The 57671-nt window shown below is 38.7% G+C and carries 53 protein-coding genes, 2 tRNA genes and 1 other annotated feature (2 of these 56 running past the window's edge); of the genes, 46 read left to right on the top strand and 9 right to left on the bottom strand.

Annotation, left to right across the window (positions count from 1 at the left end):
• The 3 genes from ACTWPF_RS08120 to pheT all read left to right on the top strand — a co-directional run.
• Positions 1 to 706 carry the 3' portion of a TrmH family RNA methyltransferase gene (locus ACTWPF_RS08120; RefSeq protein WP_443148922.1) on the top strand. It extends 32 nt beyond the left edge of the window, so the window shows 706 of its 738 coding nt (coding positions 33-738); the start codon falls outside the window, past its left edge; it ends in the stop codon at positions 704 to 706.
• Between the two features lie 419 nt (positions 707 to 1125).
• Positions 1126 to 2160, top strand: coding sequence for a phenylalanine--tRNA ligase subunit alpha (gene pheS, locus ACTWPF_RS08125; RefSeq protein ID WP_443148923.1), 1035 nt, complete (start codon positions 1126 to 1128; stop codon positions 2158 to 2160).
• Positions 2161 to 2174: 14 nt separating this feature from the next.
• On the top strand, positions 2175 to 4601 hold the full coding sequence (pheT, locus tag ACTWPF_RS08130; RefSeq protein WP_443148924.1) for a phenylalanine--tRNA ligase subunit beta: 2427 nt from the start codon (positions 2175 to 2177) through the stop codon (positions 4599 to 4601).
• A gap of 70 nt (positions 4602 to 4671) precedes the next feature.
• Here pheT and rnhC read toward each other — a convergent pair whose 3' ends face one another.
• The gene (rnhC, locus tag ACTWPF_RS08135) at positions 4672 to 5607 is read right to left on the bottom strand and encodes a ribonuclease HIII (RefSeq protein ID WP_106897101.1); all 936 of its coding nucleotides are present in this window, start codon (positions 5605 to 5607) and stop codon (positions 4672 to 4674) included.
• 151 nt (positions 5608 to 5758) lie between these two features.
• Here rnhC and zapA point away from each other — a divergent pair, with 151 nt between their 5' ends.
• From zapA to uvrC, 12 genes are all read left to right on the top strand, one after another.
• A complete protein-coding gene (zapA, locus tag ACTWPF_RS08140) occupies positions 5759 to 6022 on the top strand; it encodes a cell division protein ZapA (RefSeq protein ID WP_106897100.1) in 264 nt (87 codons plus the stop codon).
• Between the two features lie 2 nt (positions 6023 to 6024).
• Positions 6025 to 6573: a CvpA family protein gene (locus tag ACTWPF_RS08145; RefSeq protein WP_443148925.1), complete on the top strand. Its 549-nt coding sequence runs from the start codon at positions 6025 to 6027 to the stop codon at positions 6571 to 6573.
• A gap of 227 nt (positions 6574 to 6800) precedes the next feature.
• Positions 6801 to 8519 carry a DNA polymerase/3'-5' exonuclease PolX gene (gene polX / locus ACTWPF_RS08150; RefSeq protein WP_443148926.1) on the top strand — a complete coding sequence of 573 codons (1719 nt, stop codon included), beginning with the start codon at positions 6801 to 6803 and terminating at the stop codon, positions 8517 to 8519.
• 25 nt (positions 8520 to 8544) lie between these two features.
• Positions 8545 to 10887: an endonuclease MutS2 gene (locus ACTWPF_RS08155; protein ID WP_443148927.1), complete on the top strand. Its 2343-nt coding sequence runs from the start codon at positions 8545 to 8547 to the stop codon at positions 10885 to 10887.
• A 21-nt stretch (positions 10888 to 10908) separates the two neighbouring features.
• Positions 10909 to 11316 (top strand): DUF350 domain-containing protein, encoded by a 408-nt coding sequence (locus tag ACTWPF_RS08160; protein WP_036572201.1) that lies wholly within the window; start codon positions 10909 to 10911, stop codon positions 11314 to 11316.
• 174 nt (positions 11317 to 11490) lie between these two features.
• The gene (locus tag ACTWPF_RS08165) at positions 11491 to 13200 is read left to right on the top strand and encodes a long-chain-fatty-acid--CoA ligase (RefSeq protein ID WP_443148928.1); all 1710 of its coding nucleotides are present in this window, start codon (positions 11491 to 11493) and stop codon (positions 13198 to 13200) included.
• A gap of 132 nt (positions 13201 to 13332) precedes the next feature.
• Positions 13333 to 13917 (top strand): TetR/AcrR family transcriptional regulator, encoded by a 585-nt coding sequence (locus tag ACTWPF_RS08170; RefSeq protein ID WP_443148929.1) that lies wholly within the window; start codon positions 13333 to 13335, stop codon positions 13915 to 13917.
• A gap of 16 nt (positions 13918 to 13933) precedes the next feature.
• Positions 13934 to 14707: an enoyl-CoA hydratase gene (locus tag ACTWPF_RS08175; RefSeq protein ID WP_443148930.1), complete on the top strand. Its 774-nt coding sequence runs from the start codon at positions 13934 to 13936 to the stop codon at positions 14705 to 14707.
• Between the two features lie 27 nt (positions 14708 to 14734).
• Positions 14735 to 15508, top strand: a complete 774-nt coding sequence (locus ACTWPF_RS08180; RefSeq protein WP_443148931.1) for an electron transfer flavoprotein subunit beta/FixA family protein — start codon at positions 14735 to 14737, stop codon at positions 15506 to 15508.
• 29 nt (positions 15509 to 15537) lie between these two features.
• Positions 15538 to 16512: an electron transfer flavoprotein subunit alpha/FixB family protein gene (locus ACTWPF_RS08185; protein ID WP_443148932.1), complete on the top strand. Its 975-nt coding sequence runs from the start codon at positions 15538 to 15540 to the stop codon at positions 16510 to 16512.
• Positions 16513 to 17119: 607 nt separating this feature from the next.
• Entirely contained in the window at positions 17120 to 17434 is a 315-nt protein-coding gene (gene trxA / locus ACTWPF_RS08190) for a thioredoxin (protein WP_036572212.1), read from the top strand.
• Positions 17435 to 17521: 87 nt separating this feature from the next.
• Positions 17522 to 19312: an excinuclease ABC subunit UvrC gene (uvrC, locus tag ACTWPF_RS08195; protein ID WP_443148933.1), complete on the top strand. Its 1791-nt coding sequence runs from the start codon at positions 17522 to 17524 to the stop codon at positions 19310 to 19312.
• Positions 19313 to 19398: 86 nt separating this feature from the next.
• Here the strand turns inward: uvrC and ACTWPF_RS08200 are convergent, their stop codons facing one another.
• Positions 19399 to 19836, bottom strand: a complete 438-nt coding sequence (locus ACTWPF_RS08200; RefSeq protein ID WP_106897090.1) for a YslB family protein — start codon at positions 19834 to 19836, stop codon at positions 19399 to 19401.
• A gap of 315 nt (positions 19837 to 20151) precedes the next feature.
• On the opposite strand from ACTWPF_RS08200, the gene ACTWPF_RS08205 reads away from it, so the two are divergent.
• The 4 genes from ACTWPF_RS08205 to ACTWPF_RS08220 all read left to right on the top strand — a co-directional run bounded on the left by ACTWPF_RS08205 (position 20152) and on the right by ACTWPF_RS08220 (position 23864).
• The gene (locus ACTWPF_RS08205; RefSeq protein WP_106897089.1) at positions 20152 to 20772 is read left to right on the top strand and encodes a succinate dehydrogenase cytochrome b558 subunit; all 621 of its coding nucleotides are present in this window, start codon (positions 20152 to 20154) and stop codon (positions 20770 to 20772) included.
• 28 nt (positions 20773 to 20800) lie between these two features.
• On the top strand, positions 20801 to 22564 hold the full coding sequence (gene sdhA, locus ACTWPF_RS08210; protein WP_443148934.1) for a succinate dehydrogenase flavoprotein subunit: 1764 nt from the start codon (positions 20801 to 20803) through the stop codon (positions 22562 to 22564).
• Between the two features lie 2 nt (positions 22565 to 22566).
• Positions 22567 to 23331: a succinate dehydrogenase iron-sulfur subunit gene (gene sdhB, locus ACTWPF_RS08215; RefSeq protein WP_106898531.1), complete on the top strand. Its 765-nt coding sequence runs from the start codon at positions 22567 to 22569 to the stop codon at positions 23329 to 23331.
• A gap of 89 nt (positions 23332 to 23420) precedes the next feature.
• Positions 23421 to 23864, top strand: a complete 444-nt coding sequence (locus tag ACTWPF_RS08220) for an acyl-CoA thioesterase (protein WP_106897087.1) — start codon at positions 23421 to 23423, stop codon at positions 23862 to 23864.
• Positions 23865 to 23978: 114 nt separating this feature from the next.
• Here the strand turns inward: ACTWPF_RS08220 and ACTWPF_RS08225 are convergent, their stop codons facing one another.
• Positions 23979 to 24203: a helix-turn-helix domain-containing protein gene (locus tag ACTWPF_RS08225; RefSeq protein WP_036572221.1), complete on the bottom strand. Its 225-nt coding sequence runs from the start codon at positions 24201 to 24203 to the stop codon at positions 23979 to 23981.
• Between the two features lie 348 nt (positions 24204 to 24551).
• Between ACTWPF_RS08225 and ACTWPF_RS08230 the strand changes: the two genes are divergently transcribed.
• From ACTWPF_RS08230 to ACTWPF_RS08265, 8 genes are all read left to right on the top strand, one after another.
• Positions 24552 to 24956 (top strand): MarR family winged helix-turn-helix transcriptional regulator, encoded by a 405-nt coding sequence (locus ACTWPF_RS08230; RefSeq protein ID WP_390620588.1) that lies wholly within the window; start codon positions 24552 to 24554, stop codon positions 24954 to 24956.
• Positions 24957 to 24978: 22 nt separating this feature from the next.
• Complete coding sequence (racE, locus tag ACTWPF_RS08235; RefSeq protein WP_106897086.1) at positions 24979 to 25800, top strand: glutamate racemase; 822 nt, start codon at positions 24979 to 24981, stop codon at positions 25798 to 25800.
• A gap of 196 nt (positions 25801 to 25996) precedes the next feature.
• Positions 25997 to 27064 (top strand): GerMN domain-containing protein, encoded by a 1068-nt coding sequence (locus ACTWPF_RS08240; protein WP_443148935.1) that lies wholly within the window; start codon positions 25997 to 25999, stop codon positions 27062 to 27064.
• A gap of 143 nt (positions 27065 to 27207) precedes the next feature.
• Positions 27208 to 27957 carry a ribonuclease PH gene (gene rph / locus ACTWPF_RS08245; RefSeq protein WP_106897084.1) on the top strand — a complete coding sequence of 250 codons (750 nt, stop codon included), beginning with the start codon at positions 27208 to 27210 and terminating at the stop codon, positions 27955 to 27957.
• 13 nt (positions 27958 to 27970) lie between these two features.
• On the top strand, positions 27971 to 28579 hold the full coding sequence (locus ACTWPF_RS08250; RefSeq protein ID WP_106897083.1) for an XTP/dITP diphosphatase: 609 nt from the start codon (positions 27971 to 27973) through the stop codon (positions 28577 to 28579).
• A 62-nt stretch (positions 28580 to 28641) separates the two neighbouring features.
• Positions 28642 to 29151, top strand: a complete 510-nt coding sequence (locus tag ACTWPF_RS08255) for a metallophosphoesterase (RefSeq protein ID WP_106897082.1) — start codon at positions 28642 to 28644, stop codon at positions 29149 to 29151.
• 228 nt (positions 29152 to 29379) lie between these two features.
• A tRNA-Gly gene (locus ACTWPF_RS08260) sits at positions 29380 to 29453 on the top strand.
• Between the two features lie 9 nt (positions 29454 to 29462).
• Positions 29463 to 29536: transfer RNA gene (locus tag ACTWPF_RS08265), tRNA-Arg, on the top strand.
• 98 nt (positions 29537 to 29634) lie between these two features.
• Here ACTWPF_RS08265 and ACTWPF_RS08270 read toward each other — a convergent pair.
• Positions 29635 to 30390: a MerR family transcriptional regulator gene (locus tag ACTWPF_RS08270; protein WP_443148936.1), complete on the bottom strand. Its 756-nt coding sequence runs from the start codon at positions 30388 to 30390 to the stop codon at positions 29635 to 29637.
• Between the two features lie 84 nt (positions 30391 to 30474).
• On the opposite strand from ACTWPF_RS08270, the gene ACTWPF_RS08275 reads away from it, so the two are divergent.
• Complete coding sequence (locus tag ACTWPF_RS08275) at positions 30475 to 31164, top strand: lysostaphin resistance A-like protein (protein ID WP_443148937.1); 690 nt, start codon at positions 30475 to 30477, stop codon at positions 31162 to 31164.
• 122 nt (positions 31165 to 31286) lie between these two features.
• Here ACTWPF_RS08275 and ACTWPF_RS08280 read toward each other — a convergent pair whose 3' ends face one another.
• Complete coding sequence (locus ACTWPF_RS08280) at positions 31287 to 31625, bottom strand: hypothetical protein (protein ID WP_443148938.1); 339 nt, start codon at positions 31623 to 31625, stop codon at positions 31287 to 31289.
• Between the two features lie 486 nt (positions 31626 to 32111).
• Here ACTWPF_RS08280 and ACTWPF_RS08285 point away from each other — a divergent pair, with 486 nt between their 5' ends.
• From ACTWPF_RS08285 to ACTWPF_RS08320, 8 genes are all read left to right on the top strand, one after another.
• Positions 32112 to 33098, top strand: a complete 987-nt coding sequence (locus ACTWPF_RS08285) for a DUF3196 family protein (protein ID WP_106897077.1) — start codon at positions 32112 to 32114, stop codon at positions 33096 to 33098.
• Positions 33099 to 33243: 145 nt separating this feature from the next.
• Positions 33244 to 34530, top strand: coding sequence for a trigger factor (gene tig / locus ACTWPF_RS08290; protein WP_106897076.1), 1287 nt, complete (start codon positions 33244 to 33246; stop codon positions 34528 to 34530).
• A 346-nt stretch (positions 34531 to 34876) separates the two neighbouring features.
• Entirely contained in the window at positions 34877 to 36154 is a 1278-nt protein-coding gene (clpX, locus tag ACTWPF_RS08295) for an ATP-dependent protease ATP-binding subunit ClpX (RefSeq protein ID WP_036572235.1), read from the top strand.
• A 338-nt stretch (positions 36155 to 36492) separates the two neighbouring features.
• Positions 36493 to 38826, top strand: coding sequence for an endopeptidase La (lon, locus tag ACTWPF_RS08300; RefSeq protein ID WP_443148939.1), 2334 nt, complete (start codon positions 36493 to 36495; stop codon positions 38824 to 38826).
• Positions 38813 to 39394, top strand: coding sequence for a ribosome biogenesis GTP-binding protein YihA/YsxC (yihA, locus tag ACTWPF_RS08305; RefSeq protein WP_106897074.1), 582 nt, complete (start codon positions 38813 to 38815; stop codon positions 39392 to 39394). The genes lon and yihA overlap by 14 nt, the downstream gene beginning before the upstream one ends.
• 469 nt (positions 39395 to 39863) lie before the next feature.
• Entirely contained in the window at positions 39864 to 40676 is an 813-nt protein-coding gene (locus ACTWPF_RS08310; RefSeq protein ID WP_443148940.1) for a transporter substrate-binding domain-containing protein, read from the top strand.
• A 50-nt stretch (positions 40677 to 40726) separates the two neighbouring features.
• Positions 40727 to 41395 (top strand): amino acid ABC transporter permease, encoded by a 669-nt coding sequence (locus ACTWPF_RS08315; RefSeq protein ID WP_106897072.1) that lies wholly within the window; start codon positions 40727 to 40729, stop codon positions 41393 to 41395.
• A 15-nt stretch (positions 41396 to 41410) separates the two neighbouring features.
• Positions 41411 to 42151 carry an amino acid ABC transporter ATP-binding protein gene (locus ACTWPF_RS08320; protein WP_106897071.1) on the top strand — a complete coding sequence of 247 codons (741 nt, stop codon included), beginning with the start codon at positions 41411 to 41413 and terminating at the stop codon, positions 42149 to 42151.
• Positions 42152 to 42195: 44 nt separating this feature from the next.
• On the opposite strand, the gene ACTWPF_RS08325 is transcribed toward ACTWPF_RS08320, so the two are convergent.
• A complete protein-coding gene (locus ACTWPF_RS08325; protein WP_443148941.1) occupies positions 42196 to 42678 on the bottom strand; it encodes a LiaI-LiaF-like domain-containing protein in 483 nt (160 codons plus the stop codon).
• 228 nt (positions 42679 to 42906) lie between these two features.
• Between ACTWPF_RS08325 and hemA the strand changes: the two genes are divergently transcribed.
• The 8 genes from hemA to ACTWPF_RS08365 all read left to right on the top strand — a co-directional run bounded on the left by hemA (position 42907) and on the right by ACTWPF_RS08365 (position 51883).
• Positions 42907 to 44277: a glutamyl-tRNA reductase gene (gene hemA, locus ACTWPF_RS08330; protein WP_106897069.1), complete on the top strand. Its 1371-nt coding sequence runs from the start codon at positions 42907 to 42909 to the stop codon at positions 44275 to 44277.
• Positions 44278 to 44295: 18 nt separating this feature from the next.
• A complete protein-coding gene (locus tag ACTWPF_RS08335) occupies positions 44296 to 45114 on the top strand; it encodes a cytochrome C assembly family protein (protein WP_106897068.1) in 819 nt (272 codons plus the stop codon).
• A 21-nt stretch (positions 45115 to 45135) separates the two neighbouring features.
• Positions 45136 to 46065: a hydroxymethylbilane synthase gene (gene hemC / locus ACTWPF_RS08340; RefSeq protein WP_106897067.1), complete on the top strand. Its 930-nt coding sequence runs from the start codon at positions 45136 to 45138 to the stop codon at positions 46063 to 46065.
• Positions 46065 to 46826: a uroporphyrinogen-III synthase gene (locus ACTWPF_RS08345; RefSeq protein WP_443148942.1), complete on the top strand. Its 762-nt coding sequence runs from the start codon at positions 46065 to 46067 to the stop codon at positions 46824 to 46826. The genes hemC and ACTWPF_RS08345 overlap by 1 nt, the downstream gene beginning before the upstream one ends.
• Positions 46827 to 46831: 5 nt before the next feature.
• Positions 46832 to 47815: a porphobilinogen synthase gene (gene hemB, locus ACTWPF_RS08350; RefSeq protein ID WP_443148943.1), complete on the top strand. Its 984-nt coding sequence runs from the start codon at positions 46832 to 46834 to the stop codon at positions 47813 to 47815.
• Positions 47816 to 47865: 50 nt separating this feature from the next.
• The gene (gene hemL / locus ACTWPF_RS08355; protein ID WP_106897064.1) at positions 47866 to 49155 is read left to right on the top strand and encodes a glutamate-1-semialdehyde 2,1-aminomutase; all 1290 of its coding nucleotides are present in this window, start codon (positions 47866 to 47868) and stop codon (positions 49153 to 49155) included.
• A gap of 422 nt (positions 49156 to 49577) precedes the next feature.
• Entirely contained in the window at positions 49578 to 50738 is a 1161-nt protein-coding gene (gene spoVID, locus ACTWPF_RS08360; protein WP_106897063.1) for a stage VI sporulation protein D, read from the top strand.
• A gap of 131 nt (positions 50739 to 50869) precedes the next feature.
• Positions 50870 to 51883, top strand: a complete 1014-nt coding sequence (locus ACTWPF_RS08365) for a phosphotransferase (RefSeq protein WP_443148944.1) — start codon at positions 50870 to 50872, stop codon at positions 51881 to 51883.
• Here the strand turns inward: ACTWPF_RS08365 and ACTWPF_RS08370 are convergent.
• Positions 51880 to 52068, bottom strand: coding sequence for a hypothetical protein (locus ACTWPF_RS08370; RefSeq protein ID WP_058949379.1), 189 nt, complete (start codon positions 52066 to 52068; stop codon positions 51880 to 51882). The two genes, ACTWPF_RS08365 and ACTWPF_RS08370, sit on opposite strands and share 4 nt — an antisense overlap.
• Before the next feature lie 136 nt (positions 52069 to 52204).
• Positions 52205 to 52443, top strand: a binding site (T-box leader).
• A gap of 164 nt (positions 52444 to 52607) precedes the next feature.
• Between ACTWPF_RS08370 and ACTWPF_RS08375 the strand changes: the two genes are divergently transcribed.
• A complete protein-coding gene (locus ACTWPF_RS08375; RefSeq protein WP_443148945.1) occupies positions 52608 to 55253 on the top strand; it encodes a valine--tRNA ligase in 2646 nt (881 codons plus the stop codon).
• A 184-nt stretch (positions 55254 to 55437) separates the two neighbouring features.
• Here the strand turns inward: ACTWPF_RS08375 and ACTWPF_RS08380 are convergent, their stop codons facing one another.
• Positions 55438 to 56313 carry an ATP-grasp domain-containing protein gene (locus ACTWPF_RS08380; protein WP_443148946.1) on the bottom strand — a complete coding sequence of 292 codons (876 nt, stop codon included), beginning with the start codon at positions 56311 to 56313 and terminating at the stop codon, positions 55438 to 55440.
• Complete coding sequence (locus ACTWPF_RS08385) at positions 56306 to 57223, bottom strand: ATP-grasp domain-containing protein (RefSeq protein ID WP_443148947.1); 918 nt, start codon at positions 57221 to 57223, stop codon at positions 56306 to 56308. The genes ACTWPF_RS08380 and ACTWPF_RS08385 overlap by 8 nt, the downstream gene beginning before the upstream one ends.
• Positions 57224 to 57309: 86 nt before the next feature.
• On the opposite strand from ACTWPF_RS08385, the gene ACTWPF_RS08390 reads away from it, so the two are divergent.
• Positions 57310 to 57671, top strand: the start of a protein-coding gene (locus ACTWPF_RS08390; RefSeq protein ID WP_443148948.1) for a bifunctional folylpolyglutamate synthase/dihydrofolate synthase. 919 nt of this gene lie beyond the right edge of the window; 362 of the gene's 1281 nt are visible here — the first part of the coding sequence; it begins with the start codon at positions 57310 to 57312; its stop codon lies beyond the right edge, outside the window.

Raw genomic sequence — 57671 nt, forward strand, 5'->3', positions numbered from 1 at the left:
AGCGTTACGTAAGCTACATAAAAAGAAGGAAAGAACGGAAACAGGAACCTTTCTAGTTGAAGGCAATCACTTGGTAGAAGAAGCATGGAAAAGCAATTATACTATTTTGGAGGTTATTGCCCAGGAGGATATTCAGCTTCCGAAATGGTGTGAAGAAATACCAGTAAGTTTTGTAACAGAACAAGTATTTCAGCATGTATCCCAAACGAAGTCTCCTCAAGGTATTGCTGCAATTGTAAAAATGAAAGAAGCAATAGTCGATTTAGATAATCATCTGTTGTTAATTGACGCTATTCAGGATCCTGGAAATTTAGGAACAATGATTCGTACTGCAGATGCCGCTGGATTTGGTGGAATCATCCTTGGTTCAGGTACCGTTGATCTTTACAATGATAAAGTGGTTAGATCGACGCAAGGATCTCTATTCCATATTCCTATTAAAGCAGCTCCTTTAGATACAGAAATAGAGCAATTAAAGCGGAACGGGTATACAATTTGGGCAACTGCTTTACAAAATGCGCATAATTTCAGTGAAACTAACAGGAATAGTAAGGTTGCACTTATTTTAGGAAATGAAGGTGCTGGCGTGCAACAAGTTTTACAGGAAGAGGCAGATACTGTGGTCAAAATTCCCATATACGGGGAAGCAGAATCTCTTAATGTCAGCATTGCAGCAGGAATTTTAATGTACTATATTAAAGGATAATGTTGCACAAGTAATTTAAATTGCATATAATAAGTGTATTCTTAATAGAAAAGCGAAGAAAGAGACAGATAACATGATCATGTGGGAAAGGGAAAAAATGCCTAGACTGAAAGCATTTTTACCATAACGACTGTTATTATTTCACTCTGGAGCTGACACCGGGACCCTGTTTTATACTACAGGTAAAGGTGATCCGGAACATTCCGTTATCATGTTAGAGCTGGATGCATTTTGTACGTTAATGCGTCAATTAGGGTGGTACCGCGAATTTATAGCCTCGTCCCTTTTCTGGGATGGGGCTTTTTGTATTCTTTTTTAAACGATTCACTTCTCATTGTTGCGTAGAGCAGATTAAAAAAGAAGGATCTTTTAATTAAGAACCATGCGGCATTTACAAAGATAGAAGGAGGTAAAACAGTATGAAGGAACAATTGGAAACAATTAAACAAGAAGCACTTGGTAGGATTGTGAGTGCAGATGAATTAAAAGAGTTACAGGACATTAAGGTTGCCTACCTTGGAAAAAAAGGTTCTTTAACCGGTGTATTACGCGGAATGGGTAAACTATCAAAGGAAGAGCGTCCAATTATTGGGGAATTAGCAAATGAGGTACGCGAAACAATTACGACAGCCCTTGAAGAAAAGGGGCAAAAACTTGAAGAGCTCGCACTTGAAAAACAGCTGGAGGAAGAAGCAATAGATGTCACCTTGCCAGGTCGTCCAGTTAATGTTGGGGGAGAACACCTTCTAACAAAAATTGTAGAAGAAATTGAAGATTTATTTATTGGGATGGGTTATGAAGTAAGAGAAGGTCCAGAGGTGGAAACAGACTATTATAACTTTGAAGCATTAAATTTACCTAAAGGCCATCCAGCAAGAGACATGCAGGATACATTTTACGTAACAAACGAATTATTAATGCGAACACATACTTCTCCTGTGCAGGCAAGGACGATGAAGGAATTTGACGGAGATCAGTCGGTCAAAATGATTTGTCCTGGAAAAGTTTACAGAAGAGATACAGATGACGCAACACACTCCCATCAGTTTACACAGATAGAAGGGCTTTATGTAGGGAAAGACGTCCGCATGAGTGATTTAAAAGGAACATTGGATCAGTTTGCGAAGAAGATGTTTGGGAAAGATCGGGAAATCCGCTTACGCCCTAGCTTCTTCCCATTTACAGAACCATCTGTTGAGATGGATATTTCTTGTAAGGTATGTAATGGTCAGGGGTGCTCTGTATGTAAGGGCACAGGCTGGATTGAAATTCTCGGTGCAGGTATGATACATCCAAATGTGTTGGAAATGGCCGGGTATGATCCGAAAGTATACACTGGTTTTGCCTTTGGGATGGGTCCAGAACGAATTGCCATGCTGAAATATGGTGTGAATGATATTAGACAGTTCTATACAAATGATAAACGATTTTTGAAACAGTACCATAACGCGTAAGGAGGTAGAGGTCAATGTTAGTATCACTTAATTGGTTAAAGAATTATGTAGATATTGGAGAAATAAGTCCGGAGCAGTTAGCTGAGAAAGTAACAAAGTCCGGGATTGAAGTGGAAAGTGTAGAGTACGTTGCGGAGAAAAGTGAGAATGTGGTCGTAGGATATGTACAATCCTGTGAAAAACATCCTAATGCAGACAAGCTAAATCTATGTCAAGTTGATACGGGAGAAGAAACGTTACAGATTATCTGTGGTGCACCGAATATCGCGCAAGGACAGAAAGTTGCGGTAGCTAAGCCAGGGGCTGTGTTGCCAGGTAACTTTAAAATTAAGAAAGTCAAATTACGTGGCGTTGAATCAAACGGTATGATTTGCTCGCTACAGGAACTTGGGATCGAAGAAAAATATGTACCAAAAGAATTCGCTGAAGGAATTTTTGTTTTTCCTGAAGATGTAACAGTGGGAGAAAGTGTAGAACCATTATTAAACCTTAACGACGCTGTACTTGAATTTGAATTAACACCCAATCGCGCGGACTGTCTTTCCATGTTAGGGGTAGCCTATGAAGTTGCTGCACTACTGGATCAGCCACTCCAACTGCCAAGTGAGGAAGTAGAAGTTACAGATGAAGATGCTACAGACTATATAAAAGTTGAAGTTGAAGCTAAAGATTTAAATCCGTATTATGGAGCTTTTGTTATTAAAGATATTGAGGTAAAAGATTCGCCACTTTGGATGAAAAATCATCTAATCGCAGCGGGTATTAGACCGATTAACAATGTAGTGGACATTACCAACTTTGTAATGTTGGAGTATGGTCAGCCATTACATGCATTTGACTATGATCGCTTGCAGTCAGAAAACATTGTGGTTCGACGTGCTAAGGATGGCGAGAAACTTGTGACGCTTGATGAGCAGGAAAGAACACTCTCAGAAGAACATCTAGTTATTACGGATGGCGAAAAGCCTGTTGCATTAGCCGGCGTAATGGGTGGGCTTGATACAGAAGTTCATGAAAAGACTAAAACGGTATTACTTGAAGCCGCTTATTTTGAATCGTCTGCTGTAAGGAAAGCAGTGAAGGATACCGGTTTACGTAGTGAGTCAAGTACACGTTTTGAGAAAGGAATCGACCCAAATAGAGTAAGAGAAGCAGGTCAAAGAGCATGCCAGCTTTTAACACAATATGCTGGTGGGAAGGTCCTAGCTAATGTGGTTGAATTCGACCAAATTGATCGAACCGAGAAAAAGATTAACCTTGTGACAAGTGAAGTAAATAAGCGACTTGGAACAGAGATAACAGCTGAAGATATTGCTGATATATTTCGCAAGCTTCGTTTCCATTTTGAGCAGGACCTTGAAGAGTTTATTGTCTATGCACCAACTCGCAGGGGCGATATAACCATTTTTGAAGATTTACTCGAAGAAATTGCACGTGTATATGGGTACGATAACTTGCCTTTTACATTGCCAGAAGGGGAAGCCCATGCTGGGGCGCTTACAGAGACACAACAGCTAAAACGGGATGTGAAACGCTACTTACAAAGTGCTGGGCTTATGGAGACAATAACATACTCCTTAACAAGCTCAGCAAAGATCAGCCAACTTATCAGTCCAGAAATTCAAAATTTAGACCCACAAGCCGTTGCGCTATCTATGCCGATGAGTGAGGATCATAAATATTTAAGGTTAAGTCTTTTGCCAGAGTTGTTAAGTACCATCTCCTATAACCAGGCAAGAAATCAAACAGATCTGTTTTACTTTGAGCTAGGTAAAATCTTCGTTTCCCAGGAAAAGATGATTACGAGCCAACCATCTGAGCAACTTAGAGTCTCTGGCGCACTTTCCGGCAAATGGATGGAGCATCCTTGGCAACAGGAGAAAAAAGAGGTTGATTTTTATGTAGTGAAAGGCATAATGGAAGGATTGTTCGACTACCTAAAATTACCAGTCTCCTTCAAAAAAGGGACAATACCACAGATGCATCCAGGAAGAAGTGCTGTAATACTTATTAATGGTAAAGAAGTCGGCTTTATTGGCCAGGTACACCCTGCCTTACAAAAGGAAAGTGGGCTTAAAGATACGTATGTATTTGATGTGAATATGGAAGAAGTGATTGCCGAGCATAGTGCTGTCCCTTCCTATAGTCAAATTCCGAAGTACCCATCCATTTCAAGGGATATTGCCTTTATCATGGATAAGCAGATTCCTGCTGGGGATGTGAAACAGACGATTGTAGAATTAGGAGCTCCATTAGTAAAACAAGTCAATATATTTGATGTATATCAAGGAGAAAACATAGGGGAAAACAAAAAATCAGTTGCGTACAGCCTAGTATATCAACACCCTGATAAAACTCTTACAGACGAAGAAGTCGAGGAGTCTTATACTAACATCCTTCATAACGTAAATGAAAAATATGATGCATATGTAAGATCATAATAATATTATTATAGAAGCCGATCAATTAGTCGATAGATGAAACACGATTAATTGGTCGGCTTTTTTATGGTTATAAATAGGCTTTCGCTTTTGTGGTATTTGCAAAATGGGTCTTAGCCCATTGGTTTAATGCGTCTTCCCCATGTTCTGTGATGAGTCTGGCGATAACTTGGTCAACTTTTTTGGACGCTCCTTTTGGGATCGTAACACCAAGCTTTTCTGTCAGTCTATCTATTTCATCTAGAAAACGACTTCTAGCAATGATTGAGCCAGCCGCAACTGCAATGGAATAGCTTTCTGCCTTTGTCATAAAATAGGTCTTTTCTGCAAGTACTTGTTTTTCAGAAGCAATATGGCGCTTATAGACTGCCGGCTCACAAAACTGGTCAATTAATACACCCTCCATGGGTTTATCTTCTGTTTTCTTTAGAAGGCTTTTAATGACAGAGTGATGTAGCATCGCTTTCATTTTACCTTGTGACCACCCACTGGCCTGTAGCTTATTATACTTTTCATTCGCAAGCACCATCAGCGTATAAGGGATGTTCATTTTTACAATTTCCCTTGAAAGCTTCCTAATGGTATCATCATGTAGATTTTTTGAGTCTTTAACACCCATTTTTTTCAACGTATCAATTTGGTTTGCACTTACATAAACGCCTGCTACTGTTATAGGTCCGAAGTAATCTCCTGTACCAGCTTCATCTGTTCCGATATGACTCTGGGAAAATAAAGTAGAAGGGGGTGCGTAAGTTGATTGCGGTTTCCCTGTTGGCTTCCCTTTTTTAGTGGAAGTGTCGGCTGCTGCATCTGTCCACCTACCTGCTTCTTTTTCAGGACTCGCACCTTGAAATAATACCTTCCCTGATTTGTAGGCAGTAATGACTGCATGCTCGGTCTTTGCCCGGAAAACCGCCCCTTGTGGAGTAGTAGTTAGAGATGTATGATAATGTTGCATCATTTTCTTAATTGTATTATATGGTAACGTATGCACAGACTGTGGCATTTAAACAACTCCTCTTTTTCCGATAGATTGACTATAGCAAAAACAGCGACAGAAGAAAACGGGTTTGTTCCATGATATCTCGGTTTCCTAATTCATTCACTTCATGTTAATATAAGATGTAGAATTTTTTATCAGGCAGGAGGGCATTCCCGTGACCCAAAATAATAAATCGCGGATTACTGTTGATATACATAATAAATCATATACGATTGTTGGGGAGGAATCTGCAAGTCATGTTCGCCTCGTTGCCAGCCTAGTTGATCAAAAAATGAATGAAATTCAAGAGGCTAACAGGCAACTTGATACCACCAAGCTTGCAGTACTTACAGCGGTTAATACTATGAATGATTACTTAAAATTAAAAGAGGATTATGCAGCATTATTAGGCTCATTAAAAAAGAAAGAGGATAACTAGATATGTTTGATCTTATCATACTGATTATATTAGTTTTTGGTTTGTTAGTGGGATTGAAGCGGGGTTTCATCCTCCAGCTATTCCATTTATTAGGGTTTATTGTGGCACTAATAGCAGCCTCCCTATACTATGATAATTTGGGTCCGAAGCTAAAACTATGGATACCTTACCCCGACTTAACAGATGAGGGAGCTTGGGCAGGGTTTCTTCAAGCATTACCGTTAGAAAGCGGTTTTTATAATGCTATTGCCTTTGTTATCATATTTTTTGCAGTAAGAATTATATTACAGATTATTGGCTCAATGCTTGATTTTGTGGCATCTCTACCTGTCTTGAATTCAGTAAATAAACTGCTTGGTGCAGTGCTAGGATTTATAGAGGTTTATCTATTATTGTTTATTGTCTTGTATATCTTGGCCCTCACGCCAGTTGCTAGCATACAAACATGGATAAACGACTCTTCCATCGCCCTCGGGATGTTAGAAAACACCCCTTATTTATCAGAGAAGTTAAAAGATCTTTGGTTTAATACAGTGGCTCGTTCTGAATAAATAATGTACTCGTGAATGAAAAAACATAGTAGTACCGTAACTGACTGGTTCAAGTAGTAGTGATACAGTTGTATGTCATGTACAATAGGTATTAACTAGTTTGAATCAGTCTTTTTTACACGTTAGGAAAGTATAAAAATTTTAGCTAGGAAGCAATGACGACATAGGTAAAATTTTAATGTTTGAAGTATATGAAAAAGATTATTAATGAATGTAGGTGATTTACAATGAGTTTAAATAAAAAAGATGTCATTAAATTACTTGAAAAAATTGCAATTTATATGGAATTAAAAGGTGAAAACACGTTTAAGATAGCTGCATACCGAAAAGCAGCGCAGGGTCTTGAAAAGGATGAAAGGTCGCTTTCTGCCATTGAGGACTTTCAAAAAATCAGTGGGATTGGAAAGGGAACCAGTTCGGTAATTGAAGCATTCGTTGAAACAGGAAATTCGGAAACACTTGCACAATTAGAAAAGGAAATACCAGAAGGACTTATACCTTTATTAGATCTACCTGGTCTTGGTGGTAAGAAATTAGCCAAGCTATATCAAGAGCTTGGTGTAAGGGATGGAGCCTCTCTAAAAGAAGCGTGTGAAAATGGACAGGTTGAGGCATTGGCTGGTTTTGGAAAGAAAACGGCAGAAAAAATTCTTTCTGCACTAGAGGAAGTGGGGAAACGTCCAGAACGTCTGCCAATTGCTATCATGCTTCCAATTGCTGAAAAAATTGAAGCATACTTAAGCCAAGTTAGTGAAATCCAGCAGTACTCCCGTGCTGGTAGCCTCAGGCGAATGCGGGAGACAATAAAAGACATTGATTTTATCATTGCAACCGAACAGCCTGAACGTGTTAGAGAGGCATTATTAAATATAGAGAACCTTAAAGATGTCATCGCAAAAGGTGATACGAAGGTATCTGTGACACTTGAGGATATCTATGATATTAACGTAGATTTTCGTTTGGTTGATCAGTCCGAATTTGCTTCTACCTTACATCATTTTACAGGGTCAAAGGATCACAATGTTGCCATGCGACAGCTTGCGAAATCACGGGGCGAGAAAATTAATGAGTATGGGGTAGACGTTGAGGAAACAGGTGAGACATTACACTTTCCCACGGAAGAAGCTTTCTTTAAACATTTTGGTTTACCAAATATCCCTCCAGAAGTAAGAGAAAATACAGGGGAAGTGGAAGAATTCCGCTCTTCAAATAACCTGCTTGAACTTACTGACATTCGTGGTGACTTACATATGCATACCACAGCGAGTGATGGTGCACAGTCACTGGAGGAAATGGTCGAAGAAGCAAGAAGAAGAAACTATCGCTATATTGCGATTACAGATCATTCTAAGTACCTAAGGGTAGCAAATGGTCTTGATGAAGACCGTTTAAGGAAGCAACGAGAACTAATTGAAAAACTAAACGAAACATATAAAGATATCCAAATTTTTGCTGGGGTGGAAATGGATATACGTCCAGATGGAACTCTCGATTTCTCGGATGACTTCTTAAAGGAAATGGATTTTGTTATTGCGGCGATTCATTCCAATTTTAATCAGTCGAAAGAGAAAATAATGGCTAGGTTACAGACAGCGCTTGAAAATCCCTACGTGTCTTTAATTGCCCATCCTACAGGTAGGTTGATCGGAAGACGGGAAGGGTATCAAGTAGACATGGAACAACTTATCAAAAAAGCAAAAGAAACAAATACAGCTTTAGAAATAAACGCCAACCCAAATCGCCTGGACATAGCTGCAGAGTGGGCCAGAAAAGCCCAAGAGGCAGGGGTGAACCTTGCAATAAATACGGATGCGCATAACTATCAAATGTTGGAGCATATGAAGTATGGAGTAGGCATTGCAAGAAAAGGTTGGATTGAAAAAGATACTGTTATGAATACGTGGTCCGTTGAAGAGTTAAAGAAATATTTTTCACGGAATAAATAAGGAAGAAAAAAGGAGTAACACTTTTATGAATGAGCGAATCCTACGGGTAATGGAATTCGATAAAATTATAGATCAATTAAAAGACCATGCAGCAACGTCTTTAGGTAAACGTCTTGCTGTTCAAACAAAGCCATCTGTGGACATGGAAGAAGTCATACAGCGCCAGAAAGAGACGGATGAAGCTTCCCAAATTCTCCGTTTAAATGCAGAAATGCCTCTTGGTGGTATTTCTGACATACGGGCAAGCATCAAGCGCTCGGTAATCGGAGGTAGTTTAGGGACTGACGAATGTTTAGATGTGGCAAATACGATTTATGGTGGAAGGCAAGTTAAAGATTTTGTTGGCAAGTTGGAAGAAACGTACCCTGTCTTAGAAGAGCTTGTGGAGCAGATTACACCGTTAAGAGAACTTGAGCAACTAATAAAAAGCTGTATTGATGATCACGGTTATGTGATGGATAGTGCTTCCCAAAAATTACGCAGTATCCGTTCTTCTATAAGGACCTATGAAAGCAGAGTCCGGGATAGATTGGAAAATTATACACGTACCAATAGCAATATGCTTTCGGACGCCATTATTACCATTCGTAATGATCGCTATGTACTGCCTGTAAAGCAAGAGTACAGAGGAGCGATAGGTGGCATTGTACATGATCAATCATCCTCAGGTCAGACATTGTTTATGGAACCTAAAGCAATCGTAGACCTTAATAACCAGCTCCAAGAAGCAACGGTAAAAGAAAAGCAAGAGATTGAAAGAATTCTTCTGGAAATCACCGAACAGATTGCATTAGAGGAAGCCCCATTACTAATCAATATCGAGGTATTATCAGATATCGATGTTATGTTTGCTAGAGCAAAACTGGGTAAAGAAATGAAGGCTTCGATGCCGAAAATGAATGATAATGGAATAATTAAAATGCAACAAGCAAGACATCCACTCATCCCCAAAGAGGAAGTGGTCCCGAATGATGTGGAAATTGGAGAGTCATATACCTCTATTGTCATAACAGGCCCAAATACAGGTGGGAAAACAGTCACTTTGAAGATGATCGGATTATGCACGCTCATGGCACAATCTGGTTTACAGATTCCCGCATTGGATGGCTGTGAGCTTTCTGTGTTCCAACACGTTTTTGCCGATATTGGAGATGAACAATCGATTGAGCAAAACCTGAGTACCTTTTCATCGCATATGACCAACATCGTAGATATCTTGAAGAAGGTTGATGATAAGACACTAGTTTTATTCGATGAACTTGGAGCGGGTACCGATCCACAAGAGGGAGCAGCACTTGCGATGTCCATCTTAGATGATGTGATAAGTCGAGGGGCCAGAGTAATTGCAACCACTCATTATCCTGAATTAAAGGCCTATGGTTATAATAGAGAAAATGTAGTAAATGCATCAGTAGAATTTAATGTGCAGACGCTACGACCAACTTATCGTCTATTAATTGGCGTTCCGGGTCGCAGTAATGCTTTTGAAATCTCTAAAAGGCTAGGATTGAATGATCATGTGATCGACCAGGCTAAAGGGTTAATCGGTGTTGATACAAAAAGCGTGGAAAACATGATTGCCTCACTCGAAGATTCACAACTTTCGGCTGAAAAAGAGTATGAAGAAGCACATCGAACGCTTATAGCAAGTGAAGAATTACATCGAGACATAAGAAATGCCTGGAGCCAATTTGAACAGAAACGAGAAGCTTTATATAAGAAAGCTGAGGAAAAGGCAGAGAAAGCATTAGCAAAAGCCCGCGAGGAAGCCGAGCTAATTGTCGATGAAATACGCAAAATGAAAACAGAGACGAAGTTAAAGGAACATGAGTGGATCGAAGCGAAAAAGATGCTAGAAGATGCGCAGCCTAAGCTACAAAAGAAAAAAGAACAACAGCCTTCTGCGCCAGCACAGTCCAAGAAAGAGATCAAAGCTGGTGATGAAGTGAAAGTTCTGAGACTTAATCAGAAGGGTACGATTGTAGAAAAGGTTAGTGATAAGGAATTTCTCGTACAAGTCGGTATAATGAAAGTCAAAATGAAGCGTGAGGATCTCCAGCCATTAGGAAAGCAAAAGCAAACCTATGAAAAACCCCTCACTACAATACGTGGATCTAATTATCATGTTAGTACAGAACTTGATTTACGTGGAGAAAGGTTTGAGGATGCACTTTTAAAACTAGAAAAGTATATTGATGACAGCTTACTTGCAGGATATAGCAAGGTATCCATCATACATGGTAAAGGAACAGGTGCCTTGCGCAATGGTGTAAAAGAGTTCGTCAAGAAGCATCCGAGAATTGCGGGGCAGAGACCTGGAGAATCGGGAGAAGGCGGTAGTGGAGTTACCGTCATAGAATTGCGTTAGTGACAAATAGGAGGAAGCGCTGTGAGTACATTTTGGGAAAATGTTATTGTTGTAACGGCTGCTAGATACAGTGTGGTTATATTAGCCACACTTGTATTCCTAGCCATATTTGAAACAGTAACATCTTATAGAAATTGGGAAGAGATTAAAAAGGGAAATTTAGCAGTGGCAATGGCAACTGGAGGGAAAATATTTGGAATAGCTACCATTTTTCGATTTTCCATTGAGCATAATGACACGGTGCTTCAAAGTATTGGCTGGGGAGCATTTGGCTTTTTGTTATTATTGTTTGGGTATTTTATTTTTGAATTTCTCACCCCAACGATAAAAGTTGACGAAGAAATTGGAAAAGGAAACAAAGCAGTTGGTTTAATTTCCATGATGATATCCATTGGATTAGCCTTTGTTATTGGTGTTAGCATAGAATAGGGGAGCGTTTTTTATGATACTTGACAGGTTGGCAAAAATATTAACAGTTGTAGCGGTTATTTTTATGATAGTTGGCATTGTGTATTTATTTAAATAAAAGTTACATAAAATTTTCAAAAATTGAAATTTACCGTTATAATGAAAATAGTATAGTAATAAAGGAGGAGATATAGAATGGGGCAGAGTAAAAGATGGTTAAAGCATTACCCCTCTGAGATACCTACCAGTATTACGTATGACAGGAAGCCCTTGCACGCATTTCTTGAAGAAAGTGCTTCCCGATTCGCAAAAAAGAAAGCGCTTTATTTTATGGGGAAGGAAATAAGTTTTGAGGCTTTGTACGAGGAAGCAAAAAAACTGGCATTCTTTATGCAGAAGAAAGGACTAAATAAAGGCGATAAAGTCGCCATTATGCTACCAAATTGTCCTCAAGCGGTAATTGGGTATTACGCTACACTTATGGCTGGGGCCGTTGTTGTACAGACTAACCCCCTTTATAAAGAAAGAGAACTGGAGTACCAGTTAAAAGATTCAGAGGCAAGCTTTATTATTTGCTTGGATATTCTCCTTCCTACCGTTACCAACGTTATTCCTAAGACAAACATCACGCATTCCATTGTCACTGGCATCAAGGATTACCTACCATTTCCCAAAAATATGGTTTATCCTTTTATTCAAAAAAGACAATATAAAATGGTTGTGAAAGTAGAAGAATCAGAGATAACCCATAGCTGGCATAGAGCACTTTCTGCATCAGAAACTTCGTACCAAAAAGTGGATATTGATCCAATGGAGGATCTTGCATTACTACAGTATACGGGTGGCACAACAGGATACCCCAAAGGCGTTATGCTGACACATTACAATTTAGTTTCTAATGTTCAAATGTGTGATGCTTGGTTATATAATACAAAAGGTGAAGAGGATATTGTTCTCGGAGTTCTGCCTTTCTTTCACGTGTACGGAATGACAACCGTCATGAACAATTCTATCATGGTGGGTTCCAAAATGGTATTACTGCCTAAATTCGATGCAAAGGAAGTATTGAAAACAATTGATAAGCAAAAGCCCACACTCTTCCCGGGAGCGCCAACCATCTATATTGGCCTGCTAAACCATCCTGATCTATCTAACTATGATTTATCCTCTATTGAAGCCTGCATCAGTGGATCCGCTCCACTTCCTATCGAAATACAGGAGCAATTTGAGAAACTAACTGGTGGTAAATTGGTGGAAGGGTATGGACTAACAGAAACTTCTCCTGTAACCCATGCGAACTTTGTATGGGAAAAGAGGATTAATGGAAGTATTGGAGTACCTTGGCCTGACACAGAATGTAAAGTCGTGGTAATGGAGACGGATGAGGAAGCAGAAATAGGTGAGATAGGTGAAATTGTAGTAAAAGGACCGCAAGTAATGAAAGGTTACTGGAATAATCAGGAAGAAACAGATCTAGTACTGAAAGATGGGTGGCTATTCACTGGAGACTTAGGATACATGGATGAAGAAGGGTATTTCTATGTAGTGGATCGTAAAAAAGATATGATTATTGCAGGCGGGTACAACATTTATCCTAGAGAAGTGGAAGAAGTGCTTTACGAGCATGAGGGTATTCAAGAAGCGGTAGTCGCAGGAGTACCAGACGCTTATCGAGGAGAAACTGTTAAGGCCTACATCGTACTTAAGTCTGGATCAACTTTAAATGAGGAAGAATTAAATCGCTTTTGTAGAAAGCATTTGGCAGCATATAAAGTACCAAAAATTTATGAATTCAGAAAAGAGCTACCAAAAACAGCAGTAGGGAAAATACTTAGACGTAGCTTAGTAAATGAAGAAAAAGAAAAACGGAAAGAAGAAGAAGCGGAACACATTCAAAAAGCATGAGCCCATAAGGCTCTTGTTGGAAAAAGTTTGGACAACTTATATCGGTTGACAGAAATCATCTTTGAACGTAAAATGAAATATGAATGATGGTTCATTCAGTTGATTATTTCTTGTTTAGATTAGGAGATTAAGATGAATAAACGAAAACCAAAGTATAAGCAAATTATTGAGGCAGCAGTGGAAGTAATTGCTGAAAATGGTTATCATGCCTCACAGGTTTCAAAAATTGCCAGAAAGGCAGGGGTAGCAGATGGCACCATCTATCTATATTTCAAAAACAAGGAGGATATTTTAGTCTCTGTTTTTGAAGAGAAGATGGGACAGTTCATAGAACAAACCGAAAAGTCCATTGAGCAAAAAGAAGATGCGAATAAAAAGCTTTTAGCATTAATTGAAATGCATTTTCAACAGTTAGCAAGTAATCCACATTTGGCTGTAGTAACGCAGCTAGAACTACGCCAGTCTAATCCTGAGTTGAGGGTGAAAATTAACCAAGTTTTAAAGCCCTATTTGACCTTAATTGACAGTATTATTAAAGAAGGAATGCAGGATGGAACTTTTCGAAAGGAATTAATTCTACCACTTGTAAGGCAAATGATATTTGGAACATTGGATGAAACGGTGACCAATTGGGTAATGAAGGAAAGAAAATACAACCTAGGAGATCAGGCAGGAGACGTTCATCAATTACTTACAAATGGTCTTACTGTAAAATAACAAAGGGGGGAGAAAGATGTCTATATTAGCTTATGATGTAAAGGACGGGGTAGCATATTTAACTATTCAAAGTCCACCTGCTAATGCGCTCTCTAGCACACTTTTATTTGAATTGGAAGAAAAACTAAAACAAGTGGAAGCTGATAAGAGTGTGAAGGCAATAGTGTTAAAAGGGGAAGGAAGGTTTTTCTCGGCAGGGGCAGATATAAAAGAGTTTACTTCTTTTCAAGATTCTTCAGATTCTAAATCACTAGCACAAAAAGGGCAACAGCTTTTTAACAAGATAGAACATTTTCCAATACCAGTTATTGCAGCAATTCATGGGGCTGCACTTGGTGGAGGATTGGAACTGGCAATGGCATGCCATATTCGAATTGTTACAAAATCTGCTAAGCTTGGGTTGCCTGAACTTACCCTTGGTATTATTCCAGGTTTTGCGGGAACACAGCGCTTACCGCAGCATGTAGGGAATGCCAAAGCATATGAAATGATTTTATCTGGTGAACCTATATCTGGAGAGGAAGCATATCACTTTGGGCTTGCCAATAGGGTCGTGGAAGAAGATGAATTGTATACTGAAACTAGTAAACTTGCAAAAAAAATAGCAGAAAAAAGTAAACCTTCCATTCAACATATTATGAGCTTAGTGCCTTATGCGAAAACGGACCTCTTTGACAGAGGTTTGGAGGCCGAAGCAAATGCATTTAAAGAAGTTTTTGGTTCCCAGGATGCTAAAGAAGGTATCCAGGCTTTCTTGGAAAAACGCAAGCCAAACTTTATAGATAAGTAATCCACTTTTAATTGAGGAGGAACAAAATTGGATATATACGTACTGTTAAAAAGAACGTTTGATACAGAGGAAAAGATAAACATATCGTCAGGAAAAATTGAAGATGACGGCGCTGAATTTATTATTAATCCATACGATGAGTATGCAGTCGAAGAAGCAATTAACCAACGGGATGAGCATGGAGGAGAGGTTACAGTAGTAACAGTAGGAGATGAAGAATCTGAGAAACAGCTCAGAACAGCGTTGGCAATGGGAGCGGATAAAGCAGTCTTAATTAATACGGAGGAAGATTTAGAAGATGGAGATCAATATACTACTTCACGTATCCTCGAAGCATATTTTAAAGATAAACAAGTCGACTTAATCCTTGCTGGTAATGTTGCGATTGATGAAGCGAGTGGACAGGTCGGCCCGAGATTAGCTGAATTGTTGGGGATGCCATACATCACAACGATCACCAGCTTAAAGATTGATAATAAGACAGTTTCCATAGAAAAAGATGTAGAAGGAGACGTGGAAGTTGTAGAATCAACACTTCCTTTATTGGTGACATGCCAACAAGGTTTAAATGAACCAAGGTATCCATCTCTTCCAGGCATTATGAAAGCAAAAAAGAAACCTCTTGATGAGCTGGAATTAGAAGATTTAGACCTTGATGAAGATGAACTTGAAGCGAAAACGAGAACAGTCGAGATTTTTCTGCCACCGGAAAAAGAAGCTGGAAGAGTTCTTGAAGGGGAAATTGGTGATCAGGTTCAGGAGCTAGTATCTTTACTTAAAAACGATGCAAAAGTGCTATAAATCCGTTCAGTCAGAAAGGGGAAGACGTAATGAGTGATAAATTTTTAGTTATTGGTGAAGCAAGGGAAGGTACATTACGAAATGTGACATATGAAGCAATTGCAGCAGCTAAGAAGATTCAGCCAGAAGGTGAAGTTGTTGGTGTAATATGTGGTGATACAAATCAAGAAAGCCAAGCTGATGAAATGATCTATTATGGTGCCGATAAAGTAATTACAATTAAGCATGATAATTTGAAAGCGTATACGTCAGAAGGTTATGGGCAGGCCATACTATCCGTAATTAAAGAAGAAGCACCTTTTGGTATTGTTATGGGACACACCTCGGTTGGTAAGGATCTTACACCAAAGCTTGCAAGTAAATTAGAGAGTGGTCTGGTTTCAGATGTGGTTGATTTAGAGCTAGAAGGGGATACACCAGTTTTTACTCGGCCGATATATTCTGGTAAAGCATTTGAAAAGAAGACGGTAACAAGTGGGTTAACATTCTTTACGATAAGACCAAACAACGTACCAGCACTGGAACGAGATGAAAGCCGGAAAGGTGACGTTATCACAAAAGATATAGATGTTGCAGGTATTCGAACTGTAATTAAAGATGTTATTCGAAAAGCAGCAGAAGGAGTAGATCTTTCTGAAGCGAATGTAATTGTTGCGGGTGGTAGAGGTGTCAAAAGTGAAGAAGGCTTCAAGCCATTGTATGAACTAGCAGAAGTACTTGGTGGTGCAGTCGGTGCCTCGCGCGGAGCATGTGATGCTGAGTACTGCGACTATTCTCTACAAATTGGCCAGACTGGGAAGGTTGTTACCCCAGACTTGTATATTGCTGTAGGTATTTCTGGAGCAATTCAGCATCTTGCGGGAATGTCCAACTCTAAGGTTATTGTTGCCATCAATAAGGACCCTGAAGCAAACATCTTTAATGTAGCAGACTATGGAATTGTTGGGGATTTATTTGAAATCCTCCCATTGTTAATTGAAGAAATTAAGAAGATGAAGCAATAGAAAAAGCTATTGCTTTTTCTATTTTCTATTTAATTACTACGTGGGCCCGGAGGAACCGGGTCATGCCGACGTTGACCTAGGACGGGTTGTTCTTAGTCGGCGTTCCCAATTAGCAGGGGCTCTGCGCTTTTCTTATGTCTAGCTCCGAGCTCCAGAAACAAGGCGATTTCACGAATCGCCCTACGATAAAGAAGACTTGCCGATTGGTGACAACCAGAGGCCTAGTCGCACTTATACCTGGAGGGTGAAAAGAAGACTTGCCGATTGGTGACAACCAGAGGCCTAGTCGCACTTATACCTGGAGGGTGAAAAGAAGACTTGCCGATTGGTGACAACTAGAGGCCTAGTCGCACTTATACCTGGAAGGTGAAAGTTATCATCGGTTCGTCAATCAAGGGCGGTCGACTAAAACCGGCCTTGCCGGCCAACGCCGATATACCCCTTTTGCAGGGGCATGATTCCTTTATCTCAGTTGATTCGCTCCAGCCGCTACGTTTCTAAGCAGGGCTCTGCGCTTTTTTTATGTATAAGCAAAGTATTCGCAAGGAAATAATAACGATGGTATACTCGGTGTATGATTTAAAGCTTCACTTAAGGAGGAATTAGAATGGCAATTACGAACGTAACAGATCAAAACTTCGCTAAAGAAACTGCTGAAGGACTAGTGTTAGCTGATTTTTGGGCACCTTGGTGTGGACCTTGTAAAATGATTGCACCAGTACTCGAAGAAATCGATGGCGAAATGGAAGATAAAGTACAGATCGTTAAACTTGATGTAGATGAAAACCAGGAAACTGCTGGTAAATATGGTGTTATGAGTATCCCTACACTACTATTGTTTAAAGATGGTAACGTAGTAGATCAAGTTATCGGTTTCCAACCTAAAGAAGCGCTTGTAGATCTTATTAACAAGCACGCGTAATAATGGTATAGTGAATAGAAAGTAAATTAAAATCCCTTGTTGCCTATGTAACAAGGGATTTTCTAAGTGATAAAAGGAATGGATAACATGAATCAGACGATTAAAGAGAAACTGGCTGTCCTGCCATCGCAACCGGGCTGTTATTTAATGAAAGATAAACATGGTACCGTTATTTATGTAGGAAAATCAAAGCTATTACGGAATCGTGTCCGTTCTTATTTTACTGGTGCTAATGACAGGAAGACACAGCGACTTGTACAGGAAATTGTAGATTTTGAATACATTGTAACGACTTCAGAGATAGAAGCTCTAATATTAGAAATGAATCTAATTAAGAAGTATGACCCTAAGTTTAATGTTATGCTCAAAGATGATAAATCCTACCCTTACCTAAAAATTACGTCTGAGAGACATCCTCGATTATTAATAACCCGTAAAGTTAAAAAGGATAAGGGGAAGTATTTTGGCCCATACCCAAATGTTATTGCAGCAAGAGAAACGAAGAAACTTCTAGATCGCTTGTATCCATTAAGAAAATGCAATAACCCACCAGGTAGAGTCTGTTTATACTATCACTTGGGGCAGTGTAAAGCATGTAGTGAAAACCCCCCCTCTAAGAAGGAATACTTTTCAATTGTTCAGAGTATCTCTTCCTTTTTACATGGAGGATATAAAAAGATTAAAGCTGATCTTAAGCGAAAAATGTTGCTGGCTAGTGAACAGCTGAACTTTGAACGTGCGATGGAGCTCCGGGATCAAATTGAGCATATAGAAATAGTAATGGAACAGCAGAAAATGACGCTTAATGACAATGCCGATCGTGACATCTTTGGTTACAGCTATGACAAAGGCTGGATGTGTGTTCAAGTGTTTTTTATTAGGCAGGGGAAATTAATTGAGCGTGATGTCGCAGTGTTTCCTTTCTTTGATGATGCAGCGGATACATTTCTCAGCTATGTCGGAAGGTTTTATATACACCAGCACCATCCAAAACCGAAGCAGATTCTTGTTCCAATTGGTATTGATAATGATTTGGTGAAAGAATTATTAGAAGTAGATGTCCATACGCCATATAGAGGACGTAAAAAAGAGTTGGTGGAATTGGCGACCAAAAATGCGGAAATCGCATTGAAGGAGAAATTCTCGCTTATCGAAAGAGATGAGGAGCGGACCATTGTGGCGGTTGAACAGCTGGGTGAAACGCTTAATATTGAGACACCACATCGTATTGAAGCCTTTGATAATTCAAATATTCAGGGAACGGATCCTGTTTCTGCTATGGTTGTCTTTATAGACGGAAAACCAAATAAAAAGGAATATAGAAAGTATAAAATTAAAGATGTAGAAGGACCTGATGACTATGATACAATGCGTGAAGTTGTGCGTCGTAGATACTCAAGGGTACTTAAGGATGGATTGCCATTGCCAGATATGATTATAGTCGATGGTGGGAAAGGACAAATGAGTGCAGCGTTAGATGTTTTGGAAAACGAATTAGGGCTTGATATTCCGTTATGCGGATTGGCGAAGGATGACCGCCATAAAACGAGTGAATTATTGTACGGATTCCCGCCAGCAGTAATCCCGTTAAAACGTCAGTCGCAGGAGTTTTATCTCGTCCAACGAATACAGGAAGAGGTCCATCGTTTTGCTATTACATTCCACAGACAGTTACGGGGAAAAAACTTGTTTCAGTCAGAGCTTGATAAGATACCAGGGATTGGTGAAAAACGGAGAAAATTGCTTCTTACTCACTTTAAATCAGTGAAGGAAATAAAGAAGGCAACTGTTACCGATATCACGAAATTAGGTATCCCAATAAACACTGCTGAAGACATTTTAGCGCATTTAACGAAAGAAAATGAGGATAGCGAATAAAAATTTTTTAGTCCGTGAATATGAAAAGCCACGAAGCATTGCTTCGTGGCTTTTCAATATAGAGCTTTCTAATAAGCTCATTGAATTTATTTCGTATACATAATATTGAATTGAACTTGGTGGATTTTTCGGTGTATATCCTCGGTGCACTCACATTCGTATCCTACTAGTCGTTGTACAGCTTCTGCAAGAAATCCGGCTTCAAGTCGAAAATCAGTATTTAATGGGGCTTGTAGTCGTTGTGCCACGCTATCGGCCATCAACTGAAAGACTAGTTCCTTTTTCTTTTCTTTTACAAGATCCAATTTTCCCCATCCTAATTTCTCCACAATATCATAAATATCTTCCATGGATTCAATAGCAAACTTTCTAGCAAGATTTCGTCCCATAAAATAAAGCAATGTATCGGATTCATTACCAAATAATTCAGGTAAACCAATGTATCGAAGTATATCGTATCCGGCACCAGTGCTTTGAAGGTTAGTTAATAAAGAATTATCAAGTGTATCTTGTTCCTTTGACATGAATGTCATCCTTTCCAAATAGGTAGCCTGCTTCTTATGTATGAAGAAGTAAATTGCTAGTCTTATTATCTATATAATTAATGAAATTAGCAAGTGTACCGTTGGAAGTTCTTCTTATAAATTTAATTATTTCAGGAAGACTTTCTATAAGAATACGATAACGTTTTCTTGACGCTTTTTCTAGTTAGAAGTACAATAAATATGTCGCAAATTGTACATTATGCAAATAGTAAGGAAACAACATAAAAACAGATACTATTTGTTGATGTTACTAGTTATGAAAATCGTAAACTTTGAAACTAAGGGGGGTAACACATGGCAGAGCATCGTGAGTTTTTTTACAGGAGATTACACTCACTGTTAGGCGTAATACCAATTGGGCTCTTTCTGGTTCAGCACTTGGTGGTGAATCATTTTGCTGTGTATGGTGAAGAAAGTTTTAATAAGGCAGCTGGTTTTATGCATGGACTACCATTTAGGCTATTGCTTGAAACCGTAGTCATTTATCTGCCAATTCTGTTTCATGCAATTCTAGGGGTCTATATTGTATTTGTCGCGCGAAATAACATGAAAAGATACAATTATTTCCGAAATTGGATGTTCTACGTACAGCGATTCACAGGCATTGTAACACTTGTATTTATTGCCTGGCATGTATGGGAAACACGGATACAGCTAGGGATGGGTAATGTAGATCTTGATTATAGTCTAATGGAAAATATTTTAACCAATCCATTTATGTTCTGGTTCTATATTATTGGTGTCATTTCTACTACTTTCCATTTTGCAAATGGTTTATGGAGTTTCCTTGTAACATGGGGCTTCACACAGTCACCAAAATCTCAAAAGATCGCTACATATGCAACATTGCTAATCTTTTTAGCGATAAGCTATTTAGGTGTAAGAACATTAATTCAATTTGCTTACGGCGTTTAATTTATAGAAAGAGGAGTGAGTGTTCATTATGAGTAATCGCAAAATTGCTGTTGTTGGCGGCGGACTTGCCGGCTTGATGGCAACAATCAAAGCAGCTGAAGCGGGTGTGAATGTAGATTTATTCTCTATTGTACCTGTTAAACGTTCTCACTCTGTTTGTGCACAAGGTGGTATTAACGGTGCGGTTAATACGAAAGGGGAAGGGGATTCTCCAGATATTCACTTTGATGATACAGTATACGGTGGAGACTTCCTAGCGAATCAACCTCCTGTAAAAGCAATGTGTGATGCAGCCCCAAGTATTATCCATATGTTGGATCGGATGGGTGTTATGTTTAACCGGACACCAGAAGGGCTACTTGATTTTCGCCGTTTCGGTGGAACCCAGCATCATAGAACAGCGTACGCTGGGGCAACAACAGGACAGCAGTTGCTATATGCATTGGATGAACAAGTTCGTCGCTATGAAGTTGAAGGGCTTGTTAATAAATTTGAAAGCTGGGAATTTGTTGGCGCCATTATAGATGACAAAGGAACAGGTAGAGGGATTGTAGCACAGGATATTAAGACACATGAAATTAAATCTTTCCCTTCGGATGCAACAATTATTGCTACCGGTGGTCCAGGAATTATTTTTGGTAAATCTACCAATTCAATTATTAATACAGGCTCTGCTGCAAGTGTGCTTTATCAACAAGGTGCAAAATATGCAAACGGCGAATTTATTCAAATCCATCCAACTGCAATACCAGGTGATGACAAGCTACGTCTCATGAGTGAGTCAGCTCGTGGAGAAGGTGGACGTGTTTGGACTTATAAGGATGGAGAACCATGGTACTTCCTTGAAGAGAAATACCCTGCTTACGGAAACCTTGTACCTCGTGATATTGCTACACGTGAAATTTTTGATGTATGTGTTAATCAGAAGCTTGGAATTAATGGGGAGAATATGGTTTATTTAGACCTTTCCCATAAAGATCCAAAGGAACTGGACGTAAAACTTGGTGGGATTATCGAAATCTATGAAAAGTTTGTAGGTGAAGATCCTAGAAAAGTTCCAATGAAAATTTTCCCTGCTGTGCATTACTCAATGGGTGGTCTATGGGTTGATTATGATCAAATGACAAATATCCCTGGGATTTTTGCTGCTGGAGAATGTGACTATTCCCAGCATGGAGGGAACCGTTTAGGTGCTAACTCGTTGCTTTCTGCTATTTATGGTGGTTCGGTAGCTGGTCCTAATGCTATTAAATACATCGACGGGCTGGATAATCATGTAGATGATATCTCTCCAGAGTTATTCGAGAGAACTGAAAAAGAAGAACGTGAGAAGTTTGAAGCATTAATGAATATGAACGGTACAGAAAATGCCTATCAAATTCATAAAGAGCTAGGCGAATGGATGACTGACAATGTAACAGTTGTTCGAGATAATGAGAAACTATTAAACACCGATAAGAAAATACAAGAGTTGTTGGAGCGTTGGGAAAACATTAACATTAATGACACCTCCAGATGGAGCAATCAAGGTGTAATGTTTACTCGTCAGTTGAAAAACATGCTTCACCTAGCTCGCGTTATTACAATCGGTGCATATAATCGTAATGAAAGTCGCGGTGCGCATTACAAACCAGAGTTCCCTGATCGTAATGATGAAGAGTGGTTGAAAACAACCGTTGCCGCATTTAACCAAGAGACAGAAGAACCTGTATTTACATACGAACCTGTAGATACGTCTCTAATCACACCACGTAAGCGCGATTATACGAAAAAAAGTGAAGGGAGTAAGTAATGATGGCTGAACAACAAACCGTTACGTTTATTATTACCAGACAGGACAGTCCTGAATCTGCTCCTTATGATGAAACATTTCATGTTCCTTATCGAAAAAACATGAATGTTATCTCTGGCCTAATGGAAATACGGCAAAACCCGGTAAACGCGAACGGTGATAAAACCGCTCCTGTTTACTGGGATATGAACTGTTTAGAAGAGGTTTGTGGAGCATGTTCCATGGTCATTAACGGAACAGCTAGACAATCTTGTGCAGCCCTAGTAGATAAATTAGAGCAGCCGATTCGTCTTGAGCCCATGTCTACATTCCCTGTTGTAAGAGATCTAATTGTTGATCGTGAACGCATGTTTGATGCATTAAAACAAGTAAAAGCCTGGATTCCAATTGACGGAACGCATGATCTAGGACCAGGACCTCGTATGCCTGAAAAGAAACGTCAATGGGCTTATGAGCTTTCAAAATGTATGACATGTGGTGTTTGTCTTGAAGCATGTCCTAATGTGAATGATAAGTCTAATTTCATTGGACCTGCAGCATTATCACAGGCACGTCTTTTCAATGCTCACCCAACTGGTGAAATGAATGCAAGCGAAAGATTAAATGGTTTAATGGATGAAGGCGGTATTGATGGATGTGGTAACTCACAAAACTGTGTGCAAGTTTGTCCAAAAGGGATACCTTTGACTACATCTATTGCAGCAATGAATCGTGCTACAAACATTCAAGCATTTAAAAATTTCTTTGGTAGTGATCACGCACATTAAGTGGTAGTAAAAGCCCCCTTTTGCCTCGATGGGTAACAAGGGGGCTTTGTGCTACACTATTATTTAGCGAACAATTGGAGGACTAAATAATGAAAACGATATCATATATTGAAAATCTAGAGGAGTGGAGAAGTTCTTTTTCTTTTTCCACGCCTATAAAAATTCGATTTTCCGAGACGGACATGTTTGGACATGTTAATAATGTCTCTCCTTTTATTTATTTCGAACAAGCAAGAATTGAATTTTTAAAATCGGTTGGCTTATTCAATACCAAGTCTGAAGAAGATGCTGGTATACCAGTGGTCGCTGATTTACAGTGCGACTACCTGCAACAAATGTATTTCAATGAAAACTTAACCATGTATGTAAAAGCGAATCATGTTGGCAATACGTCAATGGATATTCACTATATGGGGGTTGTTGATGGGAAAGTCGCTTTGACGGGAAGAGGAAGGCTTGTTTATGTTCACCCTAAGACTGGAAAACCTATGCCAATTAGTGAAGAAATAAAAAAAGAATTGCTGGCAACATAGGTTAAAAAAACTGTAGCCAACCTTACAGGTCATTAAACTGAGTATGGACCTGAAGTTAATATTTCTCCATATACAAACAAAACCGACTTCCTATTGAAAGTCGGTTTTTTTAATCTAGAGCTTTAATTCCCCCATACGAAGGAGCTCTACAACAGCTTGTGATCGCCCCTTGACTCCTAACTTTTGCATAGCATTTGAAATGTGATTGCGGACAGTTTTTTCTGATATGAAAAGCTCCTGAGCAATGTCTTTTGTTGTTTTATCCTGTACTAACAATTCGAATACTTCCTTCTCTCGCTTTGTCAGTAGTTGCTTCGGTTTAAACTCGTTGTCCTTCAAATGTTAACCCCTCCTTGCTCTTATAGAGCTGCAAATTGAAGGGAAATTATTTAGTCTCTATAAAGTATGAAGGGAATGAGAAAACGGTGCGTACAATTCCAATAACTTCACTGTGAAACAGATGAAATTTTGGTATAATAGGTTAATCATTTATTTTTATACCAATTGTGGCTATAATGGGAACAGTAGAATAGGACTACTTTAAAATGAAACATTTTGACTGTTTACTGAATATTATAGGTTGAAATCCTGTTTACATGATAGTGGTTAACAATGAAAGATCATTAGGGGGTTACATTTTTGAAAACCGATGCATCTACGATCACAATAAACAAAATAGAAAAACGTATGCGCTATATATCAGGTATCATTAAACAAAATGGACGTAAGATTTTAAATAATTATCCTATTACCTCCCCGCAGTTTGTTGCATTGCAATGGTTGCTTGAAGAAGGCGACTTAACAATAGGTGAATTATCAAATAAAATTAGTTTGGCATTTAGTACAACGACTGATTTGGTGGATCGTATGGAAAGAAATGAACTGGTAGAACGCGTTCGCGATTCTAAGGACAGAAGGGTAGTCCGAATTCATGTGTTGGAAAAGGGAGAATCCATCATTGAAGAGGTAATTCAAAAGAGGCAGGAATATCTTGGTGAAGTGCTTGATAAATTTTCCCTTGAACAAACAGAGCAATTAAGTGAACTACTCGATTTTTTACATGAAGAAATGATACAAGTAGATAAAAAATAATAGAAAAGTAGAGGGGATTTTTGTGGAGCAGGCAATCGGGGTCATCGACTCTGGGGTAGGCGGACTCACGGTAGCATATGAGCTGATGAGGCAGCTGCCGAAAGAAAAATTAATCTATCTTGGAGACACAGCTAGATGCCCGTATGGACCTAGATCGGAAGAAGAAGTGAAAAAGTTCACTTGGGAGTTAGTAGATTTTTTGTTGGAGAAAAATATTAAAATGCTCGTGGTGGCATGTAATACTGCAACAGCGTTTACACTACAGGAACTACAAGAGAAATTAGATATTCCGGTTATCGGTGTTATTCAACCTGGTGCAAGGGCTGCTATTAAGTTTACAAGAAATAATAATATTGGTGTTATTGGAACAGAAGGAACAATTCGTAGTGAGGCTTATACCAAGGCACTTGAAAGCATCCATTCAAGCATTAAAGTAAATGCACTGGCCTGTCCGTTATTCGTACCGATGGTTGAACAGGGGATATTAACCGGTAAAAAAGCCCAGGAAGTTGTAGAGTCATCACTATCTCCTCTAATGGAAGGCGAGATGGATACATTGATACTTGGCTGTACTCACTATCCTTTGCTTAAACAAACGATTCAAAATGTGATGGGAGAACAGGTGACAGTTATCTCATCGAGTGAAGAAACAGCCAGAGAAACGAGTACTATCCTCGATGTGCATAAGATTATTAAAACAGGTGATGTCATACCTGTTCACGAGTTTTATACAACAGGTGAGTTGGAAATCTTTATTGAGATTGCTAAAAGTATATTCAAAGATCCATATTTACAAATGGTTACCATAAAAAAAGCTCAGCTTGGGCAAACCCAGAAAACCTAGTTTCATAGGTTACTGGGTTTTTTATTTATCTATTAGAAAGGATGGCCTTATCTTGCAAAATCGCCAAACATACTAATTTTTCAACTTATTTATAAAGTGCACTTATTTCTTTCTCACTTATTTTTATCTTGTTTTGGTCTATTTTCACTGGAGGCTCGTATACATAGTAGTACAAACCATCCTAGGGGGGAAAGACATGTATAAGCGCGGGATATTATTAACAGGAAGTATTACAATGGCCATATTATTAACAGGTTGTTTCCAGGGAGAGGAATCGCTGGAGGACATGGATCCACCACAAAATGCATCACCCGTTGATAATATAGAAGACGGGGAAGATAATGAAAGTGTGGCAGGGGACGGTGAAGAAACAAGCGTAAACGAAACTGTACCAAGAGAATTGTACTTAGTGGATGCGAATGGCATGGTAGCGGCACAGACTATAGAATTGCCTAATCCAGAATCAAAAGAGGTAGCTTCTCAAGTATTGGAACACTTAGTTAAAGGTGGGCCAGTCACTTCCATGTTGCCAAATGGATTCCAGGCTGTGCTTCCAGAAGGGACACAAATTCTTGGAGTGAATCTTCAGGAAGACGGAACAATAGTGGTCGATTTCTCAGAGGAGTTTCAAGACTATGATGCAAAAGAGGAATTACAAATACTTGAATCAATAACACATACACTGACCCAGTTCGAAAATGTTAATACCGTTCAGCTGCAAATTAATGGACATGCGGTAAAAGAAATGCCAGTCAATGGTACCCCAATTGGTGAAGGTTATTCTAGGGCAAACGGTATTAATGTTACAGAAACAGACACTACTGATTTAATTAATAGTAAAGCTGTTACGATGTATTACCCGACAGAGCATGATGAGAATCGCTATTACGTTCCAGTAACACAATATGTAGAGACAAATGATGAAGAAATTTATGCTTCCATTATACAATCTCTACTCGAGGGACCTGGTTTTAATACGAACGTGCAGCACGTCTTTAACTCTACTACACTCCTGACAGGGGAACCAACACTTAGTGATGGTGTATTGAACCTAACATTTAATGAAGATATCTTACTGAAAGATGGGGAAGGCGTTATCGCGGACGAGGTGATGGAGACGATTGTAAGGACATTGACAGAGCAGCAGGGTATTGAAGCAGTTGATGTAAAAGTGGAGAATGTCGAGCAACTGGTCAATGAAAACGGCGAGACATACGAGGAGCCTGTAACGAAACAACAATTTACACCAACTGAAAAGCTTTAAGCGAAGGGGCTAAGCAATATAGCCTCTTTTTTATTTTTGATGTTTAGATTCGGGACTCAAAATACCTTTTCTTATAATGTATTAACGTGTTGATTTCGTGCAAAATATGTTAAGCTATTGGTTGAAACAAGGAGGAGACATTCATGAGAAACGATGAAAGAAAAATAAATAGTTTACGGTCTGTAAATATTACAGCGAACTATATTACACATCCAGAAGGCTCTGTGTTAATTGAGGTAGGAAATACAAAAGTAATTTGCAATGCAAGTATTGAAGACAGAGTTCCACCATTTCTTCGTGGTCAGGGAAAGGGCTGGATTACTGCTGAGTATGCTATGCTACCGAGGGCTACAGAACAGCGAAATATTCGTGAATCTTCTAAAGGGAAAGTTAGTGGAAGAACAATGGAGATTCAACGTTTAATTGGCAGAGCTTTGCGTTCGGTTGTGGACTTGGACAGTATAGGCGAGCGCACCATCTGGGTAGATTGTGATGTTATTCAAGCGGATGGTGGTACGCGTACAGCTTCTATTACAGGTGCATTTGTTGCAGTGGTCCTGGCATTCGGCAAACTACTAGAAGCAAAGAAAATCAAAAAGATGCCTGTTACACAATTTCTTGGTGCCGTATCAGTGGGTGTTTTACCAGATGGCACGGAAATATTAGATTTAAATTATGAAGAAGATTCCCAAGCGAATGTTGACATGAACATCGTCATGACTGGTCAGCAAGAATTTGTAGAAATACAGGGTACAGGTGAGGAAGCTACCTTTACAGCTAATCAATTACAGACAATGCTTAAGTTAGCTGGAGAGGGAATAGAACAGATCTTTGAAATTCAACATGAAACAATTGGTGACTTAGCTGAACGAATTGGTGAAACAAAAGAATAACGGAGTGATTGTAATGGAACAAGTTCTCATAGCGACTAGAAATGCAGGAAAAGCTGCTGAATTTAAGCAATTCTTTTCCCGTTATCATATCGAGGCATTGTCTATGCTTGATCTTACGGAAGACATACCAGATGTTGAAGAAACTGGTGTTACCTTTGAGGAAAATGCAGCACTAAAAGCCGAAGAAATTTCTACAAAATTGGGGATACCTGTACTTGCGGATGATTCAGGATTAGTAATTAACGCTCTGAATGGTGAACCAGGTGTATATTCGGCCAGATATGCTGGCCTCGATAAAAACGATGATGCCAACATGGACAAAGTATTAAAGAAGCTGCAAGGAGTATCCAGGTTGGAGCGCACCGCCCGATTTGTTTGTGTTATTGCGTTATCCATTCCTGGAGAGAAAACAATCTTTCGAACTGGCTTCTGTGAGGGACACATTGCGGAAACAAAAAGCGGAACAAACGGTTTTGGCTATGACCCTATTTTTATACCAAACGATCAAGAGAAGACGATGGCTGAATTAACTGCCGAAGAAAAGAACCGTATTAGTCATAGAACGAAAGCTATTCAGCAGTTTGATGAATGGATAAAAGGGTATAAAAAAGGAAAAGCATAAAGAATTGGTTTTCTCTGATCATATTGCCGCTGTGAGATTATACATAGTTGGGGTGATGTTAAATGACAAAGGTTCTTATAATAAGTGATAGTCATGGATTAACAGATGAATTACTGCAAATTAAAAAAGAGCATAATTTAGAATACATGATCCATTGTGGAGATTCTGAACTGGATCTTGATTCTGAAGAGATGGAAGGTTTCTTTAAAGTAGCAGGAAATTGTGACATGGACACAAGATATCCAGAAGAACAGACAATGGAAATTGATAAAGTTAAAATCCTTGCTGTGCATGGACATTTGCATAATGTAAAACAAAATTTGTTAACAGCTGGGTATCGTGCTGAGGAATTAGGTGCACAGGTCATTTGTTTTGGTCATACGCATGTAGCAGGTGCGCAACAGGTGAATGACCAGTTATTTATAAATCCAGGAAGTATTCGCCAGCCAAGAGGAAGAATGGAAAAGACTTATGCTATCATGGAGTGGGAAACGCCAGGTGAAATATACGTCACATTTTACACATTGGATGGAAAAGAAGTAAAAGATTTAGCTACTCGTGCTTCCATATAAACGAGGAAAGAGAGACCTGCGAGGCTATTTTTTCACCAAGCCAGGCAGGTTTTAATCTTTTTTTAATAAAGTGTTGACATTTTCTCGATTTATTAATATAATATTTCTTGTCCGTTAAAAAAGTAACGAACGAAATGAGTAAGAAATTAATACATACTTTGTTTTATAGAGGCAATAAAGATCCATTTATAAAACGTGTTATATTGACAAAATAATAGCATATTCTATGCGGGTGTAGTTTAGTGGTAAAACCTCAGCCTTCCAAGCTGATGATGAGGGTTCGATTCCCTTCACCCGCTCCATACATACTTGTCCCAGTAGCTCAGCAGGATAGAGCAACAGCCTTCTAAGCTGTGGGTCGCAGGTTCGAATCCTGCCTGGGACGTCTCAAAAAAACCTTGCAAACACTTCGTTTGTAAGGTTTTTTTATATTCTATTTTAATGTATTAAAAAAGCCCTCTGGCAATCTGGGCTTCTTTTACACTAAGTTCTCACCTTATTATATTGTTCTATCGCTTCATCCAAATATTCTAGAATGCTTTCATCGATTGGATATAATTTCATTGCCTGTGAGTCTTCTTTTGATTTTCTAGCCTCCCAAAATTTTCTTTCCAAATCAGTATTTCCATTAAACATGTCTTTCGATAATAGTAACGTATCTTCCGCTATAATTTGAGCTTCAACGGTACTAGGGGAGTTCCCTGCATTCATACTTAATTCAATTCTTCTTATTAAATTAATCCATTTTTTAATACTGGATGAATCTGACCCCATTTTGGGGAGATTATTCTCCAAAACTTCTTTTTCTTCCTCAACAAATAATTTATCCATTACCTTATTTTTATTTTCATTGCTAGTATCAAGATCTTCGGAAACAAGTGGTAAAAGTCGCTCCCATGGTAAGGAGCCTTCCAGCTTAATTGTATTAATAAGCGAATGAGTGTAGGCTAAGGCCTTCTTTAAATCTTCTATATTTGTATAAAGTTGTTCCTTATGGATATCCACAATTTGTTCTATTGAAATTTGGGTAATCATTTTTTTAATATTAACCAAAGACATAGAAGTAGATTTTAGTAGTAGGACTTTTTGCAGAAGTAGAACATCCTCTTCTGTGTAGCATCGCTTACCATTCTGATCTTTCACATCTGGCACTACTAAGCCAATGCTATCGTAATAACGAATTGTACGTTTTGTTATGTTTAGTTTTTTTGCAACTTCACCGGTAGAAAAATATTTCATAAAAAATTCCCCTTTTATGCTTGCAGGTTACGTAGCGTAATCTTTTATTCTAAATATACCATATTATATTTGGAGGAATCAGAATTGAAACATTTTTTTGAAGCAAAATGGACAGCTAAGGAACTTATCATTTTACTGATACTTACTTTTGTAATTGTACCTTTCGCGTTAGAAGGACTATTACAAGACCTATTAAGCAACATTTTCCACAGTAATCTATATGCAGGTACGTTAACAGGATTGATTATGGCGATTGTTTTTACTACTGCTGTGTATGTGGTGGCTTTAAGACCATTTAATTATAGTTGGAGAAAAATAGGGATTCATTCCTTTAAGAAGGATTATTGGAAACGGATATTTGTTTGGCTACTAATCTTAATTGCAACGAGTATCGCGCTTGTAAGCATAATGGACTTATTTGGTATAGGTACTGATAATAATAAAACACAATCCTTGAAACAAAATATGAACTGGATAACTATAACGATTGGCTTTGTCTCAGCCGCAATAATTTCTCCCGTATATGAAGAGATCTTTTACAGAGGCTTTCTTTATAAGTGGTTTAGAGTTAAATGGGGTTTAGTACCTGGCCTATTCTTTAGCTCCACAATATTTACGCTCGTTCACATTCCTACGTATAATACATTGCCTGTCAATTTTATTTCCGGTCTGATTTTCGCATGGACTTACGAAAAAACAAATTCTATTATACCTGGGATGATCATTCATGGAACTTTTAACGGGATAGCGATTATTCTAACTACTATAGACTAATAACTATTTCGTTCGACAAATACTATAAAAAACCCTGTGTCTATTAAATAGAATTAAAAGAGAGTCTGCTTTCTTTACAAATAAAGAAAGCAGACTCTCTACATTTCACATAACACTACAAATTAACTTCTGTGCTTTTGGTTACGTTGATTTGCGCCAAACACGTTGTTTCTCTTATTTCTGCACCTTTTCCTTGGTTGTTGTTCAGCTTCTTCGGCTTCTGCATCAACTTCTTCATTCTCACTATTAGCTCTAACATCACAACCGTTGACATAAACTTTTACGATATTATAGTTATTGTTCTTGTTTTTTAGATCATTCTCATTCTCATTGTCATTGTCGTTGTCGTTGTCCACGTCGATATCGCTGTCAAAGTCTACATCTGCATGCGCTTTTGCAAAGTAATATTCTTGGTTTCCATGCTGATCAAAGCTTCTATTTTGACTTCTTCTTTTTCCCATTGTTTTTCCCTCCTTTTATCTTGATAATGTATCTTATTCTAAAAGTGATAGTTTGGAATGGCAGTTTGCTCAAGTCAATCGTCTGTTTTTAGTAGAAAAGATAGTTTAAAGTTTAGTGACCTTGAAGGCACGGTAGGTTTTTTGTTCAGGATGTGTTATAGCAAACATTAGGTATATGTGTTAAACTTTCTAGAAAAATGATTAAAGTATATAACCACGTACTATTTCGGTATGTTGGCTTAGATTCATGTTATAATTACATAGCTTAGTTCTACATAGTGTACGGCGATTCTGTAGGTGATTTGCACTTATACAGAGGAAACCTTCTTCTTACTTATAGTTTGTTAACGAAATGAAGAAACAGGCTAAAATCTCTTTTATTGGATTTAAAATTCTTTATAAAGAGGTTTATTTATACAAAATCAGGGTATGTATCTCTATTGACTGATTAATAATAGAATAAATACGTTGGAAAGGAGGAAATTGATGCAGCAGCATACAGAAAAAGAGAATGTTATTCTCTTCCCAAAGTGGAAAGATGTTTTGGAAGAAGAGAGTGTGCAGGCCCTTAAAGATAAAAGGTATGAAGAGGCCCTTTCTAAGTTGGATAAATTGTTAAGCTACCACATAAGATCCCATGAAATAATAATTGGGAAGCTAATTTGTCTAATGGAATTGGACCGACATACTGAAGCACAAGAGATATGTGAGGAATTACTTACAGAGAAAGATGAACATTATTATCATTACGTACATATTTATTTGACGATTTTATTTCAGACGAATCAGTATGAATTGTTAATGGAACAAGTGGATTATGAATTTGAAATGGGTGACGTTCCACCGCCACTGGAAGAACAATTTCGACAGTTATACACGATGAGCAGTAAGATGAAAGCAGATTTAACGGTGGAGAAGTCAAGCTCTCAACTAAATGGTCTCATTGAAGCTATTGAAGAAGAGGATCATCGAGAACAGTGGAGAATCATAGAAAGTTTAAGGCAGATGTCCGCATTGCCAACTAAAACGATTCCACCAATGCTCACTAATGAGAAAGTACACCCTGTTGTCAAAACGGTAATTATGCAATGGTTAACGGAATCAGACTATAACCAAGAAGTAGGCATACATAAGTTCGGAAGGGAACACACCGTAACACCTTCCGAGTTAGAGAAGCTTGATGATATTGCGATATTACACCAAACCAGAAGTTTATTGGAAGAAACGGAGCAGAAAAACCCTACGCTATTTGAAATGCTAGAAAAATTGTTGTTTCGTTTCTTGTATGTGCATTATCCAATACTTCCCCCTTCAGAGGAAGTATTCCAGCTGGCTGAGGCAATAAAGCATGTTGGCCAGGAATACCTTGGTATACATATGGAAGAGGGGTCGTCACAATCTGACAAAATGCAACAGTTTAGTGAAGAGGTTATGCTATGTGACTCCCTCTACTTAAGCATTATTGAAGAGTAGTAGAAGCTGGGCTTGAAATGCTTGAAAGGCATAGTAATTATGTTATAATAAGATGGTTGTAAATTTAGATCATTATATAAGTAGTTATCATAATGAACGTGTAAAATGATTGGAAACAATAGATTTGATTTTGGAGGGAAATTTTATGTCAGTAAAATGGGAAAAACAAGAAGGAAATGAAGGAGTACTTACTTTTGAAGTCTCCGCAGAAACGTTTGATAAAGGATTAGATCAAGCTTTTAAAAAGGTTTCCAAGGATGTTCAAATTCCTGGATTCCGTAAAGGGAAAATTCCGCGTAAAATCTTTGAAAACCGCTTCGGTGTAGAAGCATTGTATCAAGATGCTGTTGACATTGTTCTACCAGAGGCTTATATCAGTGCAGTAGAAGAAGCAGGAATCGATCCAGTAGCACAGCCGGAAATTGATATTGAAACAATTGAACAAGGTCAGCCACTTGTTTTCACTGCTAAAGTGACAGTTAAACCAGAAGTGACACTAGGTGAATACAAAGGTCTTGAGGTAGAAGAACAGTCTGTTGAAGTAACAGATGAAGATGTTAACCACGAATTGGAGCATCAACGTCAGCATCACGCAGAACTAATTGTAAAAGAAGAAGGCAGCGTTGAAGAAGGCGATACTGTTGTTATGGACTTTGAAGGTTTCCTAGATGGAGAAGCTTTTGAAGGTGGAAAAGGTGAAAACCATTCACTGGAAATTGGCTCCGGGCAATTCATTCCAGGATTTGAAGAGCAATTAGTTGGAAAAACTCCTGGTGAAGAAACAGAAATTGAAGTTACATTCCCTGAAGATTACCATGCTGAAGAACTTGCAGGTAAAAAAGCTATATTTAAAGTGAAATTAAATGAAGTAAAAGCAAAAGAACTTCCTGAGCTTGATGATGAATTCGCTAAAGATGTAGACGAAGAAGTAGAAACTCTAGAAGAATTGAAGAGCAAGAAAAAAGAAGAACTTGAAGCTCAAAGAAAACAAGATGCTGAAAATCAAACCAGAGAAACCTTAATTGAAAAAGCTTCTGAAAATGCACAGGTTGAGATACCTGAAGCAATGGTTAATACAGAGCTTGATCAAATGGTTAAAGAATTTGAACAGCGTCTACAAGCGCAAGGGATGACATTGGAAATGTATTCTCAATTTTCCGGTCAAGATGAGAGTGCGTTGAAAGAACAAATGAAAGAAGATGCTGAAAAACGCGTCAAAACAAACCTTACACTGGAAGCTATTGTCAACGAGGAGAACCTTGAGGTTACCGAAGAAGACGTAGAAGCAGAGCTTGAAAAAATGGCGTCTATGTACGGAACTGAATTGGATCAGTTGAAACAAATGCTTGGCGGAAATACTGACGCTGTAAAAGGCGACCTTAAAATGCGCAAAGCAATTGAATTTCTTGTTGAGAACAGTAAAACTGTCTAATTCAAACAATTTTGTTTAGACTCAGTTAGATAAGGTAAATACTAAAACAAGGTGCAGAGAAGTCGCACCTTGTTTTCTCATATTACTTTCCATTTATTATCTTAGCCCCTAGGCTAAAAAATATGATGGATTATCTGTTTTAATAAAAATACTTAATTTTAGAAAGTTACATATAGTATAAGTAGTATGATTTGACTTTTACGGATTATTATCCATAATTAGATTATGCTATTGTTATGAAAGTGTATCGCTTTGTATTTTAAATTTGATCTGATATGATGACTATGAAAGTTGAATCCTGAAAATTCCATTCAGGTGGAGATTTAAACTTTTAGGGGTGAAATTAATGTTTAAGTTTAATGAAGAAAAAGGACAACTGAAATGTTCGTTTTGTGGAAAGAGTCAAGAACAAGTACGTAAGCTAGTTGCCGGACCAGGCGTTTATATATGTGATGAATGTATTGAGCTTTGCACGGAAATTGTGGAAGAGGAATTAGGTACAGAGGAAGATACTGAACTGAAAGAAATCCCAAAACCAAAAGAGATCTGTGAAATACTAGATGACTACGTAATTGGACAGGACAAAGCAAAGAAAAATCTTTCAGTTGCTGTATACAACCACTACAAACGGATCAATTCCCCGAAAGCCACTGGGGATGATGTGGAATTGTCTAAAAGTAATATTTCAATGATTGGCCCAACTGGTAGCGGAAAAACACTTCTTGCTCAAACGTTGGCAAGAATCATTAATGTGCCGTTTGCAATGGCGGACGCTACTTCCTTAACTGAAGCAGGTTATGTAGGAGAAGATGTAGAAAATATCCTTCTTAAACTGATCCAGGCAGCGGATTACGATGTAGAAAAAGCAGAAAAAGGCATCATTTATATTGATGAAATTGATAAGGTTGCACGTAAGTCTGAAAATCCTTCTATCACAAGAGACGTTTCTGGTGAAGGGGTACAGCAAGCGCTATTGAAAATTCTAGAAGGAACTGTAGCGAGTGTACCACCACAAGGAGGACGTAAGCATCCTCATCAAGAATTCATTCAAATCGATACAACAAATATCTTGTTTATCGTTGGCGGAGCATTTGATGGTATCGACCAGGTAATTAAACGTCGTCTTGGTAAAAAAGTTATTGGGTTTGGCTCAAATGAGAAGCAACAGGATTTCGAAATGGGTGAACTACTTTCTAAAGTGTTGCCAGAAGATCTACTTCGTTACGGTTTAATTCCTGAATTTATCGGTCGTATTCCTGTAATTGGTAGCTTGACACCATTAGATGAAGAAGCACTTGTAGAAATTCTGACCAAACCCAAAAATGCACTCGTAAAACAATACGAAAAACTATTCTCAATTGATAATGTAGAGTTGGAAATTGAGGAAGAAGCATTAAAAGAAATTGCCAAGAAAGCAATTGAACGAAAAACAGGGGCCCGTGGTCTAAGGTCCATTATTGAAGGGATTATGCTTGATGTAATGTTTGAACTTCCTTCAAGAGATGATATTGAAAAATGTGTTATTACGAAAGATACCGTACTGGAAGAGAATGGCAGTCCTAAACTTATCTTCCGCGATGGAACCGTCAAAGAAGGAAATAAAGAGCCTAAAGAAAGTGCCTAAGCCTTTCTAAGCTTATCGCTGTTTTACAAAGATACGGAACGGGTAGCACAAGACTGTCTTGAGTGATTTAGTTGCCAAGACAGTCTTTTTTTGCATCTTTGACTAGAGTTGTAAGTACTATTCTAATTCAATTCCACCCATGCTAATCCAAAAATATTCCCCAATCCATTGGGAAGTATTTTTCTGATTAGGTTGAGTTGATGAAGGGAATGCTACAATATAAACAAGATGTATAGTATTTCGCGTTTACAAATGGTACAGCTTTATATAAACTTTAAGAACACATAGAAGAATTTTAACTTATATTATACATATTAACGAAATACGGAGGTCGTTTCATGACTAAAGAGACAATACAACTCCCTCTCCTTCCTTTGCGTGGATTACTGGTTTTTCCATCAATGGTGATACATTTGGATGTAGGAAGAGATAAATCCATTGCTGCACTTGAGCAAGCAATGATGGGAGACCAAACCATTTTTCTTGTAGCACAGAGGAAGGTAAGTATGGATGAACCAGAGCCTCAAGATATCTATTCTATCGGGACTATGGCAGTAGTGAAGCAAATGTTAAAATTGCCTAATGGAACAATGCGTGTATTGGTTGAAGGTTTACACCGCGGTGAGATCATTCGTTACACAGAAGATAGTAGTGATGCATTTCAGGTAGAAATCGAAAAAAGAGAAGATATACACGGGGACTCGAACGAAGAGGAAGCACTTATGCGCTCTTTATTAGGGCTTTTTGAACAATATGTATCCGTTTCTCGAAAAGTTAATAAAGAAACCTATGCAACGGTTGCAGATATAGATGAGCCTTCAAGGCTAGCTGATCTCATTACCTCGCATTTATCTCTAAAAATAAAAGAAAAACAGGAATTGCTGGAAACGCAGAATGTCGTAGCAAGACTCAAATATCTTATTAAACTTATCACAAACGAAAAAAAGGTGCTTGACCTTGAGAAAAAAATTGGGCAACGAGTAAAGACCTCAATGGAAAAAACGCAAAAAGAATATTACTTACGCGAACAAATGAAGGCGATCCAGAAAGAACTTGGAGAGAAAGACGGCAAAACAGGGGAAGTTGGACAGTTAAAAGATAAAATAACGAATTCCGATATGCCCGAAAATATTATGGAGGTTGCACTAAAAGAATTAGACCGTTATGAGAAAGTGCCACAAAGCTCAGCGGAAAGTTCTGTCATTAGAAATTATTTAGAATGGCTAATTGCATTACCTTGGACGCAACAATCTGAAGATACCATTGAGATAAATAAGGCAGAGGATATCCTAAACACTGATCATTATGGGCTAGATAAAGTGAAGGAACGAATATTGGAGTATCTTGCTGTTCAAAAATTAACCAATTCTATTAAGGGGCCAATCCTTTGTCTTGTAGGACCTCCTGGTGTGGGGAAAACTTCACTGGCAAAATCGATTGCGCGATCCATTAATCGAAACTTTGTACGTATATCTCTAGGTGGTGTTAGGGACGAGGCTGAAATTCGAGGCCACCGTCGAACCTATATTGGTGCAATGCCAGGAAGGATTATCCAAGGGATGAAGAAGGCAAAGACAATAAACCCTGTCTTTCTTTTAGACGAAATTGATAAGATGTCTAATGATTTCCGTGGAGATCCCTCATCTGCAATGCTTGAAGTACTAGACCCTGAACAAAATAGTAACTTCAGTGATCATTTTATTGAAGAAACATATGATTTGTCGAACGTATTATTTGTTGCGACCGCAAATTATGTAAACAATATTCCAGGGCCTTTGCTGGATCGGATGGAGCTTATCTCTATTGCCGGTTATACAGAAGTGGAAAAGCTGCATATTGCGAAAGAACATTTATTACCAAAGCAACTAAGAGAAAATGGGCTTAAGAAAAGCACCCTACAAATGAGAGATGAAGCATTATTAAAATTAATACGTAGATACACACGTGAAGCAGGAGTTAGAAATTTAGAAAGACAGCTTGCTACAATTTGCAGAAAAGCTGCAAGGATCATAATATCTGAAGAGAAAAAGCGCGTCATTATTACCGAAAAAAGCCTTGAGGAGCTGTTGGGCAAACCTATTTATCGTTATGGCCTAAGGGAACAAGAAGATCAAGTAGGTACAGCGACAGGTCTGGCATATACAGCAGCTGGCGGAGACATACTTTCTATTGAAGTATCCCACTATCCTGGTAAAGGAAAACTAACACTTACTGGGAAGCTTGGTGATGTCATGCAGGAGTCTGCACAAGCTGCATTTAGTTATATACGTTCAAGAGCTACAGAACTTAAAATAGCGCCTGACTTTTATGAAAAATACGACATTCATATTCACGTTCCAGAGGGGGCTACGCCAAAGGACGGACCATCAGCAGGGATTACGATGGCAACCGCCCTTGTTTCGGCACTAACAGGACGTGCAGTGAAGAAAGAAGTTGGGATGACCGGGGAAATTACGCTACGTGGAAGAGTTCTTCCAATTGGGGGACTTAAAGAAAAGTCTTTAAGTGCACACCGCGCAGGGATAACGACAATTATTATTCCGGCTGACAATGAAAAAGATATAGAGGATATTCCGGAGAGCGTGCGAAATGAATTAACCTTTATCAAAGTTTCACACTTAGATGAAGTACTAAAGTATGCACTGGTGGAGGAGAAAAATGAAAGTAAATAATGCAGAAATCGTAATTAGTGCAGTAAGTCAAAAGCAATATCCAGGTGATCGCCTGCCAGAAATCGCATTGGCTGGAAGATCAAACGTTGGGAAATCTTCCTTTATAAATAAGCTTATTAATAGGAAAAACCTTGCCAGAACCTCATCCAAACCTGGGAAGACCCAAACCCTCAATTTCTATAAAATAAATGATGTTTTTTATTTTGTAGATGTCCCTGGGTATGGTTATGCCAAAGTCTCTAAAAAGGAGAGAGAAAAGTGGGGCGTCATGATGGAGGAGTATTTCGAAACACGTGAAACACTTAAGGCCGTATTGTTAATAACGGATATCCGCCATGAGCCAACGAACGATGATATTCAAATGTACCATTTTCTTAAACATTATGACCTGCGTGTTATCATTGTTGCTACAAAGCTTGATAAAGTACCTAAAAACAAACGTGCTAGCCATGTGAAAAGGACAAAAAAGGCATTAGAAATGGACGAAGAGGATCATCTCCTGCCTTTTTCCTCAGAAACAGGGGAAGGCAAAGAAGAAGCGTGGAGATTGCTAAGCCAATATATTTAACCTTGTTCTAGGGAATGTCTTAATCTCCGCTCTTCTGTTGTACTTAAGTTTCCTTCTAGATGGGCAATTTGCTAAATTAACTGATACAGTCAAACACCAGTCAAAATTATTTGAATGGTGTTTGGCTTTTTTATTAGGGTAAAAAGTCTTGCTCTTGGTATGGGAATTACTATAAAGCGAAGTTAAGAGGCAAAGAATATGCCTTCCCTTGAAATAATAGACTTTTTAAAAATTTTAAGAATTTAGGAGTATTGACGAGGTAATACGGGTATATATAAGAAGGAGAGAGGTAATTACACCATATTTAAATTATTTATACATACATGTGGTGAAATGGGAGGATAGGAGGTTGGTAGTAAGCAGCGTAGATTGCTATAATTTTAGTTATCGGTGCGCGACAATAGAGCGAGTACAAGCGTGTATCCGGAATGAAAACAACGTAGCATATTAAAGAGAGGGAGATTAACGGATGAAAAGACTGAATATTGCGATTTTTTCTGCTTTAATTATTTTATTATTGGCAGCGTGCGGATCAGAAGAGGGTAGTACAAACGCTGATTCAGGTGAAGCAGAAGCAGGTGGGGACTATAATCTGATAAAAGATGGCAAGCTTACATTTGCTGCTTCAGGAGAGTTTAAGCCATTTAGTTACATGGAAGGCAGTGAGATGGTTGGTTATGATATCGCAGTCGGGGAGGCCATTGCTGAAAAACTAGGGTTAGAACCTGTTCAGCAAAAGGCTAAGTTCTCGGGCATTGTTACAGGTGTAAATGAGGGCCGTTATGATATCGCGGTAGCTAGTCATACCATTACGGACGAGCGGAAAGAGCAGGTTAATTTCACAGAACCATATTATTATTCAGGACCGGTTATTTATACACGTCCTGATAGTGATATAACTTCGGCGGATGACCTTAATGGCAAGGAAATATCCGTATCACGAGGTTCTTCTTATGTATCCATGGCGGAAGAATACACGGATAATATTCCCCAAGTTGACAGTGATGTAGTGGCGCTACAATCATTAGCAAGTGGTCACCATGACGCTGTAATCACCGATGATATAACAGGCATCACGGCGATTGAAAATGGGCTGGAGATTGAAAATCGTGGCCAACTCGGAGTGAGTAATCAAGCAATTGCCGTTAACAAAGAAAATGAAGAACTGCTTAATGCAATTGATGAAGCACTTCAAGAGATGAAAGACAGCGGTGAACTTGCAGAGCTAGCTGAAAAGTGGATCGGTGAAGATATTACAGAAGAACCAGAAACAACGGAATAAAGAGAAAATGTGCGCATACCTTGCGCACATTTGTACGAATAAGGAGATGAATGTTGTTGTCGTCACTTTTAGAATTTTACGATATATTCGTTGGTAGTTTTGATTTATTTTTAGAGGGATTATGGATTACCTTCAAATTATCAATCGCTTCACTGTTAATCGCATTTGTAATTGGTTTATTTATTGCTATTTTAAAAATATCCAACATTAAAATCTTACAATGGATTGCTGATCTGTATATCTGGATTGTACGCGGCACGCCATTAGTTGTCCAAATCTTCATTTTGTTTTACGGACTAACAGATATATTTCTAATACCAATGTTCTGGGCAGGCGTCGCAGGTCTGGCATTTCATAGTGGTGCATATATTGCCGAAATCATTCGAGGGACAATCCAGTCAATCGATAAGGGACAAAGAGAAGCAGGTCGCTCTCTAGGTATGACAAGTGGTATGACAATGCGGAGAATTATTTTACCGCAAGCGTTTCGTAGGGCAGTCCCCTCCTTGGGGAATCAATTCATTATTGGCATAAAGGATTCTTCCCTTGTTTCCTTTATCGGAATGCAGGATTTATTTGGTGTGGCAAGTTCAATGGGTTCAAATACGTTTAACTATTTACCGTATTTCATTACGGTTGCCATCTACTACCTGTTCATTGTTTTAATTCTTACATTAATAGTAAATAAAATTGAGAAGAAATTAGCACGGAGCGATTGATTCGGGAGGTAAACGATGAGTGAAGTAAGAGAAATGATTCGAGTGGATAAGCTTAATAAATCCTTTGGCGATTTACACGTGCTGAAGGACATAGATATGACAGTTAATGAAAGTGATGTTGTCGTATTAGTTGGGGCTAGTGGTTCGGGAAAGAGTACATTATTGCGCTGTTTAAATTTCCTCGAAATTAAAAACAGTGGGACTATAACGATTGAATCAGAAAATGTGGAGAAAGAAACCCACAATTTAAATAAAATTAGAGAAAAGGTTGGAATGGTATTTCAGCATTTTAACTTATTTCCACATAAGACGGTTCTTGGTAATGTTACAGAAGCACCTATACAGGTGAAAGGAATTAGTCGACAGCAGGCAGAGAAGGAAGGGAAAGAACTGCTCGATAAAGTTGGCCTTGGAGACAAATATAATGTTTACCCGTCAACATTGTCTGGTGGACAAAAGCAACGTGTTGCGATTGCACGAGCGCTTGCCATGAAGCCTGATGTGATGTTGTTTGATGAGCCAACTTCTGCACTAGATCCAGAGTTAGTAGGAGAAGTGCTAGCTACCATGAAAGAGCTTGCGTTGGAAGGAATGACAATGGTAGTCGTAACACATGAAATGGGCTTTGCTCGAGAAGTTGGGGATTGGGTGGTCTACATGCACGATGGAAAAATTGTGGAGACTGGCATACCATCTGATTTATTTGATCATCCACAGGAGGAGCGGACAAAAGCATTTTTAAGCTCCATCTTATAAAGGGGTTAAAACAAGGGGAAATCAGCTAACAAGGCTGATTTCCCCTATTTCCTTTTCATAAGTAAATACAATCCAATTATAATTAATACAACCGGCCAAAATTGTTCAAGTGTATCAATCACCTGATAGACCCAATCGAGCCAAGGGGGGAGTGATACCGAGAATATAAGCAGGATAGAAACGGCAGTAAGGATGACTCCAGGGAAAAGCCCTTGTTTGACCTTTGTCCGTCTAACAAGGAAGGCAATCCCAATAATTAGAGGATATACAGCCCAATGATCTATCCAAAAATCATAATGCTGTATGCCGTGCAAATGAATGCCGATACCAAGTAAAACCGAGCCGCTGAATAGATTATGATAGCTTTTGGAAGTATAACTATGTATAAGAAGAGCTAAACCGATAATAATGATAATAGTCTGCCATGAATAAAAATCGGTTATAATCGGAAGTTTTAATTGCCGCAATAAGAAAAAGATACCGATTCCTATTAGTATATATGCTGGAAGTGCGTTTTGTTTTTTCACTATTTCACAAACCTTTCCTCATATAGGTTGATTTCTTGCCTATTCAATCTTATTTATGATACAGTACATTCGTACTAATTCATATACGTTATATCCTAACACATTGTTTCAGAATCTGTTCACATTTCTCTACAATGTGACTGGATACACATGTTATAATATAGTTAATATGTCGAAAGCCATGGCACGAAGATGGACTGGCTTGAAAGTTTTTTGGGGGTAGATGTGATGCATATACTGAAGGTTGGGTTTAACTACAAAACAGCCCCAGTCGAAATTAGGGAAAACCTTACTTTTTCCGAGGATGCACTCTCTGATGCAATGGTAAAGTTAAATGAGCAAAAGAGTGTGTTGGAAAATGTTATTGTTTCCACCTGTAATCGTACGGAAATTTACGCTGTAGTGGATCAAGTCCATACAGGACGTTATTATATTAAAAAATTCATGACTGATTGGTTTGATATTGATAAAGCAGAACTTTCCACCTATTTGCGAATTGCTGAGGATGATGCTGCTATTGAACAGTTATTCCGTGTCACAACAGGCCTCGATTCCATGGTCGTTGGAGAGACGCAAATCCTTGGGCAAGTAAAGCATGCCTTTTTAACTTCCCAAGAGGGCGATACAACGGGAACTGTGTTAAATGAGCTGTTCAAGCAAGCGATCACATTTGGTAAACGCGCGCAGAAAGATACAGCTATAGGACAAAACGCTGTATCAGTTAGCTATGCTGCAGTCGAGCTAGCAAAGAAAATTTTTGGTGATTTGCAGAACAAGCATGTAGCAATTCTTGGTGCTGGAAAAATGGGTGAACTTGCTGCCAAAAACCTGCAAGGTTCAGGAGCAACGGAAATTACGGTATTAAATAGAACATTGGAAAAAGCAGAATTGCTAGCAGAAAAATTCGCAGCAAAAGCGGTTCCGTTAAATGGGTTATCAGATGTCCTACTTGATGCTGATATACTAATTACGTCAACAGGTTCTGATGATGTTGTATTGACTAAGAGTATGCTTGCTCCAATTCAGAAAAAACGCAAAGGCAGTCCATTGTTTTTAGTGGACATTGCGGTCCCAAGGGATTTGGATCCTGCGATAAGTGAATTGGACAATGTATTCCTGTATGATATTGATGATTTACAGCATATTGTGGATGAAAACCTTGCTTCAAGAAAAGCAGCAGCGGAACAGATTGAGATAATGATTGAAGGGGAAATTGTTACTTTTAAGGAATGGTTAAAAACGCTTGGTGTTGTTCCTATTATTTCCGCACTGCGCCAAAAAGCTCTTTCTATTCAAGCTGAAACGGTACAAAGCATTGAGCGTAAGATCCCTGACCTAACAGATAGGGAGAAAAAAGTAATTAACAAACATACCAAAAGCATTATTAATCAGCTTTTAAAGCAGCCTGTTACACAAGCAAAAGAAATGGCTGGCAATGACAAAGCAAAAGAATCATTGGATCTGTTTGTTGAGATATTTGGAATAGAGGATGAATTACAGGAAGAACTTGCGAAACAGGTAAAAAAAAATAGTACTTCCAAAAAAATAAATAAGAACGAAGTATCCTTTCCAATGCTGGACAGTATGACAACCATTTGATGAAAGGATTTTCAGATGATGTTTGAACTGAAATGGGTTTATGAATTCATTTTAATTATTTATGGACTAAGTTTGATTGGGTACTTTATTGATTTCATCCAGAACAACCGGAAGGCAAATAAAACAGCTTTCTGGTTGCTTTGTATGGTATGGGTTATTCAAACGTTATTCTTGCTGTTTGAAGTCATTTTAGAACATAATTTACCAATTTTCACGTTTACAGACAGCCTTTTCTTTTATTCCTGGGTGCTTCTTACATTATCGCTTATCGTAAATGCATTATTTACGATTCACTTTATTTTGTTTTTCATTAATTTATTTAGTTTCTTTATTCTATTACTCTATATTTCCACAAAAGCTCAGGAAACTTTCGCAACAGGTGGAGTGCGAATAGTAGATGAAATGCTGGTGGCCCATATTTCCTTGGCTATTTTATCTTACGGTTTCTTCACGCTTTCCTTTTTCTGCTCACTAATGTATATTGCGCAATATCGAATACTGAAGGAGAAGAAAGGTTTAAAATGGATATGGCGTTTAGGAGATTTAAAAATGTTAGATCGGTATGCGCTACTAGCGATCACAATCGGTGTGCCTTTGTTATTAATTGCCATCACGCTAGGCGTTGTGTGGGCTTACGTATCCAGCTCAGAGTTTTATTGGTTTGATCTAAAAACAGCGGGATCCATTCTCGTATTGCTCGTCTATATTGTATATCTTTTATTACGGGTAGGTCGTGGGTATAATGGGAAGCGCATTGCAATATATAATTCTGCAGCATTTCTGATATTATTGGTAAACTTCTTTTTATTTAGTGTACTTTCAAATTTTCACTTTTAACGATCATATAGGAGGATATTTATGCGGAAAATCGTAGTTGGTTCAAGGAAAAGTAATCTTGCCCTTACGCAAACAAACTGGGTAATTGAACAATTAAAGAAAGCGGGCGTTCGGAATGAGTTTGAAGTAAAGAAAATTGTAACGAAGGGCGATCGGATTCTCGATGTTACGCTTTCTAAGGTTGGAGGAAAAGGGCTTTTTGTAAAAGAAATCGAGCAGGCAATGTATGACAAAGAAATCGACTTTGCTGTACATAGTATGAAAGACATGCCATCAAGCATGCCAGAGGGACTGACAATCTCTTCTATACCGACTCGTGAAGATCACCGTGATGCCTTTATTTCAAAAGGAAATGTGGCCCTGGAGGATCTTCCAGAGGGTGCCATCATCGGAACAAGTAGTTTACGACGTGCTGCGCAAATGCTTGCTGAACGACCAGATGTATCAATCAAGTGGATTCGTGGAAATATTGAAACGCGGATTCGTAAATTGCAGGAAGAAGACTATGACGCCATTATTCTGGCTGTTTCTGGTTTGAAACGGGTTGGTTTGAGTGAAGAACTTATTACAGAATACCTTGAGCCGGAGGTTTGTGTACCAGCAGTTGGACAAGGGGCACTCGCTATTGAATGCCGAGAAGATGATCAAGAGCTGCATACACTTCTAGATCTAATTAATGATCAATATACAACAATAACGGTAACAGCAGAAAGAACCTTCCTTCATTTATTAGAAGGTGGTTGCCAAGTTCCGATTGGCGGGTATGCATACTTGGATAAGGAAGAGATAGTACTGACAGCACTAGTAGGAACACCAGACGGTAAAACTATCTTGAAAGAGGTTGTACGAGGGACAGATCCTTATAAAGTTGGGGAAGAAGCTGCACGTCTACTTGCCGACCAAGGAGCTAAAGAAATAGTGGAGAGGGTAAAAGAGGAGCTGGACAGCTAATGTCTTTTTCCCTTATGCAAAAAAACATTTTGGTTACAAGGGGAGCTGAACAGGCGAATCTCTTTGCCGATAAAATTACCCAACACGGAGGTAATCCAGTGGTTGTTCCTCTGTTAGAAATCGTGTGTAAGGAAACAGAGGTTACTTGGGAAGTATTGAGAAACCTATCTCAATATGACTGGATTTTGTTTACAAGCGCTAATGGAGTCGATTGTTTTTTTGAGTTAAGGAAAAAGCTAGAGAGCTCTTCTTCTATTTCCGCCAAAATTGCCACAGTAGGGGAAAAAACGAGTAGTGCTTTGAAGCAATATGGGTATGAGGAAACCTTTACACCAGAAACATATAATGCGAACACAATGGCAAGCGATTTTTTAAAGAGATTTCCTGCCCCTGGTAAATTGTTACTCATCCGGGGCAATCGTTCCAGGAAGGTGTTACCCGAGAAATTTCGTCAAGCTGGGTTGGATTTTGATATGCTGGAAGTATATGATACACATTTCAGTTATGCAAGAAAACCTCAGCTTATTGATGCCGTTAGCAAGAATAATCTAGACTATGTTAGCTTTACTAGCCCTTCAACCGTTGAAGCTTTTTGTGAAATGGTGGAGAATATACCAGATATCATCCCCTGTGTTTGTATAGGGAGCACAACGAGTCAAAGGGCAAGAGAGCTTGGGTTTCAATATATTTTAACACCAACTAAATTCACCATTGATGGAATGATACAAAGCATAAGTGATCACATTTCAAGGAAGGGATAGATAATATGTCAAATACATCTGAGTTTAAACGCCATCGCAGGCTACGTAGTTCTGCTTCCATGCGTTCAATAGTAAGGGAGACAACATTAAGCACCGATGATTTTATATACCCTTTATTTATATTAGAAGGAAAAAATATTAAAAACGAGGTTCCTTCCATGCCTGGAGTTTTTCAGGTAACACTCGATCGTTTAGAAGAAGAACTTAAGGAGATCCATGAGTTAGGAATTAAAGCAATTATGTTGTTTGGTGTACCGAACGAAAAGGATGAAGAAGGAACAGGGGCATTTATTGCGGAAGGAATTGTACAACAAGCTACGAGAAAGGTAAAAGCAGTCTATCCTGGTATCCTTGTTGTAGCAGATACATGTCTTTGTGAATACACGTCACATGGCCATTGCGGTCTAATCCATAATCATGATGTTGACAATGATGCATCTCTTCCACTGTTAGCGAAAACAGCTGTATCACAAGCTGAAGCAGGTGCAGATATCATTGCACCATCTAACATGATGGATGGTTTTGTAACTGTAATTCGTCATGCGTTGGACGAAGCGGGCTATACAAATATTCCCATCATGTCATATGCTGTAAAGTATGCTTCGGCATTTTATGGTCCTTTCCGTGATGCCGCAGACAGTACGCCACAATTTGGGGACCGTAAAACGTACCAAATGGATCCTGCAAACCGCCAGGAAGCATTGAGAGAAGCTGAATCAGACGTTGCAGAGGGTGCAGACTTTTTAATCGTGAAACCTGCCCTTTCTTATTTAGATATTGTGCGTGACGTTAAAAACAATACGAATGTTCCTGTAGTGGCTTATAATGTGAGTGGGGAGTATTCCATGGTAAAAGCAGCTGCTTTAAATGGCTGGATTAATGAAAAAGAGCTTGTGATGGAAAAATTAACTTCTATGAAACGTGCAGGCGCAGACTTAATTATCACATACTTTGCAAAAGATGTAGCGAAATGGTTGAATGAAAAGTAAGAGCCTACCTGCGGGACAGGATAAAATTCAATAGAGGTGATTGATTCGATATGATTAATTTAACAAATTCAGAAGATGCATACAAAGAAGCGGTTGATTTAATGCCAGGCGGAGTAAATTCTCCTGTACGTGCATTTAAATCTGTTGGCATGTCACCTGTATTCATGCAATCAGGCAAAGGTTCCAGAATTTACGATATTGATGGTAATGAATATATCGATTATGTACTAAGCTGGGGACCCCTTATATTAGGACATGCAGATGACCGAGTAGTTAGTAAATTAAAAGAAGTTGTTGAAAAAGGGACAAGCTTCGGTGCTCCAACTTTACTGGAAAATGAGTTGGCACAATTGGTTATTGATCGTGTGCCATCCATAGAAATGGTGAGAATGGTTAATTCTGGTACAGAGGCTACCATGAGCGCTTTAAGGCTTGCAAGAGGGTTTACCGGAAGGGACAAGATTCTTAAGTTTGAAGGGAATTATCACGGCCACGGTGACTCCTTATTAATAAAAGCAGGATCGGGTGTAGCAACATTAGGTCTACCGGATAGTCCTGGTGTACCGAAAGGAATCGCAGAGAACACCATTACTGTGCCTTATAATGACATGAAAAGTGTTCGCTATGCATTTGAACAATTTGGCGATGATATTGCTGCAGTAATTGTTGAACCGGTTTCCGGAAATATGGGTGTTGTTCCTCCTAAGGATTCCTTCCTACAGGATTTGCGTAATATCACGGAAGAAAATGGCACACTTCTTATCTTTGATGAGGTAATGACAGGGTTCCGTGTGGGCTTCCATTGTGCTCAAGGCCACTTTGGAGTGACACCAGATCTAACATGCCTTGGGAAAGTAATTGGTGGCGGTTTGCCAGTAGGTGCTTACGGTGGTAAGCGTGAAATTATGGAAAAGGTAGCTCCAACGGGGACAATTTATCAAGCAGGTACCTTATCAGGTAACCCACTTGCAATGACGGCAGGACTGGAGACACTTAGTGCTTTAGACAAATCCTCCTATGAGCAAATAAATAAAAAAGTTGATCGCTTGATGGAAGGATTTAAAGAAGCTGCTCATGCCCATGACATTCCACTGCAGATTAATCGGGCGGGTTCCATGGTAGGTGTCTTCTTTACTGATCAAGAGGTAATTAATTATGAGACTGCACAATCAGCCAACTTAGATTATTTTGCTCAATATTATAGAGCGATGATGGAGCAGGGAGTATTCCTTCCACCTTCGCAATTTGAAGGATTATTCCTTTCTACCTCACACACTGATGAAGATATTGAAAAGACAATTAGTGCTGTTAACCATGCCTTTGCGTCAATAAATAAATAATTTTAAAACTTTGCTATAGAAAAGCCGTGTGTGATTCGAATTCCTTGAGAAGTCGAGTCCGCACGGCTTTTCATTTTAATTGAAATGAATGCTTATTCATTTATCGCGGTGCACCCGTCCGTAAGACTTCCACTTCAAAACATAAAGTAAAACCGTTAGTTTTTAGTGGGAGTATACGGACGCTAACGCCCCGATTCGTTCAGCTAACAATCAGTGGGGGATAGTGAAAACTCCCACTAATTGTAGTTTCACTTTATAAGCGTTTGAAAGTAAATTTTTCTACACTTTTTTTACCTGGTATGTCCATTCTTTTTTGGAGGGTATAGATCGAATCGGCTAAATCAAGCATATCCCTAATTTGTCGTTCATATAGATGAATAAGACATATAAACATATGGAATATGTTGAAGGGAGGAAGCTAGGTGTCAAATGATCGCTCAGTTTTTAGTTTTGAATTGAATGAAGTTCTTTCTTTTGAAAGAGGTCAGGAAGTCGCGGAGATGAAAGGCATTTCGTTAGAACCTGATATTTCGATACAACCTTTTAATGAATACATTTCCATACGTGGAGTAATTGAGTTAAAAGGGGAATATCAAAAGGTTGCTTCTCAGAAAGAAGATACGATTGAACTAGAAGACTATCAAGCAAAGCGTTTTGTTGAAAAAGTCGAAGAATACCCAGATGGTAGAGTGGAATTTACCCACCGTTTCCCAGTGGAAATTTCTGTACCTACCTATCGCGTACACAATCTTAATGATGTGTCGGTCTATATCGATTCCTTTGATTACGAGATTCCAGATGAAAGTAGTCTTAAGCTGTATTCTACCATTGAGATATATGGGATAAGTGAAATAAAGGAAACACCGAGAAGTGAAATAGACCAAACAGACGTGGAAGAGGTAGCGAACGCAGAGCAACAATTAAGAGATGACACGGAACAACCAGCTCATTCATTTGAGACGCAAGAAGAGGATGAGCAGCCAGATGAAACAGGCAATGAAGAAAGGGAAGAAGAGGAAATACAAGATGACGAGTCTCTATTAGATAGAGAAAAATTGGATTTTCAGTTTGAGTTAAAAGAAAAGGAAGAGCCATTAGAAGAGGTTAAAGCCTTTCCGTTTTCTCCTCCTGAAATTCCAGAACTTAAAAAAGAGTTGGATGATGGTAGTAAAGAAGAAACAGAAGAAGGCAGATGGAAATATAAAGAAACGAAGTCCTTTAGTGAGTTTTTTAACAAATCTGCACCAGAAGAAAGTAGCAGTGAAAGTGAATCTGAGATATTAGATGTAGAAGAAAACGAAGAAGATTGGGAAGAATCCACGGTAGAGTATGACGTACAGGATAGTTCAGAAAACCGTGAAGACCCTGTTCAGGATGTTAGCTACCTATCAGACATGTTCCGTGATAGTGAGGAGGAAAAATATACAAAGATGCGTCTTTGTATCGTGCAAGAAAGGGATACAATCGAATCTATTGCAGAGCGCTATCAGGTTACAACACTACAACTTATCAAGCAAAACCAGCTCGATGATGCGTTTGAAGTGTCGGAGGGACAGCTGTTATACATTCCAAAGAAGAGATAAATTTAATTCACTGCCCCTTGGTTAAAAACAAGGGGTAGTACTTATTTACATGTTAGGAAAAAATAAATCTCTACTAGATAGAATGATGAGCAAAGACGGGAATAACAATTCCTCTAAGGTGGTGAGCTAGAATGGAAGCCGAATATATATTGCAGTCGTATTCTGTATACCCATTGACTATAGAAAAGATTACGAAACGTTTATGGAAAATAAGCGATGGAAATCGCAACTATGCACTAAAAGAAAGCAAGCTGTCTTCCAGTACGATCGCAAATTGGGAAAAGTCGTTTAAATTGGCTGAGTATCATCAGCTACATGCTATTTTGCCAGTATATATGACAAGAAATGGTCAACTATATCAGGAACATCTCGGTAGCTTTTATTATCTTACCCCATGGGTCGACCATGATAACGGTAGGGGCACGGAACGAAACATTGCCGATTTTTATAGCAACCTTGGTGCTGTGCATGCAAAAACGAAACAGACTAAACAAATTGAAAAAGACACTTTCGTTCGTGAGTTTGGTACATACAAGCAGGCTTGTGAAACACTTTTTAATGAATTAAACAGAACGGTTGATCGTTTTGAGCGAAACCACTATATGTCTCCATTTGAATTATTGGTATGCTCACAGTTTCGCGATATTGAAATGGTTCTTCAAGTTTTGAATAATCGCCTGGATCAACTTGTTTATGTGTCCAACGATGAGCAAGTAACCTGGAATAGTAGTTTTTGTCATGGGCAGTTAAGCAGAGATCACATAGTGCATCATAACAATGCCCAGCTTATTAATTGGGAACAAGCACGATATGAGAATGCTACAATGGATTTAGTGCGATTTTATCGTTCCGAAACGCTTGATTATGATGCTCCAATATCTGCATATACTGAGGAATTTCATTCTTACATAAAGGAAAATGAACTAACTGAAAAAGAGTTACAGCTTTTAACAATCCATTTACTGCACCCATCTTCCTATTTTCGGTTAGTTCAAGAATATCTTGAAGACCCTTCAAACCAAACAATGTTAGCAAGAACGAGACAATTACAACGTGCATACAGACAGCTGACTTTTGGCCTGCAATGGTCTGATTATGTGGAAAAGGAGCACGAAACAATTAATTTTGATGATCTAGATAGCTAAATCCACTCCAAATAAAAAGCTATAAAGACCCCAACGATTAAACCAAGTAAAAAAACATCAAATGTAGTCGGAAAAAATAATGTGCGGACTAACTGAAATATCAGGATAGGTAATGTGACCTTTTCGGCTACAAATAAGCAGTTTCTTGCCCATGGTGGGAGTTTATACCGGTAATAACGGGCCATTATAATCTCTCCTTTCTACCCCTTCACTTTTGGTGTGTGTTTTAATATACTATGTATAAACATAGGGTGATTGTGCAACCCTGCTAAATAATAGTTGACGTAAATACAGCTTAACTATAAAATGTATCTAGATATTATAATAGTGATGATGGAGAAGAGTACAGAATGAGCTGTCTAAAGAGAGGGAAACAGATGGTGAAAGTTTCCCGGCTGAGCGTATTCTGGAAGGTCGCTCCTGATGCTGCATCTTTGAACGCTTACGTTAGTAGGAGAATGCCGGTTACGAACCGTTATCAATTAATGAAGTGTACAGGTCTGTATGTGACCTGTAAACAAAGGTGGTACCACGGAAATTAGAACTTTTTCGTCCTTTTTATAGGATGAAAGGGTTTTTTTTACGTTAAAAAGTATGAGATTTTTAGCAAGGGAAAAGGGACGATGTAGCTGAAAATTTGAAGTACCAAGTATAGAAAAAACGTACACATTCGTTAACCACTAGCGATTGCTATTTTTTCTAAATGAAAAAAGGAGGATGAAGTATGAGTGAACAAGTAAAACAAGCACTGTCTGCAAAGTATAACCCGCAGGAAGTAGAAGAAAACAGATATCAATTTTGGCTAGATGGAAAGTATTTTGAAGCAGAGGGAAAGGATTCTAAGAAAGAAGCCTATTCTATTGTAATTCCGCCACCTAACGTAACAGGAAGACTCCACCTTGGTCATGCATGGGATACGACGATGCAGGATACGATCTCAAGAATGAAGCGAATGCAGGGATATGATGTACTATGGCTTCCTGGTATGGACCATGCTGGCATCGCTACTCAGGCCAAAGTAGAAGCGAAGCTAAAGGAACAAGGAACCAATCGCTATAAGTTAGGTAGAGAGAAATTTCTCGAAACTGCCTGGGAATGGAAATCCGAATATGCAGATTTTATCCGTTCACAATGGGAAAAATTAGGCTTAGGATTAGATTATTCTCGTGAACGCTTTACGCTTGATGAAGGTTTGTCAGAGGCAGTTAAAGAAGTGTTCGTTAAATTGTATGAAAAAGGCTGGATTTATCGTGGTGAATATATTATTAACTGGGATCCGAAAACCAAAACCGCGCTTTCAGATATTGAGGTTATTTACGAAGAAGTACAGGGGAAATTTTATCACTTACGTTATCCAATTAAGGATAGTAACGAGTATATCGAAATTGCCACCACTAGGCCTGAAACGATGCTTGGTGATACAGCAGTTGCCGTACATCCGAAAGACGAGCGTTATAGCCATTTAATTGGTAAGAAAGTTATCCTACCAATTACTGGTCGGGAGATAGAAATTGTTGCCGATGATTATGTAGATAGAGAATTTGGTTCAGGAGCTGTTAAAATAACTCCCGCACATGATCCGAATGATTTTGAAATAGGAAATCGACACAACCTGGAAAGAGTCCTTGTTATGAATGAGGATGGAACAATGAATGAAAAGGCTGGGAAATACGAAGGTTTAGATCGTTTTGATTGCCGTAAGCAGATAGTGAAGGATCTTGAGGATATGGGCGTGCTATTTAAAATAGAAGACCATACTCATCAAGTGGGACATTCGGAAAGAAGTGGGGCAGTTGTAGAGCCTTATCTGTCTACCCAATGGTTTGTAGACATGCAACCACTGGCAGATGCTGCTGTGGAAATGCAACAAACAGAAGATAAAGTCAATTTTGTACCAGATCGATTTGAACGCACCTATCTGAATTGGATGGATAATATTCGAGACTGGTGTATCTCTCGACAGTTGTGGTGGGGCCATCGGATTCCTGCTTGGTATCATAAAGAAACAAATGAATTGTATGTTGGCAAAGAAGCTCCTGAAGACAGTGAAAACTGGGTACAGGATGAGGATGTACTTGATACATGGTTCTCTTCTGCATTGTGGCCATTTTCTACAATGGGCTGGCCAGATACAGATTCGGACGATTTTAAACGATATTTCCCAACTGGTGTATTGGTGACTGGATATGATATTATCTTTTTCTGGGTCGCACGAATGATCTTCCAATCGAAGGAATTCACCGACGTTAAACCTTTTAATGACGTATTAATTCATGGATTAATACGGGATGCAGAAGGCCGGAAAATGAGTAAATCCCTCGGAAACGGTGTTGATCCAATGGATGTCATCGAAAAATATGGAGCAGACTCTCTACGGTACTTCTTATTAACAGGGTCTACCCCAGGGCAGGATCTGCGTTTCCATTGGGAAAAAGTTGAATCAACTTGGAATTTTGCCAATAAAGTATGGAATGCTTCTAGATTCTCACTAATGAACATGGAAGGCTTTACGTATGAAGACATTGATTTGTCAGGGGAAAAATCTCTAGCAGATAAATGGATACTGGCCAGACTTAATGAGACAATTGGGCATGTAACAAAAAATAATGAGAAATACGAGTTCGGTGAAGCGGGCCGTCATTTATACAACTTTATATGGGATGATTTGTGTGATTGGTATATTGAGATGGCAAAGCTACCATTGTATGGTGAGGATGAAGACCGGAAAAAGACAACTCGCTCTGTACTTGCCTATGTTTTAGATCAGACGATGCGTATGTTGCACCCATTCATGCCATTTATTACAGAAGAAATTTGGCAACAGTTACCACATAAAGGAACTTCTATCACCATTGCAAAATGGCCAGAAGAAAATCCTGCATTTGAAGACGAACAAGCGGTAAATGAAATGAAACGTCTCGTTTCAATCATCAAATCAGTGCGAAATATTCGAGCTGAAGTAGACACACCAATGTCTAAACAAATTAAACTGCTTATCCAAACCGAATCAGCCGTGATTTCAGCAGAGTTGGAACATAATCGTCATTATCTTGAACGTTTTTGTAATACAAGTGAGTTAGAGATAGCTGAGAAGGTTTCAGTACCTGAGAAGGCGATGAGTTCGGTTGTTACTGGAGCGGAGCTTTTCTTCCCACTTGAAGGATTGATTGACTTTGCTAAAGAAATAGAGCGGCTTGAAAATGAATTAGTAAAATGGACGAAAGAAGTGGAACGTGTTCAGAAAAAGCTAGCGAATCAAGGTTTCGTCAGCAAAGCGCCAGATCATGTAGTAGAAGAAGAGAAACAGAAAGAAAAAGATTATTTAGATAAGCAAGCCAAAGTGAAGGCAAGATTGCAGGAATTGAAATAACGTTAAGTTAAAGAGGTCGTGACATAACTTATTTTATTAGTGAAAAACTAGACGCGATATAGGATCTCTTATTATCACACCTGATATACACTTCAAGATTAGGATGTCACTTCTTTTGCAAATGAAAGTCCGAACTAGATTGAGTAGAAAACAATCATAGTTCGGACTTTTTTTGATAGAATTCTTATGTTCCAGCCTGGTTCCTGTTCAATTCATCTTTAATATGCTGAATATAGATCTTTAAAATATTGACATCACTAACAGCACTAAGTGTCCTCGAACCAACAATATCTTCTATTTCGTTAAACAGAAGGGTTCCTTTTTCATCCAATAAAAAATCGATACCAACCATTCCAAATTCAAATGAAGCGATGATTCTTTCAATTTGGCTTTGTTCCTTCTCACTTAATACATAAGCTTCAGCAGATCCACCAAGTTTGTAATTGGCACGGAAGTCTTTGTCACTCTTTCGCAAGACTGCCCCGATTATTTTTTTCCCAACTACGAATACACGTATGTCTTTACCAAGTTGTACCTTACATGACTGGATCACCATATAGTCAGAATCTATGTAAGGGATTGATTGATCGAACATGGGGATATCCTCGATCAAGAATACCTGGGACCCACCTCTACCATGCGGTTCTTTTAAAACAAATGGAAAATCGATAGGAGGTTGTCCATGCAAAGCATCTTCTTTTCTAAGGAAAAAGCTGTCTAACATTGGAATACCTAATCGTTGTATAGCAAGATGAGTCATTGCCTTGTTGTTCGCCATATATGATATTGCAGATGAGTTAAAGACATGAATACCAATGAACTCAAGTTGTTTGCTTAACAATGTATCAATTGTTCTTATAACGGCAAAGTCTGGAAAGGAGACGAACTCACCTTTCCATTTTATTATGGGCTGATCATTACTTATCCCAATGAGGAGATCTTCTCTGTAAATTAGGGAAAGCAAGACATCTTGCTGGGAAGCCTCTGATATAAACCAGTCTATATAAGAGTGATTTTCCTCTGCTTTTTCTTTATCATAAATAAGCCACCCATTAATCATGGCTATTCCTTTTTCTTCCGCTCTTAATAACTTCTAAAATATACTGCACCATATAGTCGGCTACATTTATTCCAGTGCAATCAAACATGCTGCGTATATGGGCGTTAGAATTAATCTCACAAACGATGGGGTGTCCGTCCTCGCCAATAAGTAGGTCCACTCCAGCAAAATCTGCTCCTATTGCCTTGGTCGCGGCTATAGCCAGCTCTTCTTCTTGAACTGAAGGAGTGTAAGTTTGCGTGGTGCCGCCGGCAGATACATTAGCGCGAAAATCATTCAATGATTGTCGTTTCATGGCAGCCACCACTTGATCGCCGACTACGTGAAGCCTAAGATCTTTTCCAAAGCTGGAGGAAATAAAAGCTTGATAAAGATATGGTTTTCCTTGAAGTTCAAGTATCTTTTTGTGTAGTTCGTCTTCGTCATGGATTAGATAAACTTGCTCGCCAAATGACCCAAAAGCTTCTTTAATTATTAGAGGAAACCCGAGTTCTTTGACAATGATATGTACGTCCTCTAAATGAGTATTGTCTTTCATAAATACCTTCGGGGCCACAATAGTAGCTGGCAGGGGAATATCAAATTGGGATAGTTGCTGAAACGTAGCGATTTTGTCATCACTTACCTCAATTGCAGATGAACGATTGAACACTGGAATTCCAAGTAATTCCAGTTGCTTTGCCAGATAGATGTCTTTATCAGCGAAAACGACATAATCCGGTAATGATGGCAAATTATCAGATAAGATTTTTATTTTATTTGTTTGTAATGATACAAGCAACTCATTATTTTTATAGATAGTTGTGGAACTCCCTTGCTTTAAGGCTGCCTCTTGTATCCATTCAGCAAAGTCGAGAAACTTATTACCTTTTAGACTTCCATTATAAACAATCCAACCGTGTAAATTCATGAGAATGCTCCTTTCTGCTATACTAATTCTAGTTTAGAATTTCTAGAACTTAAACTATCATAATACACTATAGGTAGGGGATATATATGTTTGCAACATTTGACCAGGTGGTTGATTTCTTTGAACAAAGAAAAACCTTCGGAATCAAACCAGGCCTTGAGCGAATACAAGCACTATTGAGACTTTCCGACGAACCGCAAAAACGGATGAAAGCTATTCATATTGCTGGTACGAACGGCAAAGGGTCAACCTCTCATTTCTTAAAAGACGCACTTATAGCCAATAACTACAAAACAGGGCTATTTTCTTCACCTAGTCAAACGTTAACTGGGCATATTTGGAACCAAGACAGACCAATCACCCAAAGTGAGTTCATCATAGAGCTAAATAGGCTTTACCCAGTTATTAACGTACTCGATGAGCAGGATATGCATCCGACAGAGTTTGA

It is taken from the genome of Oceanobacillus sp. M65 (assembly GCF_052246275.1).
Classification (GTDB): Bacteria; Bacillota; Bacilli; order Bacillales; family Amphibacillaceae; genus Oceanobacillus_B; species Oceanobacillus_B jordanicus.

What these genes read in the sequence shown, in the direction of transcription:
- pheS (WP_443148923.1), top strand. Translation starts at nt 1,126, where the DNA reads ATGAAGGAACAATTGGAAACAATTAAACAAGAAGCACTTGGTAGGATT.
- pheT (WP_443148924.1), top strand. Translation starts at nt 2,175, where the DNA reads ATGTTAGTATCACTTAATTGGTTAAAGAATTATGTAGATATTGGAGAA.
- rnhC (WP_106897101.1), bottom strand. Translation starts at nt 5,607, where the DNA reads ATGCCACAGTCTGTGCATACGTTACCATATAATACAATTAAGAAAATG.
- ACTWPF_RS08145 (WP_443148925.1), top strand. Translation starts at nt 6,025, where the DNA reads ATGTTTGATCTTATCATACTGATTATATTAGTTTTTGGTTTGTTAGTG.
- polX (WP_443148926.1), top strand. Translation starts at nt 6,801, where the DNA reads ATGAGTTTAAATAAAAAAGATGTCATTAAATTACTTGAAAAAATTGCA.
- ACTWPF_RS08155 (WP_443148927.1), top strand. Translation starts at nt 8,545, where the DNA reads ATGAATGAGCGAATCCTACGGGTAATGGAATTCGATAAAATTATAGAT.
- ACTWPF_RS08165 (WP_443148928.1), top strand. Translation starts at nt 11,491, where the DNA reads ATGGGGCAGAGTAAAAGATGGTTAAAGCATTACCCCTCTGAGATACCT.
- ACTWPF_RS08170 (WP_443148929.1), top strand. Translation starts at nt 13,333, where the DNA reads ATGAATAAACGAAAACCAAAGTATAAGCAAATTATTGAGGCAGCAGTG.
- ACTWPF_RS08175 (WP_443148930.1), top strand. Translation starts at nt 13,934, where the DNA reads ATGTCTATATTAGCTTATGATGTAAAGGACGGGGTAGCATATTTAACT.
- ACTWPF_RS08185 (WP_443148932.1), top strand. Translation starts at nt 15,538, where the DNA reads ATGAGTGATAAATTTTTAGTTATTGGTGAAGCAAGGGAAGGTACATTA.
- trxA (WP_036572212.1), top strand. Translation starts at nt 17,120, where the DNA reads ATGGCAATTACGAACGTAACAGATCAAAACTTCGCTAAAGAAACTGCT.
- uvrC (WP_443148933.1), top strand. Translation starts at nt 17,522, where the DNA reads ATGAATCAGACGATTAAAGAGAAACTGGCTGTCCTGCCATCGCAACCG.
- ACTWPF_RS08200 (WP_106897090.1), bottom strand. Translation starts at nt 19,836, where the DNA reads ATGTCAAAGGAACAAGATACACTTGATAATTCTTTATTAACTAACCTT.
- ACTWPF_RS08205 (WP_106897089.1), top strand. Translation starts at nt 20,152, where the DNA reads ATGGCAGAGCATCGTGAGTTTTTTTACAGGAGATTACACTCACTGTTA.
- sdhA (WP_443148934.1), top strand. Translation starts at nt 20,801, where the DNA reads ATGAGTAATCGCAAAATTGCTGTTGTTGGCGGCGGACTTGCCGGCTTG.
- sdhB (WP_106898531.1), top strand. Translation starts at nt 22,567, where the DNA reads ATGGCTGAACAACAAACCGTTACGTTTATTATTACCAGACAGGACAGT.
- ACTWPF_RS08220 (WP_106897087.1), top strand. Translation starts at nt 23,421, where the DNA reads ATGAAAACGATATCATATATTGAAAATCTAGAGGAGTGGAGAAGTTCT.
- ACTWPF_RS08230 (WP_390620588.1), top strand. Translation starts at nt 24,552, where the DNA reads ATGCGCTATATATCAGGTATCATTAAACAAAATGGACGTAAGATTTTA.
- ACTWPF_RS08240 (WP_443148935.1), top strand. Translation starts at nt 25,997, where the DNA reads ATGTATAAGCGCGGGATATTATTAACAGGAAGTATTACAATGGCCATA.
- rph (WP_106897084.1), top strand. Translation starts at nt 27,208, where the DNA reads ATGAGAAACGATGAAAGAAAAATAAATAGTTTACGGTCTGTAAATATT.
- ACTWPF_RS08250 (WP_106897083.1), top strand. Translation starts at nt 27,971, where the DNA reads ATGGAACAAGTTCTCATAGCGACTAGAAATGCAGGAAAAGCTGCTGAA.
- ACTWPF_RS08255 (WP_106897082.1), top strand. Translation starts at nt 28,642, where the DNA reads ATGACAAAGGTTCTTATAATAAGTGATAGTCATGGATTAACAGATGAA.
- ACTWPF_RS08270 (WP_443148936.1), bottom strand. Translation starts at nt 30,390, where the DNA reads ATGAAATATTTTTCTACCGGTGAAGTTGCAAAAAAACTAAACATAACA.
- ACTWPF_RS08280 (WP_443148938.1), bottom strand. Translation starts at nt 31,625, where the DNA reads ATGGGAAAAAGAAGAAGTCAAAATAGAAGCTTTGATCAGCATGGAAAC.
- ACTWPF_RS08285 (WP_106897077.1), top strand. Translation starts at nt 32,112, where the DNA reads ATGCAGCAGCATACAGAAAAAGAGAATGTTATTCTCTTCCCAAAGTGG.
- tig (WP_106897076.1), top strand. Translation starts at nt 33,244, where the DNA reads ATGTCAGTAAAATGGGAAAAACAAGAAGGAAATGAAGGAGTACTTACT.
- clpX (WP_036572235.1), top strand. Translation starts at nt 34,877, where the DNA reads ATGTTTAAGTTTAATGAAGAAAAAGGACAACTGAAATGTTCGTTTTGT.
- lon (WP_443148939.1), top strand. Translation starts at nt 36,493, where the DNA reads ATGACTAAAGAGACAATACAACTCCCTCTCCTTCCTTTGCGTGGATTA.
- yihA (WP_106897074.1), top strand. Translation starts at nt 38,813, where the DNA reads ATGAAAGTAAATAATGCAGAAATCGTAATTAGTGCAGTAAGTCAAAAG.
- ACTWPF_RS08310 (WP_443148940.1), top strand. Translation starts at nt 39,864, where the DNA reads ATGAAAAGACTGAATATTGCGATTTTTTCTGCTTTAATTATTTTATTA.
- ACTWPF_RS08315 (WP_106897072.1), top strand. Translation starts at nt 40,727, where the DNA reads ATGTTGTTGTCGTCACTTTTAGAATTTTACGATATATTCGTTGGTAGT.
- ACTWPF_RS08320 (WP_106897071.1), top strand. Translation starts at nt 41,411, where the DNA reads ATGAGTGAAGTAAGAGAAATGATTCGAGTGGATAAGCTTAATAAATCC.
- hemA (WP_106897069.1), top strand. Translation starts at nt 42,907, where the DNA reads ATGCATATACTGAAGGTTGGGTTTAACTACAAAACAGCCCCAGTCGAA.
- ACTWPF_RS08335 (WP_106897068.1), top strand. Translation starts at nt 44,296, where the DNA reads ATGTTTGAACTGAAATGGGTTTATGAATTCATTTTAATTATTTATGGA.
- hemC (WP_106897067.1), top strand. Translation starts at nt 45,136, where the DNA reads ATGCGGAAAATCGTAGTTGGTTCAAGGAAAAGTAATCTTGCCCTTACG.
- ACTWPF_RS08345 (WP_443148942.1), top strand. Translation starts at nt 46,065, where the DNA reads ATGTCTTTTTCCCTTATGCAAAAAAACATTTTGGTTACAAGGGGAGCT.
- hemB (WP_443148943.1), top strand. Translation starts at nt 46,832, where the DNA reads ATGTCAAATACATCTGAGTTTAAACGCCATCGCAGGCTACGTAGTTCT.
- hemL (WP_106897064.1), top strand. Translation starts at nt 47,866, where the DNA reads ATGATTAATTTAACAAATTCAGAAGATGCATACAAAGAAGCGGTTGAT.
- ACTWPF_RS08365 (WP_443148944.1), top strand. Translation starts at nt 50,870, where the DNA reads ATGGAAGCCGAATATATATTGCAGTCGTATTCTGTATACCCATTGACT.
- ACTWPF_RS08370 (WP_058949379.1), bottom strand. Translation starts at nt 52,068, where the DNA reads ATGGCCCGTTATTACCGGTATAAACTCCCACCATGGGCAAGAAACTGC.
- ACTWPF_RS08375 (WP_443148945.1), top strand. Translation starts at nt 52,608, where the DNA reads ATGAGTGAACAAGTAAAACAAGCACTGTCTGCAAAGTATAACCCGCAG.
- ACTWPF_RS08380 (WP_443148946.1), bottom strand. Translation starts at nt 56,313, where the DNA reads ATGATTAATGGGTGGCTTATTTATGATAAAGAAAAAGCAGAGGAAAAT.
- ACTWPF_RS08385 (WP_443148947.1), bottom strand. Translation starts at nt 57,223, where the DNA reads ATGAATTTACACGGTTGGATTGTTTATAATGGAAGTCTAAAAGGTAAT.